Origin of the sequence: Streptomyces sp. NPDC057486, from assembly GCF_042802415.1 — a bacterium.
Classification (GTDB): domain Bacteria; phylum Actinomycetota; class Actinomycetes; order Streptomycetales; family Streptomycetaceae; genus Streptomyces; species Streptomyces yanii.
In genome coordinates, this window is the sequence record NZ_JBHVEE010000061.1 from 1 (window position 1) to 54,763 (window position 54,763).

51 protein-coding genes and 4 pseudogenes are annotated in these 54,763 nt (G+C 69.1%); 27 read left to right on the forward strand and 28 right to left on the reverse strand.

Annotation, left to right across the window (positions count from 1 at the left end; genetic code table 11):
* Together ACFU6I_RS26080 and ACFU6I_RS26085 are read right to left on the reverse strand one after the other, a co-directional pair.
* Window positions 1-535: hypothetical protein (locus ACFU6I_RS26080; protein WP_384371067.1), on the reverse strand; the 535-nt coding region annotated here is incomplete at its 3' end.
* Window positions 536-561: 26 nt separating this feature from the next.
* On the reverse strand, window positions 562-1,191 hold the full coding sequence (locus ACFU6I_RS26085) for a hypothetical protein (RefSeq protein ID WP_384371160.1): 630 nt from the start codon (window positions 1,189-1,191) through the stop codon (window positions 562-564).
* Between the two features lie 679 nt (window positions 1,192-1,870).
* On the opposite strand from ACFU6I_RS26085, the pseudogene ACFU6I_RS26090 reads away from it, so the two are divergent.
* Together ACFU6I_RS26090 and ACFU6I_RS26095 are read left to right on the forward strand one after the other, a co-directional pair.
* Window positions 1,871-2,489: pseudogene (locus tag ACFU6I_RS26090) on the forward strand (DUF6000 family protein).
* 138 nt (window positions 2,490-2,627) lie between these two features.
* A complete protein-coding gene (locus tag ACFU6I_RS26095) occupies window positions 2,628-3,194 on the forward strand; it encodes a YrhB domain-containing protein (protein ID WP_384371069.1) in 567 nt (188 codons plus the stop codon).
* A 14-nt stretch (window positions 3,195-3,208) separates the two neighbouring features.
* Here ACFU6I_RS26095 and ACFU6I_RS26100 read toward each other — a convergent pair.
* Window positions 3,209-3,402, reverse strand: a pseudogene (locus tag ACFU6I_RS26100) (transposase); the annotation flags it as partial.
* Window positions 3,403-3,724: 322 nt separating this feature from the next.
* Between ACFU6I_RS26100 and ACFU6I_RS26105 the strand changes: the two are divergent.
* Window positions 3,725-4,243 (forward strand): SMI1/KNR4 family protein, encoded by a 519-nt coding sequence (locus tag ACFU6I_RS26105; protein ID WP_384371071.1) that lies wholly within the window; start codon window positions 3,725-3,727, stop codon window positions 4,241-4,243.
* 72 nt (window positions 4,244-4,315) lie between these two features.
* Here ACFU6I_RS26105 and ACFU6I_RS26110 read toward each other — a convergent pair whose 3' ends face one another.
* From ACFU6I_RS26110 to ACFU6I_RS26135, 6 genes are all read right to left on the reverse strand, one after another.
* Window positions 4,316-4,789 carry a hypothetical protein gene (locus ACFU6I_RS26110; protein WP_384371073.1) on the reverse strand — a complete coding sequence of 158 codons (474 nt, stop codon included), beginning with the start codon at window positions 4,787-4,789 and terminating at the stop codon, window positions 4,316-4,318.
* Window positions 4,786-5,241, reverse strand: a complete 456-nt coding sequence (locus ACFU6I_RS26115) for a DUF6228 family protein (RefSeq protein ID WP_384371075.1) — start codon at window positions 5,239-5,241, stop codon at window positions 4,786-4,788. Before ACFU6I_RS26115 ends, ACFU6I_RS26110 begins: the two co-directional genes overlap by 4 nt.
* A 333-nt stretch (window positions 5,242-5,574) precedes the next feature.
* Window positions 5,575-6,480 (reverse strand): hypothetical protein, encoded by a 906-nt coding sequence (locus ACFU6I_RS26120; protein ID WP_384371077.1) that lies wholly within the window; start codon window positions 6,478-6,480, stop codon window positions 5,575-5,577.
* A 648-nt stretch (window positions 6,481-7,128) separates the two neighbouring features.
* Complete coding sequence (locus ACFU6I_RS26125; RefSeq protein WP_384371079.1) at window positions 7,129-7,512, reverse strand: hypothetical protein; 384 nt, start codon at window positions 7,510-7,512, stop codon at window positions 7,129-7,131.
* 248 nt (window positions 7,513-7,760) lie between these two features.
* The gene (locus tag ACFU6I_RS26130) at window positions 7,761-7,985 is read right to left on the reverse strand and encodes a hypothetical protein (RefSeq protein WP_384355381.1); all 225 of its coding nucleotides are present in this window, start codon (window positions 7,983-7,985) and stop codon (window positions 7,761-7,763) included.
* Entirely contained in the window at window positions 7,982-8,524 is a 543-nt protein-coding gene (locus tag ACFU6I_RS26135; protein WP_384371081.1) for a GGDEF domain-containing protein, read from the reverse strand. The genes ACFU6I_RS26130 and ACFU6I_RS26135 overlap by 4 nt, the downstream gene beginning before the upstream one ends.
* Window positions 8,525-8,669: 145 nt before the next feature.
* On the opposite strand from ACFU6I_RS26135, the gene ACFU6I_RS26140 reads away from it, so the two are divergent.
* Both ACFU6I_RS26140 and ACFU6I_RS26145 read left to right on the forward strand, forming a co-directional pair.
* A complete protein-coding gene (locus ACFU6I_RS26140) occupies window positions 8,670-9,383 on the forward strand; it encodes a leucine-rich repeat domain-containing protein (RefSeq protein WP_384371083.1) in 714 nt (237 codons plus the stop codon).
* 76 nt (window positions 9,384-9,459) lie between these two features.
* Complete coding sequence (locus ACFU6I_RS26145; protein WP_384371085.1) at window positions 9,460-10,545, forward strand: integrase core domain-containing protein; 1,086 nt, start codon at window positions 9,460-9,462, stop codon at window positions 10,543-10,545.
* Here the strand turns inward: ACFU6I_RS26145 and ACFU6I_RS26150 are convergent.
* Both ACFU6I_RS26150 and ACFU6I_RS26155 read right to left on the reverse strand, forming a co-directional pair.
* Window positions 10,432-10,926, reverse strand: coding sequence for a DUF5958 family protein (locus ACFU6I_RS26150; protein WP_384371087.1), 495 nt, complete (start codon window positions 10,924-10,926; stop codon window positions 10,432-10,434). The two genes, ACFU6I_RS26145 and ACFU6I_RS26150, sit on opposite strands and share 114 nt — an antisense overlap.
* A 9-nt stretch (window positions 10,927-10,935) precedes the next feature.
* Window positions 10,936-11,592: a TetR/AcrR family transcriptional regulator gene (locus ACFU6I_RS26155; RefSeq protein ID WP_384371089.1), complete on the reverse strand. Its 657-nt coding sequence runs from the start codon at window positions 11,590-11,592 to the stop codon at window positions 10,936-10,938.
* A 165-nt stretch (window positions 11,593-11,757) separates the two neighbouring features.
* Between ACFU6I_RS26155 and ACFU6I_RS26160 the strand changes: the two genes are divergently transcribed.
* The 3 genes from ACFU6I_RS26160 to ACFU6I_RS26170 all read left to right on the forward strand — a co-directional run bounded on the left by ACFU6I_RS26160 (window position 11,758) and on the right by ACFU6I_RS26170 (window position 15,124).
* Complete coding sequence (locus tag ACFU6I_RS26160) at window positions 11,758-13,341, forward strand: APC family permease (protein ID WP_384371091.1); 1,584 nt, start codon at window positions 11,758-11,760, stop codon at window positions 13,339-13,341.
* Window positions 13,342-13,439: 98 nt separating this feature from the next.
* Entirely contained in the window at window positions 13,440-14,960 is a 1,521-nt protein-coding gene (locus ACFU6I_RS26165) for an agmatine deiminase family protein (protein WP_384371093.1), read from the forward strand.
* On the forward strand, window positions 14,942-15,124 hold the full coding sequence (locus ACFU6I_RS26170) for a hypothetical protein (RefSeq protein WP_384371095.1): 183 nt from the start codon (window positions 14,942-14,944) through the stop codon (window positions 15,122-15,124). The genes ACFU6I_RS26165 and ACFU6I_RS26170 overlap by 19 nt, the downstream gene beginning before the upstream one ends.
* A 107-nt stretch (window positions 15,125-15,231) precedes the next feature.
* Here ACFU6I_RS26170 and ACFU6I_RS26175 read toward each other — a convergent pair whose 3' ends face one another.
* Complete coding sequence (locus ACFU6I_RS26175; protein WP_384371097.1) at window positions 15,232-16,968, reverse strand: amidase; 1,737 nt, start codon at window positions 16,966-16,968, stop codon at window positions 15,232-15,234.
* Between the two features lie 175 nt (window positions 16,969-17,143).
* Here ACFU6I_RS26175 and ACFU6I_RS26180 point away from each other — a divergent pair, with 175 nt between their 5' ends.
* Window positions 17,144-17,866 (forward strand): TetR/AcrR family transcriptional regulator, encoded by a 723-nt coding sequence (locus tag ACFU6I_RS26180; protein WP_384371099.1) that lies wholly within the window; start codon window positions 17,144-17,146, stop codon window positions 17,864-17,866.
* Between the two features lie 77 nt (window positions 17,867-17,943).
* Here the strand turns inward: ACFU6I_RS26180 and ACFU6I_RS26185 are convergent.
* The 4 genes and pseudogenes from ACFU6I_RS26185 to ACFU6I_RS26200 form a co-directional block, all read right to left on the reverse strand.
* Window positions 17,944-18,104: pseudogene (locus ACFU6I_RS26185) on the reverse strand (CGNR zinc finger domain-containing protein); the annotation flags it as partial.
* Between the two features lie 735 nt (window positions 18,105-18,839).
* Window positions 18,840-19,997: an agmatine deiminase family protein gene (locus tag ACFU6I_RS26190; protein ID WP_384371101.1), complete on the reverse strand. Its 1,158-nt coding sequence runs from the start codon at window positions 19,995-19,997 to the stop codon at window positions 18,840-18,842.
* Window positions 19,998-20,088: 91 nt separating this feature from the next.
* On the reverse strand, window positions 20,089-20,982 hold the full coding sequence (locus ACFU6I_RS26195; protein ID WP_384371103.1) for an IS982 family transposase: 894 nt from the start codon (window positions 20,980-20,982) through the stop codon (window positions 20,089-20,091).
* 117 nt (window positions 20,983-21,099) lie between these two features.
* Window positions 21,100-21,741, reverse strand: coding sequence for a TetR/AcrR family transcriptional regulator (locus tag ACFU6I_RS26200; protein ID WP_384371105.1), 642 nt, complete (start codon window positions 21,739-21,741; stop codon window positions 21,100-21,102).
* Window positions 21,742-21,913: 172 nt separating this feature from the next.
* On the opposite strand from ACFU6I_RS26200, the gene ACFU6I_RS26205 reads away from it, so the two are divergent.
* From ACFU6I_RS26205 to ACFU6I_RS26270, 14 genes are all read left to right on the forward strand, one after another.
* On the forward strand, window positions 21,914-23,608 hold the full coding sequence (locus tag ACFU6I_RS26205) for a serine/threonine-protein kinase (protein WP_384371107.1): 1,695 nt from the start codon (window positions 21,914-21,916) through the stop codon (window positions 23,606-23,608).
* Between the two features lie 109 nt (window positions 23,609-23,717).
* Complete coding sequence (locus ACFU6I_RS26210; protein ID WP_384371109.1) at window positions 23,718-24,299, forward strand: TetR/AcrR family transcriptional regulator; 582 nt, start codon at window positions 23,718-23,720, stop codon at window positions 24,297-24,299.
* Between the two features lie 377 nt (window positions 24,300-24,676).
* Window positions 24,677-25,387 (forward strand): urease subunit gamma, encoded by a 711-nt coding sequence (gene ureA / locus ACFU6I_RS26215; protein WP_384371111.1) that lies wholly within the window; start codon window positions 24,677-24,679, stop codon window positions 25,385-25,387.
* Entirely contained in the window at window positions 25,384-27,132 is a 1,749-nt protein-coding gene (locus ACFU6I_RS26220) for an urease subunit alpha (protein WP_384371113.1), read from the forward strand. The genes ureA and ACFU6I_RS26220 overlap by 4 nt, the downstream gene beginning before the upstream one ends.
* Before the next feature lie 80 nt (window positions 27,133-27,212).
* Window positions 27,213-28,229, forward strand: a complete 1,017-nt coding sequence (locus ACFU6I_RS26225; RefSeq protein WP_384371115.1) for an agmatine/peptidylarginine deiminase — start codon at window positions 27,213-27,215, stop codon at window positions 28,227-28,229.
* 76 nt (window positions 28,230-28,305) lie between these two features.
* Entirely contained in the window at window positions 28,306-29,970 is a 1,665-nt protein-coding gene (locus tag ACFU6I_RS26230) for an ABC transporter substrate-binding protein (protein WP_384371117.1), read from the forward strand.
* Window positions 29,967-30,926, forward strand: a complete 960-nt coding sequence (locus ACFU6I_RS26235) for an ABC transporter permease (protein WP_384371119.1) — start codon at window positions 29,967-29,969, stop codon at window positions 30,924-30,926. The genes ACFU6I_RS26230 and ACFU6I_RS26235 overlap by 4 nt, the downstream gene beginning before the upstream one ends.
* Window positions 30,923-31,783 (forward strand): ABC transporter permease, encoded by an 861-nt coding sequence (locus tag ACFU6I_RS26240; RefSeq protein ID WP_384371121.1) that lies wholly within the window; start codon window positions 30,923-30,925, stop codon window positions 31,781-31,783. The genes ACFU6I_RS26235 and ACFU6I_RS26240 overlap by 4 nt, the downstream gene beginning before the upstream one ends.
* Window positions 31,780-32,760 carry an ABC transporter ATP-binding protein gene (locus ACFU6I_RS26245; protein ID WP_384371123.1) on the forward strand — a complete coding sequence of 327 codons (981 nt, stop codon included), beginning with the start codon at window positions 31,780-31,782 and terminating at the stop codon, window positions 32,758-32,760. The genes ACFU6I_RS26240 and ACFU6I_RS26245 overlap by 4 nt, the downstream gene beginning before the upstream one ends.
* Complete coding sequence (locus tag ACFU6I_RS26250) at window positions 32,753-33,550, forward strand: ABC transporter ATP-binding protein (RefSeq protein WP_384371125.1); 798 nt, start codon at window positions 32,753-32,755, stop codon at window positions 33,548-33,550. Before ACFU6I_RS26245 ends, ACFU6I_RS26250 begins: the two co-directional genes overlap by 8 nt.
* A gap of 67 nt (window positions 33,551-33,617) precedes the next feature.
* Complete coding sequence (locus tag ACFU6I_RS26255; protein ID WP_384371127.1) at window positions 33,618-34,775, forward strand: agmatine/peptidylarginine deiminase; 1,158 nt, start codon at window positions 33,618-33,620, stop codon at window positions 34,773-34,775.
* A gap of 886 nt (window positions 34,776-35,661) precedes the next feature.
* Window positions 35,662-35,856, forward strand: coding sequence for a hypothetical protein (locus tag ACFU6I_RS26260; protein WP_384371128.1), 195 nt, complete (start codon window positions 35,662-35,664; stop codon window positions 35,854-35,856).
* Between the two features lie 573 nt (window positions 35,857-36,429).
* Window positions 36,430-37,773: an endonuclease domain-containing protein gene (locus ACFU6I_RS26265; RefSeq protein WP_384371130.1), complete on the forward strand. Its 1,344-nt coding sequence runs from the start codon at window positions 36,430-36,432 to the stop codon at window positions 37,771-37,773.
* A gap of 461 nt (window positions 37,774-38,234) precedes the next feature.
* Window positions 38,235-38,477 (forward strand): LAETG motif-containing sortase-dependent surface protein, encoded by a 243-nt coding sequence (locus ACFU6I_RS26270; RefSeq protein WP_384371132.1) that lies wholly within the window; start codon window positions 38,235-38,237, stop codon window positions 38,475-38,477.
* A 298-nt stretch (window positions 38,478-38,775) separates the two neighbouring features.
* On the opposite strand, the gene ACFU6I_RS26275 is transcribed toward ACFU6I_RS26270, so the two are convergent.
* The 12 genes and pseudogenes from ACFU6I_RS26275 to ACFU6I_RS26330 form a co-directional block, all read right to left on the reverse strand.
* A complete protein-coding gene (locus ACFU6I_RS26275) occupies window positions 38,776-39,501 on the reverse strand; it encodes a restriction endonuclease (protein WP_384371134.1) in 726 nt (241 codons plus the stop codon).
* A gap of 36 nt (window positions 39,502-39,537) precedes the next feature.
* Window positions 39,538-40,218, reverse strand: a complete 681-nt coding sequence (locus ACFU6I_RS26280) for a restriction endonuclease (RefSeq protein WP_384371136.1) — start codon at window positions 40,216-40,218, stop codon at window positions 39,538-39,540.
* Entirely contained in the window at window positions 40,218-40,430 is a 213-nt protein-coding gene (locus ACFU6I_RS26285) for a hypothetical protein (RefSeq protein WP_384371138.1), read from the reverse strand. Before ACFU6I_RS26285 ends, ACFU6I_RS26280 begins: the two co-directional genes overlap by 1 nt.
* 444 nt (window positions 40,431-40,874) lie before the next feature.
* The gene (locus tag ACFU6I_RS26290; RefSeq protein ID WP_384371140.1) at window positions 40,875-41,390 is read right to left on the reverse strand and encodes a hypothetical protein; all 516 of its coding nucleotides are present in this window, start codon (window positions 41,388-41,390) and stop codon (window positions 40,875-40,877) included.
* A gap of 425 nt (window positions 41,391-41,815) precedes the next feature.
* Window positions 41,816-44,131: a methyltransferase, FxLD system gene (gene fxlM / locus ACFU6I_RS26295; RefSeq protein WP_384371142.1), complete on the reverse strand. Its 2,316-nt coding sequence runs from the start codon at window positions 44,129-44,131 to the stop codon at window positions 41,816-41,818.
* 206 nt (window positions 44,132-44,337) lie between these two features.
* Entirely contained in the window at window positions 44,338-45,414 is a 1,077-nt protein-coding gene (locus tag ACFU6I_RS26300) for a GNAT family N-acetyltransferase (RefSeq protein ID WP_384371144.1), read from the reverse strand.
* Window positions 45,411-46,829, reverse strand: coding sequence for a phosphotransferase (locus ACFU6I_RS26305; protein ID WP_384371146.1), 1,419 nt, complete (start codon window positions 46,827-46,829; stop codon window positions 45,411-45,413). The genes ACFU6I_RS26300 and ACFU6I_RS26305 overlap by 4 nt, the downstream gene beginning before the upstream one ends.
* A complete protein-coding gene (locus ACFU6I_RS26310) occupies window positions 46,826-47,686 on the reverse strand; it encodes a class I SAM-dependent methyltransferase (RefSeq protein WP_384371147.1) in 861 nt (286 codons plus the stop codon). The genes ACFU6I_RS26305 and ACFU6I_RS26310 overlap by 4 nt, the downstream gene beginning before the upstream one ends.
* Window positions 47,683-48,885 (reverse strand): protein-L-isoaspartate O-methyltransferase, encoded by a 1,203-nt coding sequence (locus tag ACFU6I_RS26315; protein WP_384371149.1) that lies wholly within the window; start codon window positions 48,883-48,885, stop codon window positions 47,683-47,685. Before ACFU6I_RS26315 ends, ACFU6I_RS26310 begins: the two co-directional genes overlap by 4 nt.
* Window positions 48,886-48,974: 89 nt before the next feature.
* Window positions 48,975-50,459, reverse strand: coding sequence for an NUDIX domain-containing protein (locus ACFU6I_RS26320; RefSeq protein WP_384371151.1), 1,485 nt, complete (start codon window positions 50,457-50,459; stop codon window positions 48,975-48,977).
* 95 nt (window positions 50,460-50,554) lie between these two features.
* Window positions 50,555-50,890 (reverse strand): annotated as a pseudogene (locus ACFU6I_RS26325) (AAA family ATPase); the annotation flags it as partial.
* A 579-nt stretch (window positions 50,891-51,469) separates the two neighbouring features.
* Window positions 51,470-52,504 (reverse strand): hypothetical protein, encoded by a 1,035-nt coding sequence (locus ACFU6I_RS26330; RefSeq protein WP_384371152.1) that lies wholly within the window; start codon window positions 52,502-52,504, stop codon window positions 51,470-51,472.
* A 42-nt stretch (window positions 52,505-52,546) separates the two neighbouring features.
* Here ACFU6I_RS26330 and ACFU6I_RS26335 point away from each other — a divergent pair, with 42 nt between their 5' ends.
* From ACFU6I_RS26335 to ACFU6I_RS26350, 4 genes are all read left to right on the forward strand, one after another.
* Window positions 52,547-52,885, forward strand: coding sequence for a GNAT family N-acetyltransferase (locus tag ACFU6I_RS26335; RefSeq protein WP_384371154.1), 339 nt, complete (start codon window positions 52,547-52,549; stop codon window positions 52,883-52,885).
* Window positions 52,886-53,311: 426 nt separating this feature from the next.
* Window positions 53,312-53,530 (forward strand): hypothetical protein, encoded by a 219-nt coding sequence (locus ACFU6I_RS26340; RefSeq protein ID WP_345513434.1) that lies wholly within the window; start codon window positions 53,312-53,314, stop codon window positions 53,528-53,530.
* Entirely contained in the window at window positions 53,523-54,059 is a 537-nt protein-coding gene (locus ACFU6I_RS26345; RefSeq protein ID WP_384371156.1) for a DUF6879 family protein, read from the forward strand. The genes ACFU6I_RS26340 and ACFU6I_RS26345 overlap by 8 nt, the downstream gene beginning before the upstream one ends.
* Window positions 54,056-54,742, forward strand: a complete 687-nt coding sequence (locus ACFU6I_RS26350) for a Scr1 family TA system antitoxin-like transcriptional regulator (protein ID WP_384371158.1) — start codon at window positions 54,056-54,058, stop codon at window positions 54,740-54,742. The genes ACFU6I_RS26345 and ACFU6I_RS26350 overlap by 4 nt, the downstream gene beginning before the upstream one ends.
* Window positions 54,743-54,763: the final 21 nt, after the last annotated feature.

Below are 54,763 nucleotides of genomic sequence, written 5' to 3' on the forward strand. Positions count from 1 at the left end.
GGACGAACCGGTGCCGCTGCCCGCACGGACATGGCGCCAGCACCCACGCGCACCCACGGCACAGCTCCACCCAGCCGTGCCCGGTCGAGTTCGACTCCAGCGGTCTCTCGTCCCCACAGGCGGGGCAGCCGGGGAGATCGGCGCCGTCCAGAATCGCGTTCTGTCGCCGGACGTACTCGGGCAGCCGCAGCGACGGATGGCGAAACGGGTCTTCGTACCAGGCGCGGTTCGGGCCCTCCCACCAGCTCCGCAGCCACCACGGTCGCGGGTTCACTACAGCCCGCCGTCCGGCCCGCTTCTCTGCCCGGCGTTGCGCGGCGTACTCCTCCGCCCGCGCGAGCCACAGCACCCGCGCCTCATGCAGTTCCTCCACCGCCCGCACCAGGGCGTCCGGGTCCGCCTCCAGCTGCCGGGGGATCGCGGCGCTGAGCGTGAGGTGGTGGTACGTCGCCCGGAAGCCGTATGGCGCGAAGAGGGTGATGCAGGTCCGCAGCGCGCTGTGCCGACGGCGAAGGGAGAGGCGGGCGTCGTGCACGCGCGTTCGGTGGGTCAGGAAGCTGGTCATTGTGTAGGCCTCAGGTCCAGTGCCCGTGCCAGAGCGGCGATGACGGCGGCGGCGTGTGTCGGCAGGTGTTGTTCGGCCCAGGTTCCGGCGAGGCTAAGGAAGTCCTGCAAGTCCTGCAAGTCCTGCTGGGCACCGGCCACGAGCGCGCGTACCTCGTCTAATGGCAGCTCGAACACCGGACTGCCGTCCTTTGCGTGGGCGTCGAGAGTCAGCCGGACGGTGTCGCCGACGCGTTCGGCCACCGAGGAGGGATCGTGGCCGAAGTAGGAGCAGCCGGTGCCGTCGAGCGCCTCCAGCCAGTCCCGCCAGGTTTCCAGGCCGCTGCAGCAACCCGGCTCGACGAAGACGGTGTCGGTGGTGTTGTCGGTCACCCGGAACCCGCCGGCGGCAAACAGGTCTGGCATGGTGAGCAGCCCGTGCAGGAATGTGCCGAGCGGGTCGGTCGGGCACTGCCCGTGCTCCTCCTCCGGCTCGAAGTCGTTGCAGTCGGCGATCCGCATAACCGCCGTGCCGACCTCCGCCGGAGTCAGCTCCCCGTTCAGCACGAGGTAGCCATATGACTCGTGCTCGCCAACCGGCCAGAGCGCGAAGTCGTCGGCAGCGGAGATCTCCAGAACGGGTTGCATCACAATCACATGGGGATGATTCCGGACCCACTGCTACACCGCCACGGGCTTTCAGCTGCTGCATCGGGCTCGGAGCGGGCCTGCTACCTGGGCAGTTTCGCGGTGCGCTCCGGGCAGGCGGCGCCGACATAGCGCATGGCGGTCTGCGCGGTGACTCTCCGCGGCGCCAGGTGCTGGTGAGCGGGTCGCGCTGGGCCTGGACGAGGCGGCGGCGCAGGAGGGTGGTGTGCAGGGTCCATCCGGCCAGCGGGACGGCCATGGCAGTGATGTGGAGCGTCTTCCTCGGTAACGCGAGCGTGGTCATACTGGTGGCTTCCTCTCGTAGCGCTACGGGATGGGAAGCCCGGAACAGGCGGCGAACTGGTGATTCCCGGCGGCTGTTCCGGGCATCGTGCTGTGCGGGGTTCAGGCGGCCAGCTGGTGGCCGGCGGCCGGGGGAGCGATGTAGCTGTGCGGGTCGGCGGGGGTCCCGTCGTGGCATTCCAGGCAGCTGTTGAGCGCGGTCGTATTGGCGGAGTGCACTTGTTCCGTAGTCGCGCTATTCCGGTGACAGGTCACCGTAGGAGCCGAAGATGTGCGGGTGGGCATGACGAGCCCCGTAGGTTGTCGTCTCTCCTGGGACGAGCAGCGCAAAGAACGGGCTGGCCTAGTTGCGCACCAGCGAGGCAGGATCGGCCGTGTGATACGTCATCCCCCCGACGATGCCGAGCTGCTCGCCCCGGGTTCGCCGCTATGTCACGCCCGAGCGGCGCTACCTGAAGCTCGGCGGCAGCTTGCTACGCATGCGAAGTCCTGAGTACGACCGATTCATGCGAGATCTCTGCGAGGACGCGGGACTCATCACCGCGGATGAGATCTCCACTCTTCTTGAGGGCGGCTGGCGGGAACGGAGGACTGCGGCATGGCTCGTGGCTGTCTCCCGCCGGACCGAGTTCCGCGAGCGCCTCGGAGAACTCCTCCTGGCCAGCGAGGTTTGCTGTGCTGGGCTGGCCTATTGCGTGGCCCTGGCCAGTTTCGGAACGGCGCATGACGCTGATCTGCTCGCCGCCTACCTTGATCGCTACCTTTGCCGCCCCGACCTCGCGTACGACCAGACCGTAGTCATGGGCGCTCTCCTGTTCATCGACCTGAATCTCAAAGGCGACCAGGCTTCCCGCTTCCTGGGCCCGGGCGGTCTGTGGCAACAGTGGCTCCAGGAGGCGTCTCACATGCAGCCCAACCCGGACCCCAGCCCCTCCTTTTTGAGCCTCATTCGCCGACTTTGCGCCTTCGTCGACGAATGCGCTGAAGCAAGGTGACGGCCTCACTCCTCGTGTGGTCTCGCTGGCCCATAGTCCAAGCCACGGTGTCGTGCTCCGGAACTCAGTGTCCCCGAATGCTCTGGCGGGTGTGAAACCCGCTGGTCTCCGTGCGAGGCCGTGCGCGATGCTGAACACGTGATCGATCGAGAAACCGCGGTCCAGATCGTTGAAGAACAGCTGGAACGCGACTATGTGACGGACCGCTCGGTGTGCCCGGACCCGATGCGCATGGCCGTGGCGCAAGTAGAAGAGCACGAGCTGGTGTGGATCGTCTCCTGGACGTCCGAGGAGTACCTGCGCACCCGGAATCCGGACTTCATGCTGGCCGGAAACGGTCCTTTCCTGGTTGATCGACTCGACGGAAGTCTGCACCAGATCGGCGTCGTCTCTGCGGTAACCGATGGGTGGCAGGCTGACTACAGAACCCGCATCCGAGGGCAGGCGGTGCGGACTCCGGTGGATGATCTAGACGATGAGGTTCGTGCTGTGGCGGCTGCTCGGGGGCGGATCCATGCCATGCACGCTCTGCGTCAGAAACTGCCGGTGCTGTCTCTTGCCGAGGTCATCGAGTACGTGGGCGCCTTGGAGGACGGCACCGTTCCGGATCACCTTGTAAGGGTCGCCACGAAAGAGCTGGTACCCCCTGTCAATCCGGTGCTTACTGCGAAGACCATCCGTGGGGCCGCCCGGAGCACCGGCTGACCTAAGGCGTCATCTCAATTGGTGAGTCTGCGGTAGCAGATGAGGGTGCAGGCGATGCTCGTGAAGGCCAGGAAGTGCTCGGCCTTGCGCTCGTAGCGGCGGTGGAGTCGAGTCGACGGCATCCGGCAAGCCAGGACATGGTGCGCTCGATGGTCCACCGATGCCGACCGAGTCGCTGTGAGGTCTCGACGCCCTTGCGGGCAATGCGGTGCTTGGTTTGGCCGACCAAAGACCCCCGTACATCCCCAAGGCGATACAGAATGGGGGGAGGCTCTATCGGAGGGGCTGGATCGAGGTCACCGGCTCCGGCGACCGAGCAGAGCCACAGCGGCAACACCGTCTTCTCTCAGGTTGTGGTGCACTACCTCGGTGCCACCGATCCGATGCCGGACCGGTTCGACATAACCTGGAACAGTTTGAGTCGCCCAGCGGTTCAGTGCCGGTCTACAACACCCCATAGAGCGCTACCGGGGGCGTGTCGTACATCTGGCACACCCCCGGTCCAAGCCTCCGATCGGAATGTGAAGAGAATGTGGATTGAGCGAATCGCTGAGGCCATGCACTGGGAGCCGGCTCGGCTAGAAATTTCCTGGAACAGCGTTGAGGAAGAGCTCGGTACGGCACTGCCCGAGGACTACAAAAAGCTTGCCGAGACGTTTGGCAAGGGGGAATTCTCGGAGTTCATGCGTATCCTTACTGTCGATGCCACGAGGCAGTTCGACCTGGTCAGGATCTGGAAGACGTTCCTCGACGGCGGCCCGGAGAACGGGCCCGATCCCGCCTTCAAGCCCTACCGGATGTACCAGCCCGGTCAGCGCGGTCTCATTCCCTGGGCGTTCGGTGAGATGAAGTGCAGCTACTTCTGGCTGGCAGCCGCCGAGGAGGATCCGGCGAACTGGACCATCGTCACGCAGGGCGACCCGTATCCCTGGCAAGAAGTGAGCATGTCCACCAGCGAGTTCGTCTACCGCGTACTGACGGATACCGAGTTCGAGCCGTTCTCGATCGCGAGACGGATGCCGGAGCCCGACTTCCACCCGATGGATTGAGCCGGGCGCGGCTCGATTGCGACGGCGTTTGATGACCTGTCTCACTCAACCTGAGCAGCTGGCTTCTGGCGGCTATGTGTCATCGCTGCGACGGTGCGCGTGCCAGAGGCGTCTGAGGGCTTCGAGCTCGGTTCGAGGGAAGTGCTCGCCCCATTTGCTGTGATAGCCGCTCTCGCCGTAGGACCGAACCACTTCGTCGAAGCAGCGAATCACAGCTCGGACGAGTGCGTCGATGGGGAGCTGGGCCGACCAGATCTCGGTGCCCTTGTTGTCGTGGTCGCTGCCATGACGCAGTTCCAGCATGCGGACCCAGACGTCCTCGCCTTCGCGATAGAAGATCCAGCGGTAGGCCGTTGGTTCGGCTTCGAACTGCGCGCGGTTCTCCGCCTCGCCAGCGACGAGCCGGGCCACGGCCGTCAGAAAGTCCTCGGGCGCGCTGCTGATGTAGGACGCGGTGAGCTCTGCTTTAGCCTGCTGGTCCTCAACAGTGCAGTCAGCCCACCCATGTGCCCCTAGGGTCCAGGTGATGCGCACGCTGGATGTCACTGCGACTCCTCGGCGAGGAGCTGCTGGATATCGGCTGCCAGGGAGGACATCTGTTCTCCGGCCTCCAACCAGATGGTGACCGAAGCGGTCCATCCTCCCGCGACGTCCGGCCAGGGGCGCAACGTCCACGTCAGTCCGATGCGGCCGCCGGACCGAAAGACGGCCGACACCGCCAAATCCCCGTCATATGTCTGCCAGGTCCGCTCGCCCTCCCAGCCCCGATAATCTGCGGCCAGCTCGGCGAGGAAGGCCGCGAGATCGGCGTCCCAGATCCAGGCCACGACCTCGTCGACACGCGCGGTAAAGCCGGGAGCCCAGGCCTCGACCATGTACTGCACGCAGCCTTCGTCGAACGGCTGCGTTTCGCTGAGCCGCACCCCGACGGCCGCGTTGTCCAGGGAGCGGATGGTCACGCCGGGCTTGTCGTCGATGGCGCCGTCCGGGGAGGTCATGGGCGAACGCTAGGCCAGCACCAGGCACGACGTCATTCGGATTCATCGGTGGTCGCGGTGGTTCAGGTTGAGAGAGACGGTCGGCAGATAGCCAAGGACGACTGAGAACTCGCGCAGATAGGCGTGCTGGGCCACCCCGGGAGTAGAACAGGCACAGGACCTAGCGATCATGGAGTTGCGACGCTCTGTGATCACTGGGAGACCTGTGCCTGCACTGCCATCATGGCTGACTGAACCTGACATGTCGATCAAGGGAGATGGCGGGATGCACTGCACTGGCCGGGAGCTGCAGTGAGCTGTGAGCGGGGTGGAAGGTGCTGGTGTGTCCGGGCGTCACAGCGTCGTATGACCTGATTCCGTAGCGGCTGCCTTGACCTTCGGCGGCCAGTGCTGGAGCACCGCCTTCACAGCGTGCGCGGCCCCGGCGATCTGGGCACCCAGGGAGGGGTTGCTGTTGCGCTGCCGGAACGCGGTATCCAGCTCCAGGACCGCGGCGGCCAGCACCCCCAGCTGTCGCAGCTGGGTGAGGAGTTGGGCACGGGCGTACTCGCCGCGACCGGCGGCGATCACCAGGGCGCGCCATTGCAGGGCCTCCAGCTTCAGCTCCAGATCCGACTTGTCGACGAAGTCGCCGTCGTCGATCGCGCGGCAGCGAAGGATCGCCTTGCATCCCTGCAGCACCTGAACCGCCAGCTCTCCCTCTGGGCTGTCCAGGTCCCGCCGGATCACGTAGCTGTGGTGCAGGCGGCGCAGCACCTCCGCCTTGGAGGTCATGGCGCGCACCACCGCCTTTCCCCGGCTGGGCACGGCGTCGTTCCACATCGGCGCGTTCTCGAAAGGATTGCCGCGCCCGTACCGGACCCGGTGCAGAGAGTTCCACCGCTCGTAGGGCAGGTCCGGGTCGAACATCACCGGGTCCTCGTCCAGGCGCCGCGCGTAGTCCGGCAGATACAGCTCCACCAGCTCGTTGAGCGCCGTCCCGGACTCGGAGACCGCGCTCTTCGCCAGCGGTACGGCGTCCTGCACCTCGGGCTCGTTGCGGTGCGCCGGGGAATCCTCGACGGCTTCCGCGTCCAGGCGTGCCAGCACGTCGTTCGTCAGCACCCGGGCCGCCGCCGACAACTCCCGCGCCCGTACGGCATCCGGATGCCCGGCCGCCGCCTCCAGCAGCCCCGCGGCCATCCGTCGCAACCCCCGGGTCAGCTCCTCGACCCGCGCGTCGACATCCTGCTCACTCATGTGTTCCCCCCTCGTACGGCTGCGGGAAGTGTGCCAGAGGAAGACACGGCATCCCGTGCTGGCCCAGATCTGTGCGGTTCCGATTTCGGCATAGGAGCGCGAGGCAGGTACGGAATTCCCCGTCAGCAGCAGGCTGCGGCGGCGACGGAGACCGTTAACGCCGTTAATACCCCGCGCCAGCGTTCACCGCGCCGGGTGCTGTCTCAGGGGCCTGGTCCGGAAACCGTTAACGCCGTTAATACCTCGGTGCCGGAGCCGGCGCGGGAAGGATCTTCGGGGTCGACCGTTAACGCCGTTAATAGCGGGGAGGCTACGGCTGCCGCACCGGAGCTCGTGCTGATCCCCACGGCGTCCCCGTCAGAGGTCGTCGACGCACTGGTCGCTCACCTCTCTGCGACGGACCTGGCGGCGGTCGCAGAGCTACTCCTAGATCGGATCAGCGACGACCACAGCAGCTCGGCCGTCCAGAAAGCAGCTGCGGTCTGACTGCTTCTCAGCGCAAACAAGGTGGCTCCGCCTGGGATCGCCCGGGCGCGGCAATGACCACAGCAGCCCGGCTACGGATGGCGCGACAGTGATCTGACTGCCGGAGAACAAAAAAAGCGGCCCCTGCCCCCAGTAATTCCGGGGGCAGGGGCCGCTTCGTGGTCAGGGCGCGGGGGTGGCGAGGGTGTCGTAGACGCGGCGGGCGGCGGCCTCATTGGCATCTGCGTAGCAGGTGCCCCAGCCGCAGTGTGCGCCGGTGTCGAGCTCGGTGAGGTAGGTGCCGAGCTCGGTGCCGGACAGTGTGATCCGGATGAGGCCACGGGTACCGCGCTCGCCGTCGGCGGGCCGGGTCTTGTGCCCGTCCAGGCTCGCGGGCCGGGTAGTGCTCCACAGCCCCTTGGTCAGGACAAGGTCCATGCTGCCGATCCCGGCAGCCTTCTTCAGCCGTACCTCGTGCTGGGGCGGGGACTGAGTGTCGATACCGCATCCGGTGAGGGTGAGAGCCGCTGCCAGAGCTAGGACGGCGAGAGCGGGTCGAGCGCGCATGGGCGGATGGCCTCTGTCTTGGCGTCGAGTAGTGGAACTCAGCTCCCGGCGGTTTCTGGGCTGAGTGATCCTGCCCAGGGGTGCCGGGCGATCAAGGGGGCGCACTGAAGTGACCGCGGGTGTGCGGTTCGGGAATCACTCGTGCGTGCCGCGTCAGAAAGACGGTGTGCAAGGGTGGGCGCGCCCGGGGTGGGCGGCTGGCGCATGGGCCGGATACGGAACGGTCACCCCGGGCTTGGCTTCGTTGTTCAGGCGTGGTCGTCGTCGCGCTTGCGCCTGGGCTGGGCGTCGGACACGAACCGGGTCTCGCCCGGGTGCTTCGCATTCCATGCCTCGGCACAGACCTTGTGTGCGGCCTCCCCGGCGTGGGAGCGCAGCGGGGTGGGGTTTCCGCAGAGCACGCATGGGGTGTCGCGGCGGAAATGAAGGCTGGCCCGCCAGTCGAGGAGCATTGGCTGGCCTGGCCCGGTCATCGCCCGGTGGTGGTGCGAATCATGGTGCCGGGGCGTCCCTGCCGACGGCCGTTGACACTGGGCATGTGAGCGTGGTCTGGGCGGGCATGGACGACGACACCGGCGTGCTTGCCCTCGTACATGGCCGTGTCGGCCGCGCGCATCAGTGTCGGCAGGTCGGTGGTGCCGATCGCGGCCGGGGTGGCGGCACCGAGGGAGACCGTGAGCGGCAGCCGTCCGTCGCCGTAGGGGACCGGGCGGGTCATGAGGCGGGCCAGGTGGTCCAGGCGCAGTTCCTGGTGCCGGGGTTCGATGGGGGTGAGGGCGGCGAACTCGTCGCCTCCGAGGCGGCCTGCGACGCCGTGGCGTCCGGCCCATTCGGTCAGGCGGCTGCCGATCGCGGCGAGTGCGGTGTCACCGGCGGCGTGTCCGTGGTGGTCGTTGAGCTGTTTGAAGTGGTCAGCGTCCGAAACGCGCGGGTTCGCGGATTCTGGGACTGGTGTGACGACGAACCCGGCCGCCTGCCCACCGCTGGAGGCGGCTCGGGGAGCGGGTTCCACTGGCCAATAAGCACTGGGCCGGCCAGTTGAAGATCCGTATCTTGGCCGCATGGTGGATGAGGGAGAGCCGAGACTCTTTGTGAACCGGTGGGGCGACACATCGGACCCGGCATCTGTAGGACGCGCTTCCTACCGTGATGAGTGCGTGTGCTTCGACCAGGCCAAGCCGCATCCGCGAGCCCGTGTCGGTTTCCACGCCGAACGCCAGGACACCTCGACCGCTGGGTGGCGACATCTGCTGGAGTTGATCGATGAGGCGGCGGAAGATGGGCGGGAGGAGTTCCGACCTCTGGTCGAACTCAGTGCCGAGGAGCGCCGACAGGTCGTCACTCTGCCGACGAGCATCGCCAAACTGACGGCGGTCAAGCACTTCGTGCTCTACGGCAGCAACCTGGTCCGAATACCGCCCGAGATCGGCGCAATGACCAGCCTGGAGGAGCTCACCCCCTACACCTCGTACCGGCTGCACTGGTTCCCCTACGAGATCACCAGATGCTCAAAGCTGGTCCGCAGCACGGTGAGCACCCGCGCACTGTTCGGGAACTACAAGCTCCGTCCTCCCTTCCCTCGACTACAGCCACCGCGAGACTCCGTTGCTGATCTCGACCTGTCAGCGCTTGATGCCCGGCGCTGGGGTACCACGGCCATCCGAGGGTGCAGTGTCTGCGATCGGCCGATCAAGCAGGGTGGGCTCCACCAAGTGTGGATCTCGCTGCGGGTGGCCACCGATGTCCTGCCTCTCCTGGTCAATGCCTGCTCAGCAGCTTGCGTTTCCGCCCTGCCCTCCGGCGCCGAGGGCTACGTGCAGCTGCCGCATACAGGCGGCAGGGTCGAGCAGCCGCCGTCCGACTGGGATTAATCGGACGGTGTCGGGCTCGGAAAGTCATCGCCGCAGGTGGCAGCGGTAGCGCGACATCGGCTCGCAGCATGTCCAGGTGATCGTTTCGATGCTGTACAAGGTGACGCGCAAGCTGCTGTCCATCCCCCAGGTGCTGCTACGCCGCGACACCGCCAAGGACGCGGAGCTGCTCGTGCTCAGGCACGAGAACGCGGTGCTGCGTCGCCACCTTGTCGGCCCGGTCCGCTATGACCCGGAGGATCGGTTCTGGCTGGCAGCGCTGTCAAGCCTGATACCCCGTCACCGGTGGCAGGCGGTCTTCCCGGTCGCTCCCGGCACGCTGCTGGCCTGGCATCGCCGACTCATCGCGGCGAAGTGGGACTACAGCGCGCGGCGCACCCGCACCGGGCGGCCGCCAACCAGAGCGGCGCTCAAGAACCTGATTCTGCAGCTCGCTCGAGAGAACGCAAGGTGGGGCCACAGGCGGATCCAGGGCGAGCTCGCCCGCCTCGGGCATCCGATCGCCGCATCCACGGTGTGGGAGATCCTCCACGCGGCGGGCATCGACCCGGCCCCGCGTCGCACCGGCCCGACCTGGCGCGAGTTCCTCACGGCCCAGGCCGAGGGCATCATCGCCGTCGACTTCTTCCATCTCGATACGGTGCTCGGCCGGCGCCTGTACGCGCTGGCGTTCCTCGAGCACGGTACCCGTCGCCTGCACATCGCCAGCGTCACCGCCCACCCCACCCGACAGTGGGCGGTGCAGCAGGCCCGGAACGTGGCCGCCGACCTTGGGAGGCGCATGGAGTCTCTGCGGTTCCTGCTGCGTGACCGCGACGGCAAGTACGGGCGGTCGTTCGACGCCGTCTTCGAGGCCGAGGAGATGGAGATCCTGAACAGCGCGCCGCGAGCTCCGCGGATGAACGCCCACTGCGAGCGCGTGATCGGCAGTATCCGGCGAGAGGCCCTGGACCATGTCCTCATCATGAACGAGGCCCACGCCCGGCAGGTCCTGGCCGCCTACCAGCGGCACTACAACGAGCACCGGCCGCATCGGGCCCGGAGCCAGCTACCGCCCGGCGCCCACGAGCAGCCGGCTACGGCACACGACGTCGAAGGCCACAGGCTCCTGCGCACCCGCGTCCTCGGCGGCGTCATCAACGAGTACCGGTACGCGGCTTGACCGGCAGCGATGACTTTCCGAGCCCCACAGGATGCTCTCCGGTGCGTCCTCGGTGACCGCGCGTGCCTGGACGCAGTGATTGCGCAGGAACAGCAGCACTTCGGACTGCTCTTCCTGGCTGAGGCCGTCGAACCATCCGATGCCGTCTGACATCGGGCGCAACCCCTGCGCGAGCTCGTTGAGCAGGACGTCGCGTTCGTTCATGACTGCCCCCCTTGGGACGGACGCTGTTCCGCAGCGGTGATCAGGATGCCGAGCAGCACCGCCAGGTCGGCCGCGCCTGCCGCGTGCCACCAGTCCGCGCCGGGCCACCACCTCGCGGCCCGTGCCGCCCTGCGGGGCGGTCCGTACGCCCTCGTGAACTGCTTCGCTGCCCGTCATGACACGCGGCTACCCGGGCTTGACCGCTCCACGCCGGGGGGACGTCCAGGCGGCGAGGCCGTCGAGGACCAGGCCCAGGCCGAGTTCAAAACCGCGGTCGTCGAGCTCGGCCAGGCCGGCGCCGGTGGCTGCGGCGCCGGTCAGGGAGTCGGCCAGGGCCGGGTAGTCGGGCCGGTACTCCCTGGCGGGGCGGGTGAATCCCGCGGTGAAGGTCTCCAGCGCCGAGCCGAGCACCAGGTAATCGATGGCGGCGGCGGCCTCGGCCGCGCGGCCCGGCGTGCAGCCCGCCCGGACCAGGGCTGCAAGCAGCGCGTCGTAGCCCCGCAGGGCCGGGGCTGCCTCGACCGCGCGCCGCGCTGCTGGGGCGATCGCGTTCGGGTGGCGCAGGTAGACCTGGCGGTAGCCGCGCGCGTAGGCCGTGATCCCCTCCCGCCAGTCGGGCCCATCGAGCGGGCTCAGATCGATCTCCTCGTTGATCAGCTCCGAGACCGCGTCGAGGACGTCGTCCTTGGACGCGACGTGGTGGTACAGGGAGGCGCCCCTGACCCCGAGCCGGTCGGCGAGCGTACGCATCTTCAGCGCCTGTGGGCCCTCCTCGTCGAGGAGTTCGAGGGCCGCGCGCGCGATGTTCCCGCGGCTGAGCAGCGGCTGGTTCGGTCGGCCCACGTGTGATCCCCCTCGTCATCGGCCGCCAGATTACCCGTACGGAGGGGCTTCCCAAGGGGTCCGGGCCGGGTTAGGGTCCCCGCATTCCCGCAACCTAACAACGTTAGATTTAGCTTCCGGGGCGCGTCGGCCGATCGGCGCGTCCCGCTTTGCGAGAGGTGAGCCATGCCCGACCTTGCCCCCGCACGCCCTGAACCGGGCGGCGCAGGTGCCGACACCGGCGCCGGAACCGGCCCCGATACCGATGCCGCCCGCTTGGCCGATCTCGGCTACACCCAGGAGCTGAGCCGCAGCCTCGGCATTCTGGGGAACATCGCCGTGGGCTTCGCGGTCGTCTCGCCTGTCGTCGCCCTGTACGCCGTCTCGATGGTCGGCACGATGATCGCCGGGCCCGCCTGGGTCTGGGCGCTGCCGATCGTGCTTCTCGGCCAGTGCCTGGTCGTGAACGTCTACTCCGAGCTGGCCTCCCAGTGGCCGCTCGCCGGCGGCCCGTACCAGTGGGGCCGACGGCTGCTCGGCCCGTCCTTCGGGTGGATGAGCGGCTGGGTGTGGCAGTTCGCCGTGATGTTCGGCAACACCACCGTCGCGTACCTGGCGGCCCCCTGGGCCTTCGCCCTCGTCGGCGCCACGCCCACGCCGGGCTCCCTGGTCGTGGTGGCCGCCGGGATCCTGCTCGGCTGCATGCTGGTGAACGCGTACGGGATCAGGATCCTGAGCTGGTTCGTCTCGCTCGGCATCGCCGCCGAGGCCATCGCCTCCGTTCTGGTCGGCTTCGCGCTGCTGCTGTTCTTCCGCGAGCACGGATTCGCGCTGTTCACCGAGACCCTCGGAGCCGAGGAGTTGTCCGGCGGATCGACTGTCGTGGCCTTCCTCGCCGTCCTGGCCGTCGCCGGCTGGGGCTTCATCGGATTCGACGCCTGCGTCTCAACCGCCGAGGAGACCAAGGACGCGGGCCGACAGGTGCCCCGCGCCATGTGGTGGGCGCTGCTCAGCGTCGGCCTCGTGGTCATCCTCAACGCGATGGCGGTCGCCCTCGCCCACCCCGCGCCGCAGGCCGTCGTCGCGGGCGAGGACCTCGACCCGGTGACCACCGCCGTCACCACGGCCTTCGGGTCCTGGTCCGACAAGCCCTTTGTGGCCGTGGTCCTGGTCGGATTCCTCGCCTGCGCCATGGCCTCCCAGGGTGGGGCCGCCCGCGGGGTCTACTCGCTGGCCCGCGACGGCGTCTTCCCCTTCTCCCGCCAGGTACGAAAGGTCAACCGCCGACAGGCCCCCATCGGGGGACTCGTCGCCTCGACCCTCGTCAGCTGTACGGGGCTGCTGCTCGGCCTGAACGCCACGGCGATCGGCAGCCTGATCGCCTTTGGGACCGCAGCCACCTTCCTGCCGTTCTTCCTGGTCAGTCTGGCCGCTCTGATCGCCCGCCTGCGGGGTACCTGGGTCCCCTCCGGTCACATCCGGCTGGGACGCAAGGGCACGTTCCTGAACGTGCTGGCCGTCCTGTGGACCGGTTTCGAGGTCGCCAACGTGTGTTGGCCGCGGGCCGTCCTCGCCCCGCCAGGAGCCCCCTGGTACCAGATCTGGGCGGGCCTGCTGGGAACCGGCGTGGTGATCACCGCCGGCTTGCTCTACCTGGGCGTGAAGAAGCCGCAGGACACGCTTCGCCCGGCCCAGGCCCGCGAGGAGCGCGGCCTGAGCGAGCGGCACGAGGACGAACCGGCGACCGAACCCGCCCCAGAGCGCCTCTGACCCTCCGCCACCCGCCCGCCCCTCCCCGGACAGTGTCGTCCGGCCCTCTCCATGGAGGGGCGACCCACCGAAGGAGTAATGCCAAGGCCCTGCCGCACATGTCCCGTCGCGGTTTCGGCGTCGCCGCCCTCACGGCCGCCGCTCTCCCGCTGCTCGGCCGCACCGCCTTCGCCGCCCCGAACGAGGACCCGCACCACGTGCCGGCCGAATGGGAGGCCCACACCGCCTGCGTGATGGCCTGGCCCTGGAACAGGCAGGTCGGCTGGGGCGGACTGCTCGCCGACGTCCAGGCCGAGATCGCCGGGATCGCCCGGACCATCGCCCGGTTCGAACCCGTGGTCATGGTCGCGGAACCGGGCCAGGCAGCGCGGGCGCGCACCCAGTGCGGCAGCACCGTCACGGTCATCGAGTACCCGGTCAACGACTGCTGGACCCGCGACACCGGCCCGATCTTCGCGGTCAACGCCGGGAATACCCACCGGATCGGCGGGGACTTCGCCTTCAATGGCTGGGGCAACAAGTACCCTTACGGCAAGGACGACTTCGTGCCCGTCGGCGTGTGCGCGTACCTGGGCGACCTCCGCAAGCCCGTTGACATGGTCCTGGAGGGCGGAGCCGTCCTCACCGACAGGCAGGGCACCCTCGTCACCACCGAGGAATGCCTACTCAACCCCAACCGGAACCCCAGCATGCCCCGCGCGCAGATCGAGGCCGCACTGCTCGCCGCGTACGGGGCCGGCAAGCTGATCTGGCTGCCGTACGGGCTCCACCACGACGACATCACCAACGGACACGTCGACCTCGTCGCCGCCTACCTGGGCCCCGCCAAGATCCTCCTCCACACCCAGCCCGACCCCACCAGCCCCAATCACGCCAGGATGGCCGCCAACAAGGCGGTCCTCGACGCAGCGACCGACGCCTGCGGCCGGCCCTTCCAGGTGGTGGAGATGCACCACCAGCCGCACTTCCGCCAGAACGGCCTGACCGTCGAGACCTTCAGCTACACCAACTACTACCTCACCAGTGGCAGCGTCGTCGTACCCATCGCGGGAGAGCCGGCGGACGCCCCCGCCCTCGCCCAGTTCGCCGGCCTCTTCCCCGGACGTGAGGTCGTCGGCATCCCGGCGCGAGTCCTGGCCTGGGGCGGCGGCGGCGTCCACTGCGTGACCCAGCACGTCCCGGCGGTATCAGTGGCTCTGGGCGAGGCCCGGTCCACGAAGGACCGGGCGGGCGGCGGTTACGGCCTCGACCCGGAGCGGATCTGGGTGACCGTCCACCACTCCGACACCGAGTCCGCGGGACCTGGTCGCCTGCATCGCCGAGCAGTTGGGCGCACCCCGCGCCGAACTGCCCGAGAAGATCGCGGGGCTGCTCGACCGGCTCAAGGTCGCCGACCGGGAGAACGCCCGCCTCAAGCAGCAGGCCACCATCGCCCGCGCCGTCGAACTCGCCGGGGGGGGGTGATCGACGTGGGCGGCGTCCAGGTCGTCACCGCCACCGCCGAGGGCGGCGCGGACGGGGCCCAGGCCCTGGCCATCGCCGTCCGTGACCGCTTCCCGCCGGCACTCCCGGAGCCGTCGGTATCGGCACGGGAGCGGGCGTGGTCGTCGTCGCGCTGAACAAGGCCGCCCGCGAGGCGGGCCTGAACGCGGCCTCGCTGGTCAAGCAGCTCCTCGGCGGACGTGGCGGCGGCTCCCCGGAGCTGGCCCAGGGCGGCGGACCGGCCGCCGGCCGCCTCGCCGACACCCTGGCGGAACTGCCCCGCGTGATCGGCGGCCGCTGATCCGGCGGTGGGGAGGGCGTGGCATCCGGCCACGCCCTCCCCACGTTGCGGGCGGTTGCTCGCTTCCGCCGCCGGCCGTCGCGATCCGCCCGGAGGATTCCGTCAGGTCACTCCGCCGGCAGGCGCGGCGTGCGCGGCGGCACCGTGCGCCGACTGCCGGTCTTCTCGAAGGCCGCCGCGAGGGACAGCAGGGCGTTGTCGTCGTAGGCGCGGCCCGCGAAGGTCAGCCCGACGGGCATGCCGGTGTCCGTCATGGTGCCCATGGGGACGGTCACGGTCGGGATGCCGAGGTGGCGGGGGACCAGGTTGCCGTTGGCGACCCAGACGCCGTTGCGCCAGCCGAGGTCGGCGGACGCCACGTCGACGTCCATGTCCGCGGGGCCCACGTCGGCCACCGCGGGGAAGACCACCGCGTCCAGGCCCAGTCCGTCCATCCACAGCTCCAGGTCGACGCGGCGCGTCTCCTCCAGCCCGCGCAGCCCCTGCTCAAGGTGCGGCATGTCGGCCAGGGACGCGTACGGGCGCTCGCGCACGAAGCGGGGGTACTCGCCGATCGTGTCGTCGAAGCCGTCGTACCGGTCGGGCAGTTCGCCCTCCTGCTTGGGCCAGATGCGGTCGCCGTCGACGTCGGCCAGGGTGGAGAGCGCCGGGTCGCCGTTGGCGCGCAGGAAGTCGTCCCAGGCCCAGGCGGACAGGTCCTCGATCTCGAAGGTGAGGTATTCGGGGCTGACCAGTCCGCGGGTGAGCAGCGAGGGTGCCCCGGGGCGGTCGGACTCGTAATTGGACACCACGGGGAAGTCGACCTCGACCACCTCGGCGCCGGCGGCCTCCAGGTCGCGGCGGGCGGCCTCCCACAGGGTGATCACCGAGGGGCGCGTGTCGATGCGCTGCCCGGTTTGGCCGCCAATGCCTCCGTCGGGGTTCGTTCCGGAAGCGGGGTCGGCGTTGATGTACATCCGGGGCACGCCGACGCGCTTGCCGACGAGCGCGGAGGCGGCGGCCTCGGCGTCGGCCGGTGCGAGGGCCGGGTAGGAGGCGGGGCGTACCTGCGACGCCGAGGGCAGCTCCACCCACGGCTGTGCGCGCCACAGGTCCCCGCGCGTGTGCGGGTCGTCGGCGACGATGACGTCGAGCAGTTCGAGCAGGTCGGCCATGGTGCGGGTGTGCGGGACCACGACGTCCATGGTCGGTACGAGCGGCCAGTTGCCGCGGACCGAGATCACGCCGCGGCTGGGGGTGTAGGCGCACAGCGCGTTGTTCGAGGCGGGGGCGCGGCCCGAGGACCAGGTCTCCTCGCCGAGGCCGAACGCGCCGAAGGACGCCGCCGTCGCCGTGCCGGAGCCATTGGAGGAGCCGGAGCCGTAGGCGCTGGTGAGCCAGTCGGCGCTGTACGGGCTCTCCGCGCGGCCGTACACGCCGCGCTGCATGCCGCCGTTCGCCATCGGCGGCATGTTGGTCAGGCCGATGAGGAGCGCGCCGCCCGCGCGCAGCCGCTCGATGGCGAAGGCGTCGCGCTGGGCGACGAGGTGCTCGAACGCCGGGGATCCGGACGCGGCTGTGAGCCCCTCGGCAAGGTAGCTGTCCTTGGCGGTGTACGGGATGCCGTCCAACGGGCCCAGTGTCTCGCCGCGGGCGCGGCGGGCGTCGGATGCCTCCGCTTCCGCCCGGGCGTGCGGGTTCATCACGACCATCGCGTTCAGAGCGGTGGTCGTACCGGGCCGGTCGTACCCATCGATCCGCGCGAGGTAGGCGTCGAGCAGCCCGACCGCGGTCGTCTCGCCCTTCTCCAGCGCTGCGCGCAGGTCGGCGATACAGGTCTCCACGACATCGAATCCGCGCGTCATGTGGGTGTCTCCTGGGTGGCGAGTAGGGCAGGCGGGCCGCTGGCCGTCGGGGCGGCCGCGCATAGCTGGCCGTCACACACCCCATCGAACTGACTAGATTTTCAGTCTAGACTAAGAGTCTAAACCGCCGGAACCTAGACTTGGGACCTGGATTTCCGGAACCGAAGGTGAGCTCATGCCGACGTCAGAGACCGGGCCTGTGCTGCCCGACCGCCTGCCCCCTTCGGAAGGCGTGATCGGGTCGGCGGGCGGCGAGACCGGCGCGGCCTCGCGGCCCGCGGCCCGGGTCCCGATCGACAGGAAGCGTCAGCCCAGCGGGGACGAGGCGCGGGAGCGGGCCATGCGGGCCGCCATCAGCGTCATCGCCGAGAAAGGCACGGCGGCCCTGCGGATGTCGGACATCGCCGCGCGGGCCGGCATGAGCACCGGGCACATCCTGTACCACTTCGGGAAGAAGGACCGGCTCCTGCTGGAAGTCCTCGTATGGAGCCAGGCGGACCTCTGGACCCGGTTCCAGCAGGCCGCCGGCCAGGCGGCGTCTCCTGCCGAGAAGCTGGACCTGTTTGTCCGCTTCTACCTGCCCCGCCATCAAGGCGACGAACGCTACGCACTGTGGACGCAGGTACTGGCCCAGCGCCACGACGAAGCGGGCCGACAGATCCTCACCGAACTGCTGGACGGCTGGGACGAACGCCTGGAAGCCATCCTTCGTGAGGGCCGGGACCTGGGACACTTCGCCGACGTGGACCTCCCCGAGTTCACCATCCGGGCTGTGGCCATGCTGAGCGGTCTCTCCGAGGACGTGATGTTCGGACGGTCCCGCTGGCAGCACATCTCCGCGCACGCGTTCGCCCTGACCGCCCTCGAACGAGAACTGCGTCCTGCCGGTCAGGGGTGACGACGGGAACCTGGTGACCGCGCGTCACCAGCGGAATAGATCCGGCGCTCTGGGAGATCACCCGTGAGTGCGGGGCGTCAGGCCCGCCGCGTGACGTCCTGCTCCACCAGGCGCTTGCGGGCCCGCCAGGCCGAGACGTCGGCGCGTGTGCCGCAGCGGTCGGGGCAGTAGCGCCGGGAGCGGTTGGTGGAGGTGTCGAGGTAGGCGTTGCGGCAGGCGGGGCCTGGCAGAGGCCGAGTCCGATTTGCGTCATGCGGGCCACTGTCCTGCGGTTTTCTTTAACCTGTTTCCTGTTGACATGTTTCCGATGACGCACCACGTGGAGTGCGTGGCGATTCTGGAGCCTGCCCAGAAGGGCCTCTGACCTGCGGTTATTCTCGCTCCTCAGGTTTCGGGGGGTTGGGCCGACCTGTTTTCAGGGATGCACGACGTGGAACGCGGACAGTACGTCTGACCTGCGGCTTCGTGCGGCGGCGCGCGGGATGACGGATGCGTTGCCCTGACTTTTCAGGACGGGTGGGGAGCCGCCCCGACGCTCGTTTGACGCTGTTTCCGAGGGGGCGTCAGGTGTGCCGGTCTGGTGTTCCGCAGGTGATACCGGTCTGGTGTTCCGCAGGTGATAGGGGGAGTGACCGCTTCTCTCACCGCCGTGGCCCGCCCCCATGTGAGGCGGGCATCCCGTTCTTCGCTTCACCCGGTGCGGCGGTCGATCGCGTACGCGCTCAGCAAGCCGTGGCCGATGCGCTGGGCGGTCGTGCAGCAGGGCGAATTGCGCGAGTGCGGCGGGGCGGGTGGCGTGGGCCGGGGGCGCAGAGGTGAGGGCGAGCGCAGCGCCGGCGCCTGCGCTGAAGGCGGTCCTGCGTGAGCGGCTGCGGCCACGGCGAGAAGGATGATTCCCGAGGCGACAAGTCTGCCGGGGGCCGGTGACAGGCGTCTCATCGCGGCCACAACCGTTCCATGCGGTGGGAGGGTGTCAGCCGACCGGCTCGCCGGGCTGGTCGTGTGTGGCGCAGTGGATACCACCGCCTCCGGAGGCGATGGTGTCGATCACGACCGGCACGATGTCGCGCTTCGGGAAGTGTTCCTGGAGAATTCCCCGGGCCCTGTCGTCGGCCTTCCGGTCACCGAACCGAGGCATGAACACCGAGTCGTTGGCCACGTAGAAGTTGGCGTACGTCGACACGAAGTCGTCACCCTCGCCCGTGATCCTGTCGAGGTCGGGCTGCGGCAGGTCGATCACTTGGAAGCGCCGACCACGGGCATCGGTCGCCTTGTTCAGCACCGACCTGGCCTGGTCGGCCGCGCGCGACCAGGAGTCCGGGAGCGTATCGGGGAACGCCTGGTCCAGCAGAACCACGCCCGGAGCGGTGAACCGGACGAGGCTGTCCACGTGGGCGTCTGTGATGTCCTGGCCGCGTACGCCCTTCAGCCACACCACCTTCCCGACACCCAGGGTCTCCTTCAGGTCGGCCTCGATGTCGTCCCTGCTCATGCCCGGGTTGCGGTTCTTGTTGACGATCGAACTCTCGGTGATCAGCAGGGTGCCCTCGCCGTCGGTCTCGAAGGAGCCGCCCTCGGCGACGAGGGGGGCTTGCGCGCGTGGGATCCTGTATTTGGACAGGAGGGTCCGGCCGACGCGGGCATCGTTCGTGTGCTCCTGCTTGCGGCCCCAGCCGTTGAAGTTGATGTCGACCCCGACGACTTCGCCGTCCTCCTCGACGAACACCGGTATTGTGTCGCGGGCCCACAGGTCGTCGACCGTGAGAGGGATGACCTCGACCTGCGAGCCGCAGGCCCGTTGGGCGGCCTTCTGCTGGTCGGGCCTGGCCATCATGACGACGTACTCGTAGTCCGCGACGGCGCGGGCGATGCGGGCGATGTCCTCGCGGACGTGCGGCAGGTCCTCTCCCCACACCGATTCCAGAGCGGGCCACGACATGAAGGTGCGTGCGTGGCTGTCCCACTCCGCGCCGAACCGGCGCTCTCTCTGGGCCGTGCGACCCGAGCCGGTGCCGGAGGTTCCGGAGTATGCCGAGTTGCTCGGGCCGCAGGCCGCGGCCCCGAAGGCGAGTGCGCCGAGCCCGGCGAGGGATCGGAGAGCTGTGCGGCGGGTGGGGGGAAGGTGGGACACGATGTGCTCCGATCGTGGACACATAAGGCTATCCGGCGGCGTCGGACACGACGCGGCGGTCCGCGGTCCTAGACGAGTCATTCCGATGTGATCAGTGGTCGTAAGCGATCAAGGATCGTGTGACGGGCTGGCCGGTCTTGTGGTTGTGCCAGATCGCGGCGGCCATCGCGAGGATGCGTTGGGCGACGCGGACGGCGACACCTTCGAAGGTCCGGCCACCGTGCTGTTCCAGGTCGAGCTGGCCTTTGAGGGTGTCGTTGACCGACTCGATCAGCTGCCGTACCGACTTCAGAAGGCTCTCGCCCCTGCGCTTCTTCTCGCGCTTGAAGGAAGGACGCAGTAACTCCGCGCCCCGGAAGGCCAGATCGGCCTCGAACTCCTTGGAGGCGAAGCCCTTGTCCGCGATCACCAGCAGGCTCGGCCGGTCCGTGGCCAGGTGCGGTTCGCGGTCCAGCATCGCCGACAGCACCTCCCGCTCGTCCAGCTTCGGGTTGGCCAGTGCCCAAAGGACGGGCATCCCGGTCGGGGTGCACACCAGGAACAGGCGCAGGCCCCAGAAGAACCGGGAGTGCGAGGCGCAGTACCCGTATCCGGCCCAGCCGGCCATGTCCGACCGCTTCACCGTCGGACGCGAGCGGCCGCACTCCACCGGCGTGGAGTCGATGATCCAGTGGTTGTCGAACCAGAAGTCCGTATCGACGGCCAGTAGCCGTATTGCCTTCTTGACCAGCGGCAACGCTGCCCGCAGCCGCTTGTTCCAGCCTGGCTGCTTGGGCACGTACGGGAACATCGCTCCCAGCCGGGAGTCCACGAACCGCGGCCAGCGCGACTCCGAGGTGAAGCCCAGCAGAGCCTGCGCCACGGCAAGGGTGACCAGCTCGGAATCCGTCAGCCGCGGCGGTCGGCCAAGCCATCGGGTACCTCCGATCTCGTCGTCGATCTTCACGTACAGTGCGGTCAGCAGGGCGTCCAGGTTGTTCGTCACACAACGATCTTGGACGCCCTGTCTGCGTTCCCGGACACACCGTCAGCATTCGGAATGACTCGTCTAGGGGTGGGCGGCCGGTCGGCTACTGACCGTACTGTGACACTGACTGAAAAGTCAGTCAAATAGATCCTGGCTCGACGGCAGGGCGCTTGCCGTACGGTGGACCGGGCACCGGGCGTGCCGGGCGAGGTGTGCCACCTCCGCCTCGATCGCTCCGCGCATCCGGGCGCGGGCGTCCTCCAGGGGCAGGATGTCGCTGAGCCACCGGGTGCTCAGACCTTCGAGCAATGCGGTCAGCCGTTCCGCGGAGGCGGTGAGTGCGGATTCCGGTGCCGCCGGCTGGACCCTGCCCAGACAGTCGGCCACCTCGCGGACCCAGATCACGTCGGCAAGGGCCAGTTCACCCCGCAGTTCGGGATCGAAGACGGCGCTCGCGCGCAGCTCGCCCCAGGCAGTGCTGTTCTCGCGGACGTGCGGTATGTCCTGGAACTCCAGCAGGAGCGCTCGCTCCAGCCGGCGGAGCGGACGGTCCGGGCGGGCGGTGCCCGGCTGCTCGGTGGTGTAGCGCTCGGCACGGTTGTTGACGTAGGCCAGTGTCCGCCGGAGCAGGTCGGCCCGGTCCTCGAAGTGGTAGTAGATCAGAGCCTTGGAGACGTTCGCCTCCGCCGCCAACTCCTCCACCCGCAGCCCCCGCACGCCGCGTCGCGCGATGACTCTGGCCGCTGATTCGAGAATGGCCGTTCTGCGGTCGCTCACCGTCGTCCTCCTCTGGGGCGTCTTCCGGTGACGCCAGTCGATCCCTGCCTCATATTGACTGAAACTTTAGTCAAGTGCACGATTCGTAGACGGCCAAGCCCGCCCCGTGTTCCGACGGGTGGGGGCCGGTCCACCTCACGCTCCAGTTCCGCATCGCCGAAAGAGTCAGCGCATGTCCACTCAGCCTCCCGGCGCGAAGCCTGTCCGCACGACGTTGTCAGCCGATGACCCGCACGAGATCGGCGGCTACCGCCTCCATGCCCGGCTGGGCTCCGGAGGCATGGGCGTGGTGTATCTCGCGTACACCCGGGGCGGGCGGCCCATCGCGCTCAAGGCGGTGCGGGAGGACTTCGCGACGGACCCCGGTTTCCGCCTTCGGTTCGCCGACGAGGTCGCCAGCGCTCGACGCATCCATGGACTGTTCACCGCGCAGGTGGTCGATTCCGGGGTCGACGACCCGGTCCCGTGGCTCGCCACCGCCTACGTTCCCGGCCCTTCCCTCGCGCAGGTGGTCCAACGCCACGGTCCGCTTCCGCCGCGCACGGTGCTGCTGCTCGTCGCCGGAATCGCGGAGGCGTTGCAGGCTATTCACGGGGCCGGGGTCGTCCACCGGGACCTCAAGCCCGCCAACGTACTGATAGCCGAGGACGGTCCGCGCGTCATCGACTTCGGCATCGCCCGCGCGGCCGACGCCACCGGTCTCACCTGTACCGGCCTGCGCATCGGGACCGCCGCGTACATGGCGCCCGAACAGGCCATGGGTCTGCCCGTGACCCCTGCCGCCGACGTCTTCGCGCTCGGCGCTCTCGCCGCGTACGTGGCCGGTGGCGCACTGCCCTTCGGGACCGGACCCGAGTCCGCCACGCTGTACCGGGTGGTCCATGAGCCGCCCGACCTCTCCCGGGTACCGCACGACCTGCACGATCTGCTGTGGGGCTGCCTCTCCAAACGGCCGGAGGTCCGGCCGGCGCCGGACGACATCATCGCGGCCGTCCGCGCGCACGCACTCGTCTGCCCCTCACTCGAATTCACCCACGGCTGGCTCCCCGCCGGTTTGCGCAGCGAGATCGGACAAGGCGGCGAGCACGCCGCGCCCACCCCAGCGCACACGGCACCCACCCACGCCGAGGTGACGCCTACCTATGCCCAGCTGGCGCCCACCCACGCGCAACCCACCCTTGCGGCAGACGCGGTGCGTGCCCCGAACTCCGAGGGCGATACCAGAGGTGGCGCTCTCGCGGACGAACGGAGCCGGGACGTCGGTGCCTCTGCGGATCCATCGCGTCCTCGTCGGAGGCGTCGGCGCCGGGGCGTCACCGCGGGGGCAGCCGTTGCCGCCGTGCTGATACTGGCCGGTGCTGCGCTGCACTTCTCGGATCGTCCGGGGAAGGCCGATGTGGATGTCTCGGACACGACGCGGCGACTTGGCCCGCCGACCCCCGCGCCGGATCCGCCGCCGTCCTCTGCCTCGTCGACGCTCCCACCCCCTGCTGTGTACACGCCGGGCTACGCGGATGCTGAACTGACCGCCCCCGATGAGAGCTACGAATTCGATCTTCAGGCCGGGGAAGTGGTCCCTGCCGAGACCGCATCCTGGTATCTGGCGCGGAGCGGGAACACGTTCGTGCCGCCGGAGGACAGCGACGCCTTCGTCGGGGCCGGGTACGTCCTCAGCCCGGCGGACTGCGAGCGGGGAATCGAGACGGAGCCGGTGACGGAACTGCCCTTCGACGATCTCGACGATGAACGACCGTTCTGCGTCCGAAGCCCCGACCAGAGGGAGATCGTGATCGTCCGGCTCGTCCACGCCGAGGCGGAGGACGGGCCCGTCACGGTCGTCCTCAGCCACTACACCAGGAGCGAATGACGCACCCCTTCGACGTACGGGACCCGTCGGCCGACAGGTCGGGCGACGCCTCTCGCGGACGTACGGCCGGGGGAGAGCGGTGACGGCCCGCCAGGTAGGGTTGGTCGTCATGGCGTCCCGCAATACCCGGATTCTCGAAGCGGCCGCACGGGTGATCGCCCGGCGCGGTGTCCGCGGCCTGCGTGTGGAGGAACTCGCGGCCGAGGCGGGTGTGTCCACCGGGCTGATCTACTACCACTTCAAGGACCGCACCGGGATCCTGCGCCACACGCTGGAGTTCATCAACAACCGGGCGGAGCGCTACACGACGGTCCGCGACCCGGACGCGCCACCTCTCGGCCCGCGCGAGGAACTCGAACAGATCCTTCTCCTGGAACTGCAGGACACCGAAGAGGTACGGGAGAACAGCACAGCGTGGGGAGAGCTGCGTTCGAGCGCCGTCTTCGATCCGGCTCTGCGTGAGGACCTCGCCAGAGCGACGCTGGTCTGGGTGCAGGAAGTGGCTGCCCTGCTGGGCCAGGTGAAGCCCATGGCGCCTGCCGCGACGCTGGCCGCCGCTGCCGAGAGGCTCACGGCGCTGCTGGAGGGGCTGAGTATGCGCTGGCTCAGCGGCGGTCTCCGCGTCGACCACGCGCGGGCCCTCATGGAGGGCGCCATCGAGGCAGAACTGACGGGTCTCGAACAGCGGTAGCGGACTTCCTCCCCCGTTTCGTTCCGGCACGTGCCGGCGCGCCCTGTTCGTCGGCGTATTCGCTCATCCCTTGAGGGTGGCGGCCCGCACTTTTGTGCTCGGTTCGTCTGGGTGCGTCGCAGCTCTTGACTGAATTTTCAGCCAGTGTCACAGTGATGCCACTGAGGGCCTTATGGCCCTCCTCTTCTTATCCGCCTCGAACAGCTGAAGGCGTGACGGACGTCCTCGCCGCCGACGGAGGGCGCAGCCCGGCGGACACGGTCCCGGTCGAAGGGGCCCGGCATGCGGATCGATCCTCGAACGAATTTTCGGAGGAAGAACATGTTCCTGACAGTTGTGATCCGGGTAGGGGCCCATATGGTCCGTCAGAGGCAGTCATGCCGCTGACGCCCACGGAGCAGGACCGGCTGCTGCTGTTCACCGCGGCAGAACTGGCCCGTGCCCGCCATGCGCGCGGGCTGCGCCTCAACGTCCCCGAAGCGACCGCGCTGATCGCGGACACGGTGTGCGAGGCAGCCCGTGACGGGCATCGGCTGGCCGCAGCGCTCGAGCGCGGCCGTTCCGTCCTGGCTCCCGACGACATCCTGCCCGGGGTCGCGGACGTGGTCACTGAGATCCACGTCGAGGCCGTCTTCGAGGACGGCTCCCGGCTCGCAGTCGTCAGCGACCCGTTCGGCGGGGGCCGCCTGGGCGAGGTGGCACCCGGCGCCGTGCTGCCCGGCCCGGCCGACGCCGACCCCGAGCCGGCCCTGGTGCTCACCGTGCGCAACACCGCGCCGGTGCCGATCAGCGTGACGTCCCACTTCCACTTTTTCGAGGCGAATCCGCGCCTGAGCTTCGACCGGGCCGCCGCCTACGGCATGCGGCTGGCCGCCCCGGCCGGCTCGTCGACACGGTTCGACGCCGGATGCGCGGTCGAGGTCGGCCTCGTCCCGATGGGTGGAGCGCGGACGGTCATCGGCTTCGCCGGCCTGGTCGACGGCCCGCTGGACGCCCCCGGTGTCAAGGAGGAGGCCCTGCGCCGGGCCGCCGCCTGCGGATACCTCGGCGTCTCCGAAGCACACGGACAACCAGGAGCAACCCGATGAGCAGGCCCTCCCGGCACAGCGACCACTGCGCGCCCGGCAGCCGACACATGGATCCCCACGAGTACGCCGCCGTACACGGCCCCCGCGCCGGCGACCGGGTTCGGCTCGGTGACGCTGGGCTCGTCGTTCGCGTCGAGTCCGACAGTCAGAAGCTCGGCGACGAGTTTCTCGCCGGTTTCGGCAAGACCGCGCGCGACGGCCTGCACCTCAAGGCCGCCGCTGTACGCGAGACCTGCGACGTGGTGATCAGCAACGTACTGGTGATCGACGCAGTACAGGGCATCCGCAAGGTGTCTATCGGCATCCGCCAGGGCCGCATCCACGCGATCGGTCGCGCCGGTAACCCGGACACCCTTGACGGTGTGGACGTCGTTGTCGGTACGGGCACGACGATCGTCTCGGGGGAAGGGCTGATCGCCACCGCGGGCGCCGTCGACACCCATGTGCATCTGCTCTCGCCGCGGATCATGGAGGCGTCCCTGGCGTCCGGCGTCACGACGATCATCGGCCAGGAGATCGGTCCGAGTTGGGGGGTCGGCGTCAACTCGCCCTGGGCGCTGAAGCACGCCTTCAACGCCTTCGACGCATGGCCGGTCAACATCGGTTTCTTGGCGCGTGGTTCGTCTTCCGACCCCGCCCCGCTGGTGGAGGCCCTGGCGGAGGGTGGTGCCTGTGGTTTCAAGGTCCACGAGGACATGGGCGCGCACACCCGGGCCCTGGACACCGCCCTGCGGGTCGCGGACGAACACGACGTCCAGGTCGCCCTGCACAGTGACGGCCTCAACGAGTGCCTCACCGTCGAGGACACCCTCAGCGTCCTGGACGGCCGGACCATTCACGCCTTCCATATCGAGGGCTGCGGCGGCGGACACGTCCCGAACGTCCTCAAGATGGCGGGCGTGCCGAACGTCATCGGCTCGTCCACCAACCCCACCCTGCCGTTCGGCCGGGACGCGATCGACGAGCACTACGGCATGATCGTCTCCGTTCATGCCCTGAAAACGGACCTGCCCGGTGATGCGGCCATGGCACGCGACCGGATCCGGGCCGGGACCATGGGCGCGGAAGACGTGCTGCACGACCTCGGCGCCATCGCCATCACCTCCTCCGACGCGCAAGGCATGGGCCGCGCCGGCGAGACGATCCGGCGCACCTTCGCCATGGCGGGCAAGATGAAGGCCGAACTCGGCCCGATGGAGGGCGACGGTCCACATGACGACAACGGCCGCGTGCTCCGCTACATCGCCAAGCTGACCATCAACCCGGCCATCGCCCACGGGCTGGCCCACGAGATCGGCTCCATCGAGGTCGGCAAGATGGCCGACATCGTGCTCTGGCGTCCTCCGTTCTTCGGCGCGAAGCCGCAGATGGTCCTGAAGAACGGCTTCCCCGCCTACGGCGTGACCGGCGACCCCAACGCGGCCACCGACGCCTGCGAACCGCTCGTGCTCGGACCACTGTTCGGCGCCCACGGGGCCGCGCCGGCTGATCTTTCGGTGGCTTTCGTGAGCCGCGCCGCCGCCGAATCGGGATCGTTCGGCGGGCCTCACGACGCGATGGCGACGCGTCGTCGGCGGGTGGCCGTGCGCGGCACGCGCGGCATAGGCCCGGCGGACATGATCGCAAACAGGCGCATGGGGGAAGTCCAGGTCGACGCGCGCGACGGCCTGGTCACCCTCGACGGGGAGCCCTTGCGTTCGGAGCCGGCCCAGGGCGTCTTCCTCAATCGTCTCTACTTCCTCTGAGCGGTTTACCCACGCCCCGAGCACTGACTGAACTTTCAGTCGAATTTTGAACCGTTGATCACCACAGAAATGAGCCGGTTATGACCGCATCATTCCGTATGCCCGCCGAGTGGTTCGAGCACGAGAGCTGCCTGATGGCCTGGCCCACGCGCCCCGACCTGTGGGGCGACGTCCTCGACACCGTGAAGGGCGAGTACGCGAACGTCGCCCGGGCCATCGCGGAGTTCGAGCCCGTCACCATGGTCGCGCCCCCCGGCTGGGGCGCGGACGCCCGTGAGCGGTGCGGCGATGACGTCACCGTTGTCGAGCTGCCGCTCGACGACTCGTGGTTCCGCGACAGTGCCCCGCTGTTCGTCCTCGACGGTAGCGGCCGCCGCGCGGGCGTCGACTTCCGGTTCAACGCCTGGGGAGGCAAGCACGCCCCCTTCGACGCCGACGACCGCATCAGCGGCCTGCTGCTCGAACACCTGGCGATCGAGCGCGTCCACTCCGACCTGATCCTCGAAGGTGGAGCGATCACCGTGGACGGTGAGGGGACGCTGATCACCACCGAGCAGTGCCTGCTTCACCCGAACCGGAACCCCGGAATGCAGCGGGAGGGGATCGAGGCCGAGCTGAAGGCCAGGCTCGGCGTCACCAAGGTGATCTGGCTCCCGTACGGCGGACTGCTCGACACCGAGACCGACGGCCATGTCGACGGCGTCTGCGCCTTCGCGGGTCCCGGCAAGGTCGTCGTCTCGCTCCCCGACGACCCCGCGCACCCCGACTACGCCCGGATGCGGGCCAACCGGGCCGTACTGGAAGTCACGAGCGATGCGCAGGGCCGGCCGCTGGAGATCGTCGACATCCCCCAGACCGCGTTTTCCGACATTGCCGGCGGCGAGGTCGAGGTGTCGTACCTGAACTACTACATCGCAAACGGCGGTGTCGTCGTCCCGGTGGCCGGCGTACCGCAGGACGAGGCCGCCCTCGAGGTGATCGCCACGGCGTACCCCGGTCGCAAGGTCGTCGGCGTAAAGGCGCCCGCGATCGCGTACGGCGGCGGCGGCGTCCACTGCATCACCCAGCAGATCCCCGCCGCGCGCCCCACGGCATGAACCCGTCCACCATCCGGCCGACAGACCGGCCGCCCTGCCCATCTGCCGCCGCCTGCCGCACGGAAAGAGCGCCACGATGACCACTCCACCCCCGCTCAGCACCAGCAGACGCCGCGCACTGCCTGGCCGGTACGCCGCTGTGACCGCCGCACTGTCCTCTCTCGCGGTGCTGGCGGCCTGTTCCGGTCCGCCCGACGCCACGGCGGACCCCTCCGACAGCTTCTTCGTCATGTCGGCCGGCACTCCCCGGGCCAGGGACGGGATCGACTCGTTCACGTGGGCCGTGTACGCGGAGCCGCCCACGCTCGACTACACCGTCGCATTCGACTACCCGCAGAACACGATCCTGTCCAACGTCTGCGAGAGCCTGATGCGCTGGACCCCGGGCCTCACCACTGAGCCGGGACTCGCCCGAAAGGCGTCGAACCCCGACCCCACCACCTGGGTCTACGACCTCCGCGAAGGTGTGCACTTCCACGACGGCCGGACGATGACTGCCGACGACGTAGTCTTCAGCCTCGGACGTCAGCGGGACCCGGACAACGCCGCGGCCTGGGCCCAGGTCTTCCAGAACGTCGCCGCCATCACCAAGACCGGTCCACTCCAGGTCACCGTGAAGCTGAGGAAGCCCGACTCGCAGTTCCCCCAGTACATGGCAACGGCCGCGGGCGTCGTAGCCTCCAAAGCAGGCGTGGAGAAGGCGGGCAGGGACTACGGAACCGCCGGCAGCCTTGCCTGCACCGGCCCGTTCAAGCTCGGCGCCTGGCACAAGGGCCAGTCGATCGAACTCGACCGATTCGACGGCTACTGGGGGACCAAGGCGAAGGCCGGCAAGGCCGTCTTCCGCTTCCTGACCGATCCGTCCGCCCGTATCAACGCCTTGCTCAGCGGTGAGGTCGACGGCGGTTACCTGATCCCCACCGAGAGTTACGCCCGCCTCAACAAGAGCAGCGCAGGCACTCTCTACTTCGGCGAGGGCCTCAGCACGGTCAACGTCAACATCACCAACATGAAAGGTCCGCTCGGTGATGTCCGCGTACGCCGCGCGCTGTCCCTGGCGCTGGACCGCTCCGGGTTCGTGAACGCCGGCCTGGGGGGAGCCGGCAGCGACACCAGCTCGCTCACCACCCACGCCGCCTGGGCCCAGGCGTCGGAGCAGACACAGAAGGCGGCCTTCGACGGCCTGCCGCCGACGGAGCCGGACCTCGAGAAGGCCAGGGCGCTGATCAAGGAAGCCGGCGCGATCGGCGCGAAGCTGACCGTGGCGACCAGCTCCATCGGTCAGGACGTCTCCCTCCTGGCGACCGCCGTCCAGGCGGCCGGCACGCAGATCGGTCTCGACATCCGGCTCAAGTCCATCGCCCCCAACGCCTTCACCGCCCTGTTCACCGACCCCGGCGCGCGCGAGGGCGTCGACATGTTCCCGCTCACCTACTACGACTCGATCACCGACCCGCTGGACCTGCTGGCCAACTTCAAGACCGGTGCCTACCTCAACTTCGCCGGATACAGCGACAAGCGCTACGACGAACTCGTCGACCAGGCCACCGCCGTCTACGACCCGGAGCGGCGGATGGACATCGAGACGCGGCTCCAGCAGCACACCGCCGACCAGCTGCTGTGGATCCCGGTTGCCGAGTGGCCCACCTCTGTGTTCCTCAACAAGAGGATCACCGGCGCTCCCACCACCATCGCGTACATGTACTACCCGTGGGCCGCTGATGTGGGGGCCGCACGGTGAACTTCCTGAGATTCGCCGCACGGAGGGTGGCGGAGATGGCGGCCACTCTCCTCACAGCCTCGTTCGTCGTGTTCGGCGCGATGTACCTGGCTCCCGGCTCCCCGGCGAGCTTTCTGCTCACGGGCCGGTCGGCCTCACCCGAAGCCGTCACGGCGATCAACGCGCAGTACCACTTGGACGACCCTTTCGCCGTCCGCTACCTGCGCTGGCTCGGCGACGTGCTGCAGGGCGACTTCGGGCGCTCCATCACGTATCGCACCGACGTCTCCCGCCTCCTCGCCGACCGCCTTCCCACCACCCTGCTGCTGATCGTCATGGCGCTGACCGTGGTCGTGACCGTCGGCCTGTTCCTAGGCCGGATCGCAGCCGTACGTGGCGGCGCCACAGACACGGCCGTTCTGATCGGCACCACGTTCGCCGTCGGCACGCCGTCGTTCGTCGCGGCCGTTCTGCTGCAAGGGCTGTTCGCCGTCAAGCTCGGTTGGTTCCCCAGCAGCGGTGCCGGCGACGGCTTCCTCGACGCGCTCTGGCACCTCACCCTTCCGGCTGTCGCCCTCGCTCTGTACCTGATCGGCATGCTCGCCCGGGTCACCCGTTCCGCCATGCTCGAAGCCCTCGGCAGTGAGTACGTCACCGTCGCCCGCAGCCGTGGCGTGCCCGAGCGGCACGTGATCCGCCGTCACGTGATGCGCAACGCCCTGGGCACCGTGCTGACCACTGGCGGTCTGATCGTCTCGACCCTGCTCGTCTGCACGATCCTCGTGGAAACCGCGTTCAGCGTCGGAGGGATCGGCCAGCTCCTCGAACTCGCCACCAGCACGAAGGACTTCCCGACCGTGCAGGCCATCTCATTGATCATCGTGGCCCTGTTCATGGCGGTGAACCTCATCGTCGACCTGCTGCTGCCGGTGGTCGACCCGCGGATCACCCTGGGCTCGAGGAGGTCCTCCGCATGACAGCCGTCCTCACCCGCAGACCCGGTCTCTCCAAGATCCGGTCCGCGTCCGCCCGCTCACCGCTCTATGCGCTCTGCCTGGGCGTCGTCGCACTCGTCGTCCTCTCCGCGCTGCTCGCCCCCTGGCTGGCCCCCTACGACCCGAACGCGGTCGACCTCGGGAACGCCCTCGCCGGCAACTCTACCGACCATCCACTGGGTGTCGACGCGGCCGGTCGGGACACGCTCTCCCGGCTCCTTCTCGGAGCTCGCGCCTCCCTGCTGGGCCCCCTCGGTGTCGTCGTCTTCTCCACCCTCCTCGGTGTCGCCGTCGGCATGGCCGCGGCCTGGCGGGGCGGCTGGCTCGACTCCGTGCTGTCCCGGAGCACGGAACTCGTCATGGCGTTCCCCGGCATGCTGCTGGCGATCCTCATCATCTCCGTCTATGGGGAGGGCCTGCTCGCCCCGGTCGTCGCCCTCGCCGTGGCCTACCTCCCCTACGTCAGCCGCCTCACCCGCTCCCTCGTCCTCGCCGAACGCGAACGCCCCTACGTCAGCGCCTACCAGGTCCAGGGCCATCCCGCGCTCTCCATCTGCGTGCGCCACATCCTGCCCAACATCGCCCCGGTCGTCCTCGCGCAAGCCACCATCAACTTCGGCTACGCGCTGATGGACCTCGCCGGTCTCTCCTTCCTCGGACTCGGCGTACCTCCGCTCACCCCCGACTGGGGCCGCATGGTCTTCGACGGACAGACGGCCATCCAGCACGGCTATCCGTTGTCCGCGGTCCTGCCGTGCGTCCTCATCGTGCTGACCGTTGTCGCGTTCAACGTGGTCGGCGAGCGCTGGGCCGACCGTGTCGCCAGGAGAGACCGATGAACACACTTGACATCGAGGGCCTGAGAATCACCCTCCCCGGCATCGCACGGCCCGTGCTCGACGGCGTCGACCTGACCGTCGCCGAAGGCGAAACCGTCGCCCTCGTCGGCGAGTCCGGCTCCGGGAAGACCCTCACCTCACGCAGCGCCCTGCGCCTTCTCCCGCCGGGCGCGCTCACCGAGGGCACGGTCGCCGTCGCCGGCGACGACGTCCTCACCATGAACGCCGAGCAGGTGCGCGCCCTGCGCACGGGAACCGCCGCCATGATCTTCCAGGACCCGCGAGCGGCCATCAATCCGCTGCGCCGCATCGGCGACTTCCTCACCGAAGGCGTCGTGCTGACCAAAGCGATGAACCAGGCCGACGCGACCGCTCGCGCGACCGAACTCCTCCAAGCCGTAGGCGTCGACAACTCCGTCCTGGGCAAGTATCCGAGCCAGGTGTCCGGCGGCATGCTCCAACGCGTCATGATCGCCGCTGCCCTTATGGGCGACCCCTCCCTGCTGCTCGCCGACGAGCCGACCACCGCCCTCGACGTCACCACCCAGGCCGAGGTCGTCGCCCTCCTCGGCCGGCTCCAGCAGCGATTCGGCACAGGTCTGCTGTTCGTCACCCACGACCTCGACCTGGCCGCCACGATCAGCGACCGTGTCTACGTCATGTACGCCGGGCGGATCGTCGAGAGCGGCCCCGCACACGGGCTGTTCGCCCACCCCCGCCATCCCTACACGGCAGCGCTGCTCGCCTCCACACCCCGCCTCGACGCGCCCACCGGCCGGCTTGCCGCCATCGACGGCCAGCCCCCCGACCTGCGCACGACCCTGACCGGCTGTCCGTTCGCCCCGCGCTGCCTCCTGGCCACGGAGGTCTGCGACCAGCAGAAGCCCGAAACGCGATCTGCCACCGGACGGCCCGAACACCGGGCTGCCTGCCACCACAGCGACCGTCTCGAAAGGAACGCCGCCGCCGATGCCTGAGCATGCCCTCCAGGCCGTGAATCTCACCCGCAATTTCGGAGCCGTACGAGCTGTGGACGGCGTGTCCTTCGTCCTGTCGAGAGGAGGGTCCCTCGGCATCGTGGGTGAATCCGGCTCCGGGAAAACCACCACCGCCCGCATCATCGTGGGCCTCGAACAGGCCGACTCCGGCGAGGTCATCGTGGGCGGAACACACCGGCCCGCGACCGTAAGCGGGCGCGCACGGCGTCTCGCCCGCGCACGCGAAGTGCAGATGGTCTTCCAGGACCCCTACCTCTCCCTCGACCCGAGAACATCCGTCGAATCGGTCCTGCGCGAGACCCTGCGCCTGCACTTCCCCGACCGGAACCACACACTTCGTGTGCGCGAACTCCTCGACCAGGTGGGCCTCGCCACGCGGGCCGCCGACGCGAGGCCCGGACAGCTCTCCGGCGGCCAGCGCCAGCGCGTGGCGATCGCGCGAGCCCTCGCTGTGGAGCCGGCCGTGCTGGTTCTGGACGAGGCGGTCGCCGCCCTCGACGTGTCCGTCCAGGCACAAATCCTCAACCTGCTCACCGACATCCGTGAACAGACCGGCATCGGCTACCTCTTCATCACACACGACCTCGGCGTGGTCCGTTGCGTCACTGACGACGTCATCGTCATGCGCCACGGCCGCGTCATCGAGACAGGCGCCACAGCCGACGTGCTCGCCGCGCCCCGACACCCCTACACACGACTGCTCCTGGACTCCGTGCCGCACCCCGGCTGGGACCCGGAACAGATCGCCGCCGCCCGACGGGCAATGTGACGCCACGTCACCGAACCCTCTCCGTACGGCCTGCATCCTTCCACGGGCAGACAACAGGAGGCATCACGTGAATGACAGCACACCCCGCACGCCCTCGGTGCCCGGGCCGAACAGGCGCAGATTCCTGACGGCCGCCGGACTGACTGCCGCGGGCGCTTCCCTGGCCGTCGCCCAGGGAAGCGCCGGCGCCACGCCGAGCCGGCGGCCCGCCGCCAGCACCTACCGCGTCCCCGTCGAGGACGTCCGCCACACCCGCACCTGGATGGCCTGGCCCGACAGCACCGCGATCTGGAACGGCGGAACACTCGGCGGCATCCAGGCCGACATCGCGCTCATCGCCCGCACCATCGCCCGGTACGAGCCGGTCATCGTGTGCGCCAACTCCGCGAGCGCGGCCAAAGCGCGGTCCATGTGCGGCGCGTCGGTCACGGTCATCAGCTCCATCCCCGTCGACGACTGCTGGATGCGGGACACCGGCCCGGTGTTCCGCACCGACGGAGCAGGCGGCCTCGACGCGGTGGGCCTCAACTTCAACGGCTGGGGCAACAAGCAGACCCACACCAGCGACGCGCGCGTCGCCGAACGGGTCGCCTCGTACGTGGGTGTGCCGTTCACCTACGCCGACTTCGTGGGCGAGGGAGGCGCCGTCGAACAGGACGGTGCGGGAACCCTGATGGCGACCCGCAGCAGCCTGCTCAACCGCAACCGCAACCCCGATACGTCGGAGCGCGCGCTGGAGGCCGCGATGTATGACGCGTACGGCGCGTCCAAGGTCATCTGGTTCGACGGCGTGTACGGGCAGGACATCACCGACGACCACGTCGACGCCACATCGCGCTTCCTCGCCCCGGGTGAGGCCCTCGTCCAGATGCCCCTCGCGACGGACAACGACGCATACGCCAAGGACGCCCGCCAGCAGTACCGCATCCTCACCGGGTCGACGACCGCCGCCGGCCGGCCGATGGACGTCATGCGGCTCCAGGGCCCGGACTACGAAAGGATCCGGTCCGCCCACCCCGACTTCCTCGCCTCGTACGCGAATTTCTACCTCTGCAACGATGCCGTCATCTGCGCGCATTTCGGCGACTCCCGCGCGGATGCTGCGGCGAGGGCCACGCTGGCCCGCCTCTACCCCGACCGCGTCATCGAGCAGCTGAACATCGACCGCCTCGGCACGGGAGGCGGCGGCATCCACTGCGTCACCCAGCAACAGCCCGCGCTGTAGCAAAGGCCACCCCCCGACCGGCATATCTGCTGGTCGGAGCCTTGCTCGGGATACGCCCGGCAGGATTCGAACCAGCGCACGCGGCTCCGGAGCAACCTACGTGGTGAAAGCGGCGCCGGCTGGAGGGCAGGACCGAGGGTGAGATCGAGTCGATCGATCTCACCCTGCCAGCCCTCAGGGACAGCGCGCTCGCGAGGGGCCAAGAGGTCCTTGTGGAGCGACACGTAATTCCCCAGCGGCAACACCAGAGTCCTCCCCATGGGGATCCTGGCGCTGCTCCGGCATGACCATGAGGACGCCGCTCTCCTCCGGAGCCGCCCGACTGCCAGCCGATGCTCAGGGACGCGGCGGACCATCGAGGAGGTCTGCTCGCCCGCGCCGTGTCCGTGGACGGGTGAAACTGTGGCTACGTGGAGCGCGAGATGAGCCGCCGTCGGCGGTCGACCGATAGCTGTAGGCCTCGGCAGGCCAGGCGGCCGAGGAGTCGCGGTGGTCCACGTCGGCGACCTCGCCGGCATCTCCGACGGCGAGCCGAGGGCTGGCCACCCACCCGCCGGCGGAGGGCTGCCGCTTGCTCACCAGGTCGAACGGCCCGGTAAACAGTAAGCGCAGGGGGGAGTCGCCATTGCGACGCGGCAGTAGCGCCTGTCAGACGCCATGACGCTCGTTTGACGCTCCCGACCTCTTAACGGACGGGCAACGGCCCACGGAAATGCTACTGACCTGCATGTTTGCCGTTCCTGCTCCAGTCGCACATCCTTCCGATGACGCACCATGTGGAGTGCGTGGCGATCCATGAGTCCGCCTCAAAGGGCTCCTGACCTGCCGTTTTGATGGTGCGCATTATGTGCGGTGTGGGCGTTACAGGCGATATCTTGACGCTGAAATGACCTCGCGAAGCGATCGCGGTGTGCTGGCGTTCGTCGGTGAGGCCCCGGACATGATGGGGCGGTGCCAGATCACCCGCTGGATCTACTCGGCCGATGTTGGCCGACGCGCGAACCCCTATCCGGGGATCGACGCACTGCGCGAGGCACTGACCAGGCCGTCGGGCAATGCCCGCACCGGTACGGCCGCGTGACGGGATCGGCTGGTGGACGAGCCCGACGACAACTGACTCAAGGCCGACGGGTGAAGGAGAACGGCCAGTCGACCCTCACCAGGGCGGCGCGGTCGAAGTCCGGTTGGCCGCCGCCCGGCTCCAGTCCGGGTGGTCGGCCGGGGCGTCTTCATCAACGAAGCGGATCACCTCGCGCGCCCAGGGCCTGCAGCAGATTCAGGCTGGGGCAGCCGACCAGCACAGGGTCAAGTGACGCCATGGCGGCACCAGCCAACATCCTGAGCATGTTCGCTGATGTTCGATCCCAGCTCGTAGCCTCCCTGCCCGAGGTGCACACGGCCCCAAAAATCCACGAGCATGGGCCCCAGCGACTCTGTTGCTCAATTCGTCTGGGCTCGGGGACTGCTGATGTGCGAGGGCGACTTGCCCAGTTCTTGACGTTCTGGTGGTGAGGCTACGGGCACGGGAGGTGCTGACGAACCAGATGCTCAGGAATAAGGAGTTGCGGGGCAGGGGATGCGGCGTGGGCGGCGGCCTGGCTGACCGAGGCGCTTGGAGGCCCGTTGCCGCGTTGCAGGCCGTTAGCCTGTCGGTATGTCAGAGCGTGTCATGCCCGGTCGCACGGACGGCCTGATCACCCTGGTTGCCGCGGACGCTCTGTGGGTCGATTTGACGGCCGGCAGTGCTGTGCCGACGGCTTCTGGGGCATTCACCTGCTCTCCTGCCCGTGCCCAGGTGAGGTACGTCCTGCTCGGCGGCCATGTGGTGGCGACGGTGAGGGCGGGCAACGGTCAGTGGAGTGTTCCGGAGGTTGAGGTGCGCCGAGCGGCCGCGGAACTGAACGCGGTTGGGATGGATCGGCAGGACCTGGTCCGCGTCGGTCCGTTTCGTGGGGCGCCGAGGCAGGAGTGCTACGAGGAAACGCCGCTGCGTTGGCGCCAGCGCATCACGGGGGAACTGCAGCAGCTGGGCGGCCCCGAGCGAGCAGCACGACGTGAAGTCGGCCGGCCATACCATCTGGCGGGGATCGACTGGCGACAGATACTCGTGGAGCAGATCCGCGACGGGACGCAGCGCACGTGGTGGCTGCCGCGCGCAGTGGTCAGGCTGCTGGACGCGGCCGAGCACGCCGAAACGCAGTGGGTGCAAGCCGCGCGGACCCACCAGGCAAGCGCAGCCGTCACCGAGCCGCCCGACCACCCTCGGCAGGCCCGAGACGCCAGCGATCGGCAGAAGACGAGCCCCAAGGGCCCCACCGCCTCACTGCGCCCGTACAACAAAGAGCTGGAAGGCCAGCTGTACTCGGTGCTCAGCAGGAAGCCCGGTACCTCCCGCAGGGTGGCCGGGTGGGCGTGCGCCGTCTGCCGCACTGCGCCCGCCACCGTCCTCGACCACTGCCACGAACACGGCTACGTCCGCGCCCCCGTCTGCCAGTCCTGCAACACGCAGGAACGCCCCGACCACCTGTACAGCAACGACATCCGCGTGGCGAACCGCTACACACGCCTCTTCCACACCGACACCGACGACTGGCTCCGCCACTGGCACCGCTGCCCCGGCTGCCGCGCACGCACCACCCTGCCCCTGCCGCACCTCGCCGCATGGACCGCCCACATAGCCTGCCGATCGCTGCGCCCGACCCACCGCGCCCCCCGCGGGCGCAAGCCCTGCGGTGTCCTGCGCGTGTCCTGGACGGGCAGTCAGAACGCACCCCGTTCCTGCCTGCTCACTGTCGCCGTCGACTTGTGCCCCTCCGGCGAGCACCGTGTCCTGGCGCGAGTCACCTACCGCGATGCCGCTGAGCGGTTTCGTGCCTGGTTGGCCGAGACGGCCCCTGCCGTGGCCGCCGCGGCCGGCCCTGACCGCCTGGACGGCCTCCCTGCCCAGATCCGGCCAGTCATCGCGGACACCAGCGGCGAGGACCTAGAACTGTTTTGAGCGGGCACCGGGAGACATGACACCCCACCGTCACCTCGCAGCTGCTGGCTCCACGGTCACCCCGCACGCCTCAGCGAAATGCGCCATCAACGCTTACAAGGACTCGTTCGGCCCGCCGGCGTGGGGGTCTGTTTCAACGACCGGGTTCCCACCGAGTTCGTCCTGGCGTTCACCACCGTCCTCGCCACGGTGTACGAGCAGGGGCCGGACGCCTACCTCGCCTGGCCGGTCTCCGGGATCGACGAGCACGATCCCTTCCTCGCCGTCGTCCCGCTCCTGAAACAGAGCTGGAAGATCGACCGCCCGCGCTGGGGCGTCTTCGCGGTCCAGGCCCCGGACGGGCTCGCCAGCATGGAGTTCACCACCCGCGACCTCAATCCGGAAGCCGAGCTGACGACGCGGGAGGCCTGCTGGCAACTGTGGGCGGGCAACTTCATCGACCGGACCGGCCGACCCCGGAGATGCCCGGCAAGGACGAGGACACCTCGACGCCGTCCGCCTCGGGTACCCCGACGTCCGACGAGACCGTGTCGAGCACCGCGGCGCCTGCCCCCGCGGGCTCGCTCGCGCACACCGGTGCCGACGCCACCCCGTGGCTGATCGGCGGCGCCGGAGTCCTGATCGCTGCCGACGGAGGCGCCCTCTTCGTGGCTCGCCGCCGACGCACGGACAACTCCACCGACGACGGCTCCACCGCGAGCTGACCTCACCCGCTTCACTCCGCAAAGCCCCCGGGATCGAATCGTTCGATTCCGGGGGCTTTGTCGTGGGCCCTTATGCGTGCCATGATGCGCCGCCACTACGTGAAGTCCTCGGAGTGGACGACGATGTTCGAAGACATCGACCTCTGCCTCGTCAATGCCGGGTTGCTGCATCGCACCTCCGGAGGGCGCACGTATGAAACAGGAGACGTACAGAGAAACGCGGCGCTGAGCTCACACGTTCTGCTCCGACGCGAACGACGAATCGAATTGATATCCGCTCAGGTGTCCCGGCCTTGGGTCATTGCGTCGTCTTCGGGAGGCCCAGGACCTCGTACAGGTGTTGGCCGTGGGCCCATCTTTTCAGTTCGGGACACCCCATAAGGATGAGGTCATGGTGTGCGGCGAAGTTGATGGCAGGCTGGGTGAAACCGTTGAGGCCGATCATGATGGGGACATCGGCTCCGTGGTGCAGACGTGCGGTTCCGTTGAACTTCTGCACGTGCCCTGAGCCGACCGGGTTCTGATACTGCTTGCATTGCAAGATCAGAAGCCGGTCGTCGTGGTCACGGGCGGTGACGTCCACGCCGAGGTCGCCGGCGCCTCCCACCCGCCGTGTGCCGCGGAACCCATCACGGGCCAGAAGATCGGCGCACGCCTGCTCGAAGCCCGTCGCGCTCATCGCGGCGAGCTGCTTCATCTTGAAGGTCAGCACGTCCGGATCCACCGTCTCGACCAGCGCAGCGGTGGAGGCGTAGTCCTCATCGCCACCAACGTAGGCGTACGTTCCGGCGCCAAACAGGGAGGACAGCAGCTTCGCCAGGAGGATGAGCGTGGCCAGGGCGCCGACGGCGATGCTGCCGGTCCACCAGGGGTGATCGGAGATCAGCCCCCACAGGTCCATGGTGATCCACCGGCTGACGTCGTCCGTGAGCCACTCCCACACCATCTTGCCGATGGCCAGCGCAAGGACGGCGTACAACAGGAACTTCAGCAGCGGGTCGAGTGACCCGTCTTCGTCGAACACCACACCTCCGGAACGTTGACGATGGGGAAGTGCCTGTCAGGCGGCACGGTTGAACCGGCTGCGACGGGAGCGTGCGGACAGTCCGAGGAGCTCGTGCAGGGCGGTGCCGTTCTCCGCCCAGCGCCGGAGCTTGTCCCGGTCGACCCAGAAGACGCTGTGCCGGTCGCCCCAGGCCATGGCGTTACGGGTGAAGGTGCCGTTGGTGACGACGACGGCGTGGTCGGCCCGGTGGGCCGGGCCGGCCGTCCCCTTCACCGCGTACATCACCGACGACCCCACCTTCCCGCCAACCCGTGTGTGCTTGGCCTGCACGACGATCCGGCCGCGGTGCGTGTGGTCACCGATGACATCGGCTGCCTGATCGCCACCACCGCCCACGCGTCGTGCCGGCCAGCCGTCGCGGACCAGCAGATCCCGCAAGGCGTGCTCGAACTGCCGGTCGTCCATGGCGTCGAACTCGGCCAGAGTGATCCGCAGCCTGGCCAGCCGCTCGGCGTCACGCCGCCGACCGCGTACGGTTCGCGCGACCCGCCAGACCCCGATGGCCCCCGCCAGCAGGACGAGAGCCAGCAGTAACGGCCACGCGTCTTGGAGCGCCTTGACAGCTGCGGCCGCCATCCGTATGGCCAGGACCAGGACGGCCAGCGCCACGACAGCAGCCGAGAGGACCTCGGGCGCGCCGCGTGGGCGTCGAAGGCGTGACCGCTTGCGTCCCATCAGCGGGCGACCGGGGTGGAGGCGGCCGGCTGCGGTTGTGCGGGCGGAGTCGTGGTGGCTGCCTCGCCGAACCCGAGCACCTGCCCCCATAACCAGACGCCGGCCGCAAGGCCGGCGATCATCCAGCCGCTCATCCGCTTCGCGCTCCGCTGCTTCGGATTGCGGCGGATGTGTCCGCTTACTCGGTGGAACCCGTCCGGCACCTTCGACATGGTGTCCCCTCCCGTCGGCGAGCCGCGGTCGCGGGCCCGTCCCTCAAACTGGTGTAGCAGCGGACACTGACAGAAACTGATGGATCATCACGGGTTCGAACCGGGTCAAGGCGTCATCAAGCCAGCCGCATCGCACCGTCCGTTTGCCCGTCGGACTGGCAGCGCGAGCTGCTGACATCGGCGGACGGGCTCGCCAACTCCTGCACGGAGACCGTCCCGCTCACCGCAGCCTCGCGAGATCTTGTGACTGGGTGCTTCTCACCTGCGCAAATCGGGCGTCGTCACCTGCGGCGGTATCGCGAGAGCGAATGGCGAAAAGCAGCAGGAGCGAAGGCGCTGCCGTGCTGCGACGGTGCCGCCCTCGAGCTGCAGTCACCGCGGCCTTCTGAAGTGCGCCGTTGCGTGTGAACGCCCCCAACCGAGGCTCGGATGTGGGACCCAGGGCTACCGAGATGACAGCGGCGGAGCGGTCAGCCACCTCTTAACCTCGGCGGTCGGCGGAGGGACTGGGCCGTACGACCCGAGGGCCTCTGCGATCGCTTCGGCGAGCTCGTCTATCGTCTGGACCGTGTGCCGAGGTGGGGTGATCCAGATCCGCGGCTCTGCATCGGCGCCGTCTTCGTTGAGGATGAGCTGCGCGTACAGCTGTTGGTGTCCGTCGGGGCCCTGCTCGTAGCCCCAGGTGCTGTATCTCTCCCAGCCCGGCAGCCAGAACGGGTGAGGTCCGCCTTGCGTCAGGTCCGGCTTTGCCGGTCGCGGCTTCGGGGGCCTGGTGTAGGAGGGGCCGTAGACGATCTCCCACAGCCCGTCGCTGTGCTCGAGGACGTCCATCTTCACGTGCTGCTGGAGCCTGCGCAGCTGTTGGCGGAAAGCATCCGGATCCGTCTTCTGGACGATACGGGTCGCCGGGGGCGTGGGTGCGTTCGGCCAGAAGGAGCAGAACCTTGCGGGAGGTCTCATCGATGATGCCGAGACTGTGCACGTAGGCGGTGGCGTGCCTGCTCATGCGGGCGGTCCTCCCCTGGTTGGGACGCGGTGGCGGGAGCCATTCTGATCACGCTAACCAGCGTCGGGGCCCCCTTCGTGGGGTTATTGATCAGCTGGCCGAAAAGGTACCAACTAGCCATTCACGCTGCTCTTTTGCGCTCTGCTGGTCGTCTGGGCCGGTCGCTAGCCTGCCCATCTTCCGGCTCTATAACGTCTCCTGCCCGGTCTGCCATGCCGGTCTCGATACGCGCTGTCCGCTGGTAGTTGGGGCCGGTGGGGAGGAGCCGCCCGATGCGCGGCCTCCACGGCGCCTCGTTCTCGGGCGGCCAGGTCCTCCCTCCGGCCGCGGCCTCGTCGGCCTCGGGCGGCCCGGGTTTCGCGGGATCGGCTCGTCGAAGTCAGCCAGGCTGTCCGCCCGCCGCGAGCAGGCCCTCCGCCCCGTCGTGAATGCGGCCAGGCCACTGGAAGACGAGCCTCGCGGAGGGCTTGTCGAGCAGGTCACCGGCCGGCAGTTGCTCGTCAGGGGTGCAGGCAGGGTGGACGGTCATCGGTGGGTAGCCGCTCTCGTGCACCCTCCGGTCCCAGGTGCGCACGCAGTCGGCGAAGCGCTCCGCCAGCTTGTCGGCGGCCGGGCCGTAGGCGTGGATGAAGAACTCGGTGAGACGGTCGACCGGATCCGAGGCGTCTTTGACCTTGCGGTGGGTCAGGTAGGCGAGGGAGCCGTCCGCCACCATTGCGGCCGCGTCCTGCTGCGTCACCAGCGTGGACCCCTCCCGGACGGCCAGGCGGCAGAACCCCGGCAGCGTGGTCGCGGCATAGACCTGCAAGGTCTCGAAATTGAAGACACCGCGGACGACGAGCCCTGTGGCGAGCTCGTGCCGGGGCCCGCGCAGCGCCTCCTCGAGCCCAGCGGCATCGCCAGGAGCACCGTCTTCCCACCTCACGACAACTTCGCCGTCGGCCAGACGGACAGCGGGAGCAGTGCGGGCGGCGGCGCCGCGGTCCCGCACGAAACCGCAGTACGTCCAGTGCTCGGTGTGCAGCACGTCACCACGCCTGACCAAGGTGAGGCAGCGGGTGTAGCCGCCCATCTCCAGTGGCACCACCAACCGTGCCCCCTCGGCAAGTTGCTCCCGCCAGGCCGGGGCAATGTCTGACGCGTTGTGCGTGATCACCACCCCTTGGAACCCCGGGGCGGGGACGTGGCCGGGCGCGCCGAGTCCGCCGTCGCCGAGGACGGCGGTCACCCGGCCGCTGCCGGCTTCCGCGCACAGCCGCTGCGTGCGGTGCACCACGTACGGGTCGACGTCCACCGTCACCACGCGGCCGCGCGGTCCGAGGACGTGCGCGAGCAGCTCCGCGTTGTACCCGCCGGATCCGACTTCCAGGACGGTCATCCCCGGCTCCAGCCGGAGTTGCTCGATCATGTCGGCCTGGAGCCAGGCTGCCGAGACGGAGCTGAGTGCGGTCTCGGCGGACTCCCGGACCGTCACCACGGCGAGGTTGTCGTGGTAGGCCGTCTCCAGCGGGGCCTCGGGAACGAACCGGTGCCGGGGGACCTCGCGCAGCGCGGCCTGCACCCGCGGGGAGGGAGCCCAGCCCTTTCCGATTACTCTGTCCGCCATCCGCTCGCGCAGCCGCGCGGCCTCGGCGGGCTCACCAGGCACTGGCGGGACGGTGGCGGCGCACGGGTAGGAGTGGACAGGCGGCAGTCCCGGCAGCGCCCCGGGCCACACCGCGGTCAGGGCCTGTGCGGAGGGCGCGAAGATCTTACCCAGCGTGGCCAGGGTGTGCAGGTCGTGCCACTCCCAGCGCAAGAAGCGGTGCGGCTCGGGCAGACCGAGTTCACCGCCCCAGCTGGTGACGCGGACCACGGGGGTGATGCGGCGTACGTCCAGCCGGTCGTCGTGGAGCACGGTGATGACATGAGCGTCCTCCACGCGCGCCGTCAGCCCAGTCTCCTCCGCCAACTCCCGGATAGCAGCGGACGGTGCGGCTTCGCCTGTCTCGATCCGGCCGCCGGGCAACTCCCACATGCCCTGAGTCGAGCGGCCCAGCAGGACCCGCCCGAACGCATCTGTGACCACCACCGCGGCACCGAATACGGCCTGCGGCTCGGGCCGCAGCTTCTCTTCCACGCTGAACGTTCCGGCCGGGCCGCGCAGGAACAGCACCGCCAGCCCCTCCGCGTCGAACCGCTCGACGTGCCCGAAACCGTCGGTGAGCGTGGCGAGTTCGTCCCCGTCCAGCGCGATGTGGCGTCGTTCTTCGGGTGTGTGCTCCGCAACCGGGGTGATGATGACGAGTGCCCCGTCCTTGCGCAGCCGCGCGGCCAGACGGCGCAGGACCCGGGTGCGATCGCGGATGAAGGCGACGGACAGACGGATGACGATCAGGTCGTAGCCGTCCTCGGCGAGGTCGGCCAGGTCGTCGTGCTCCACGTCCCGGCACAGCCAGCGCACGGACTCCATCTCGGCGTGCTCCGCGCGGGCCCGCGCGAGGGCGCCCTCGGCGAAGTCCACGGCGTCGACGGTGTACCCGAGCGAGGCGAGGTAGGCGGCCATCTCGCCGGTTCCGCAGCAGACATCGAGCGCGCGGCCGCCCTTGGGCGCCGGCGCGTGCTCGACGAGCAGGCCCATCTCCTCCTCCCCAAGCCGCCGGAAGCCTCGCCCGTCGTTGTAGTGCTCGGACCAGTCGGCCCGGGTGTATCCCACAGATCGCTTCTCATTCGTGAAAGGCGGGGTGGTGGCGTGGTGTTGCGGCAGTTCGACAGGGCCGTGGAGAGCGGCCGGCTGCTTGGTCTGCTGTTCCCAGTACCGGTCGCCGTACGACCAACACCGTCGTGTGGCGGGGTCACGTTGCCGTGACCCGGCCACCTCAGAACCGTGTGTGCAGTCGGGTAGGCCATCAGCAATGCTGCTCACTCGGTTCCCCAGTCCCAGGCGTCGAAATAGGCGGCCACCCCGGTCCGGCGGGCCTCGGCCACCGCACTGAGTCGTGCGAAGTCCCGAGGCGGCATCCGCTGCTCGCACTCGGCAAGAGGCAGCACGCGCGCTTTGTCGTGCTCGCGCGGATCCAAGGTGATGCTGCGGATCTGCTCCGTAGTGAGCTGGCCGCCGTCGAATACCATGCCGACCGTGCTGTAGGGCCACTCAGCGCCGGGCAGTCCGTACACCGTCGCCAGCAGCCGCGGAAGGCCAGCGATCGCTAGGCCCGTCTCCTCGCCGCACTCGCGCACGGCTGTCTCCCAGGGGCGCTCGCCGGGATCCATCGTGCCGCCCACCAACTGCCACGGGTGCGCGGGCGAGTAGACGGAGTGCAGCTGCAGCGGCCGGTCGTCCTCGTCGGTGAAGTACACGCAGGCGAAACAGGTGGCCTTCAAGACCGTCTCGGCGTAGAGCTCGGGCGGCATCCAGCCGGGGTCCTCACTGGCACCTGGCAGGCCATCGCCGCTCTCCTGGCTTCTGAGGGTGGCCGGCTCCTCCAGGCGCGTCATGCGCATCAGCGCCGCAGTCCCCGTGAACCCCAGCTCGCGGAACAGTGGTGCGGCCTCCTCGCCGGCATGGAGCTCGAACAGCGTGACGTGCTCGGTGTGGAGTTGTTCGAGGAGCGCGGTCACTACCGCCCTGGCGTAACCGCGGCGCCGCATGTCCGGGTGCGTGGCGACGGCGTGCATGCGCGCGGCCACCCCCTTGGGGTAAGCCGGTGCCGGGAGCACAGGGTGGATCAGGCCGAGTGCGCAGGAGGCCATCGAGCCGTCCGGGGCTTCGATGACGAAGGCCCGCGCGTCCCCCGACGCGGCCAGCCGGGGTGCCAGTTCGGCGGTGCACCGGCGAACCCACTCCTCGCTCAGGGGCTCGGACAGGACGTACTGGGAGCGCATCTGGATGATGCCCTCGGCGTCGGCGGGCGTCGCCGCGCGGACCGACGGCCGCATAGAGATGCCCGAGGTGTCCGGCGGGCCGACCGTAGTGGCAGACGTCATGTCGCGGCTCACGAGGGCTCCTTTTTTGGCGAGTTGTGTCGGTGTTCGGCGCGCAGGCGTGCCAGCGTCCGGTGGCCCCGCTCGACCAGTTCTGGATCGCCGTGAGCGGCACCGAACTGGATGCCGCTCACCGCGTCGAGCGCCATGTCGGTGATCAGTCGGGCTTCCTCGGCAGCGGTCAAGGACCTGCCGTACCCGGCCAGGAACGACTCGTGCAGGTCAGGGCGGCCGGCCCAGGCGTCGGACAGGCGGACCAGGTCGCGCACTGCGGGGCCGGGTTCGCTTCTTTCCAGGTCAATCACGGCCACGGTGCCGTCGGTGTCATCGCGCAGGATGTTGCGGAGCTGGAAGTCTCCGTGGGTCTCCACCCACTCCAGCGGCAGCAGGTTCTCGGCCTGTCGGACCAGCTCGCGGACGAACTCTTCATCGCCCAAGGCAAGATGAGAGCGCGCCGCCTCCAGGTGTCGGTCGGCCTTGCCGATAGCCGGGCCGCTGCCGACGGGGGCAGGGCGCGGGGGCGACGCCTCGTGGATACGGCGCGCCAGGGCACCGATGCGGTGGAAGGCCTCGCGCTCCTGTTCAGGAGCGAGGACCACACCGTGCATCGGTCGGCCGCGCAGCGCGGTGACGACGACAGCCCGCAGTTCGTTGTCGGCGGCCACCAGCCGGGGCGCGGCCGCACCCAGCGACCCAGCCCAGGTCCGTAGCGCGGTCACCTCCCGGGCATGGAATTTCTTGTTCTGGTGGATCTTCAGGTACCAGGTGCCGCCCCCGGCGCCCCGAATCCGCCACACACGGCTGTTCTCGCGCGTCCACGAGGTATCCGTCCACTCGGCGATCGCCCCCACCGCCCGCTGTGCGAAGGCCGCGACCGCGGTGTCGGGCCGACTGCTGGATGCCCGACCGGTCGCGTCCGGCACCAGGCGGAGACGGTCGGCGTCGGGCGTGTAGGCGATGGTGTCGCCGGGCAGCTGGAAGTGCACGGCGACCGGGGCACCGGCCCTGTAGGCGTCCAGGCCGGCACGGCAGTACGCCACCATCCCGTCCGGTAGGGCGTCCAGGCGCGCCCATTCCATTGCGTCGCACACGTCCGGCTTCGCGATTACGGGATCGCCCTTCCACTGCTGGACTTCGAAGAAGTAGCCGGTGCGAGAGGAGCCTTTCGGGCTGCGGTGGTGCACGGTGACGGCACCCCGTACGTCGTCCGGGTTGATGACGACACGGGTCTCCTCCCGTGCCTCACGCACCAGGGCAGCGACGACGTCCTCGTGCGGGCCGTCCAAGTGCCCGGACGGAAGATGCCACAGCCCGGCCGCATACACCTGCCCGGCCCGCCGCGACAGCAAAACCTCCGGGCCCTCCGCGCCCTCCCGGAGCAGAATCAGATGGACGTCTACCGGCTCGGTGTGCCGCTGACCACCGCTCACCGTGCAACCCCGGGACGCCGGGCAAGCAGGAGAGTGAAAACGGCGCTCTCCGACAGAGAGTCGCCCGCGGCGTGAGCGTCGAGCAGCGTCCGGGCCTCGGCCTCGAACGCGGCGTGCCGCTGACCGAAGAGCTCCGGACCTGCGAAGGACGTGCTGCGCAGGTAGCCGATCACGTCCTTCGGTGCCCAAGCACGGCCCACGGGAATGCGATGCTCGGTGACATCGCTCCACGCCGACGTGGCGAGGCCCTCCCCGTACGAGCGGCGTGGCTCGGAGTAGGTGGCACCCGTGCCGGCCCGACGCTCGGAGCCCAGGTAGTGCTGGATCAGTTCGCGCAGAGCACGAGTCCAGTCGGCCTCGTGAGTCCACAGGCTGCCATCGCCCATGATCGCCACTGTGGCATCCGGGGCAGCGACCCGGTCCGCCATCGCGAGCACCGCCGGACCGTCCATCCAGTGGAAGGACCGGCAGCAGGTGACCAAGTCCGGTGCGCGCGTCTCGTCGTCGGGCAGCGGGCCGTAGGCGTCGGCCGCGGCGTGGACGAGGCGGAGGGTGCAACGGCCAAGCACGGGAACGAGCGCGTCCCGGGCCTGGTCCAGCATCTGCCGACTGACGTCGACCGCCTCGATGTGCGCCAGGCCGGGTACGGCGGGCAGGAGCGCACGCGGCACCTGCCCAGTGCCGGTGCCCAGGTCCAGCAGCACCGGATCGGGAAGATCCCGGACGGTGTCGGCCAGCAGTTCGGCGGCCTCGGTCGGCACGCCCGGCCGGTAGCGGTCGTACTCGGCGGCGGCCGCGGCGAACAGTTCTTCCTTGCCCGCAGGCAGGTCCGGGAAGGGATCGTCGGGACAGGTCACGTGGATGCTCCCTCGTCGACTGGGCGGGGGGTGGGAAGGTGCCAGGACAGACGGCCGCACGCCGACACGGCCTGCTGGCCACCGTCCGCCTCGAAGAGGAGGCGGTAGCGGTTGGGGCTGCCGGCCGCCCGCCACCGAACGACCAGGTCCTGAATCTCTTTCCAGATGTCGCGCGGCCCGTGGATGGTGACGTCCCAGCGGGAGCGCCCCACCGGCTCCACCCGCAGCCACGAGCCGCAGGCGGGCGCGCCGATCACCAGGTGCTCGGCGCCGAAGTCGCGCACCAGCCCGCCGAGGAGGTGATCCGCCGCCAGCCACAGGCCCTGGTCGGCGTCCGCGGGCGGCGCCAGCATGCTCCGCTGGGCCCAGGTGCCCGGCTCGGTGGCGATGCGTTGCCGGAACTCCTCGCTGAGCCAGATCCGTTCCATGCCGTGCCCGGCCCGGTGGGCGAACTCCACGGCCCGCAGCTCCGCCGCGATCCGCCCTTCGGCGGTGCGCTCGACGACGGCGAGGCCGGGCCACGACGGGGACGCGCTGGTGACGTGCGCCAGCAGCCGGCCCCCGGGGGCAAGCTGCTCGACGAGCGCCGCCGGCGCGCGCTCCACCGCGTACGACACGAAGATACGGTCGAACGGCGCCCGCGCGGGACACCCCTCGTCCCCGGACCCGCACACCACGTCCGGCCGGAAGCCGAGGCCGGCCAGCCGGACCGTGGCCGCGTCGGTGAGGTGCCGGTCCCGATCGAGCGTGACCACTCCCTGGTCGCCGCAGACCTGGCAGGCCACCGCGGCGGTCACACCCGTGCCCGTCCCGACGTCCAGCACCCGCTGACCGGCCCGCAGATCCAACTCCTGGAGCAGCGAGGCGGTCAGGCCCATCACCGTCGACATCGACGTGATCGACGCCCCCGACCGTGTCCCGCGCACCCGGCCCAGCAGCGGCTCCCCGTCGTGCTGGACGAGCACACTGATCCCGCTGTGCAGCAGCCCGAGCAGCTCGGGGCGGTCCTGCGGCGCCGACCAGTCCAGCAGGTCCCACCGCGGCGGCTCCTCACCCGGGGCGCTGCGCCGCACGTACGCCTGCGGCATCAGTACCTCGCGGGGCAGCGCGAGCAGAGCGTCGCGCACCGGCCCAGGCCGTAGCCCGTCCTTCTTCTCCAGCTCGGCGACCATCGCTGCCCGCGCGTCGACCGGATTCACTTCGGCAGCCGAAGGTGGGTGGCTGTCGGCCGGCCGTCTTGCTCGCCCTGGTGTCCGGCCGGCCGTGGCTGGGCTCGCGTCCCGGCCCGTCATCGCCCGTCCCACCCCATCTGCGAGTACAGACGCCCGGCGAGCACCCCGTCGATCGCCTGGCGGGTGTAGGGCACGACGACGGCCGGGAGATCCTTCGGGTTCCACCACCGCCACTCCACGCACCGGTCGGGCTCCAGGACGGCCGGGGTGCCGGACCAGGTGCGGGCCCGGAAGACGAGGCCGATACGCGGGCGGGCGGACGGCGAGTCCACGAGGTGGACGAGGTGCACGAGCTCGACGTCGCCCGGCTCGATGATCAGCCCCGCTTCCTCCTGAGCCTCCCTGACCAGGCAGCTGACCGCCTCCTCCCGCTCACAGTGCCCGGCCAGGAAGTGCCACGTGTTGCCCGCGTATGCCGAGTCGGGGTGGCGCAGGCCGAGGAGGATCCGGCCGTTGTTGTCCTCCAAATAGAGGTGGACACCGACGATGTGGAGTTCGGTCCCCTCCGGCGCCTCGTCACGCAGCAGCCGGGCCTGGGCCGGTGGACTGCCGGCGGGGGGATGCTCTGCCGCGTGCCGGTGGATCAGGTCACCGAGACCGGGGCTCAGGTGCAGCTGCTTCAGCGTGTCCGGGGTGAACCACCGCAGCAGCACGCCCTCTTGCAGATCCACCGTCTCCGGATCACCGCTCCAGCGGCACTCGAAGACCTGGATCGGCACCGCGAAGCCGTCGACGCTCGTTTCCTCCTCCAGGGCGTACGGCGTCAGGCCATGTACCTCCAGGCCCGGGACCTCTTCGGCGAGTTCCCGCCGCAGGGTCGCCTCCAGGCTGACGTCCTCCACCGTACGGCCGCCGCCGAGGAGAGCGAACGTGCCAGGGGCCCAGATGCCTTCACGCTGGTCCCGCAGGTGGAGCAGGTATCTGCCGTGGCCGTCGTGGATCAGAGCGGAGGCGTTGACGGGCTCCGGCCGCCCGTCGAGGCCGTGGGATTGGGCGTCCAGGAGTTTGGCGCGTAGGGTCGGGGAACTGACGTCGGCGAACTCAAGCCACCGGGCGCCGGCAACCTCATCGTCCTGCAACCTGAGCTGCGGATGCTGCTCGGGCACGAGGCAGAACACGAATCGGAAGTCGAAGTGCTGGTGCGAGACTTCGCCCTTGGCGGGGTTGGCGTCGATGTCGTGGACGTCGATGTCGATCGGAGCGCCGAGAAACTGCGGGGTCAGGCACAGGTCGCCCGGCCGGATGCCGGTCTCCTCGCACACTTCCCGCAGGGCCGCGGCCAGCAGGGTCCGGTCGTCCTCGACATGGCCGCCCGGAGCGAGGAGCAGCCCTGTGACCTTGTGGCCGATGTGCAGAACGCGTTGTTCCCGGTCGATGACCGCCGCGCTGCAGGTGACGTGACCGGGGAGGGTGGCACGGCCGGCCGGGGCGTCGGCGCTCTCCAGGAGGGACAGCAGCCCGGCGAGGGATTCCCGCTCATGCGGATGCCGGGCCAGATACGCCTCGGTGGTGGTGCGGATGTGGGAACGGGTGAGCGACACGTCATCACCTCGGGACGGCGTAAGAGGGGCGGGGAGGTCCAAGGCCGTAGGGGCGGCCGCTTCGGTGGGGCGTACTGACGTGGCGCCGGGACCGCTCATGCGGGGGTCTCGCGCTTCTCGACGCCCGGCTCGATCGTGATCTGGTAGGACAGCAACTGCTGGAAGAGGTCCGGCTGTTGGGAGAGCTGGGTGTAGGTACCCTCCTGGACGATGTTGCCGTCATCGAAGGCCACGATGCGGTCGGCGAAGGCAACGTTGGTGATGCGGTGGGTCACCAGCAGCACCGCCCAGTCCCGGGCGAGGTTCCGCAGCCGCTGCAAGATGCGCTACTCGGCGCGGGGATCGAGGTTGGCCGTCGGCTCGTCGAGGACCAGCAGCCCGGCTTGCCGGAAGAACGATCTCGCCAGGGCGATGTGCTGCCACTGGCCGCCAGGCGTCGGGCCATGTCCTGCATCCGAATTGAGCGACCGGCCGCCTCGCGGCTGCCGGTCAGGTCGACGTACCGCATCTGCGGCTCGGGAGCGGGCGCGGGCGAAGTGCCCGCTGGCGAGGGGGCGGACGGTCCGGCGGACGGCGCGGAGGGGGACGCTGCGGGGGTGGTGCGCGGTTCCGGAACACTGTCGGCTGATGCATCGGTGGGCTCACTCATGCCGCCCACCCCGTATCCGGACGTGCTGAGCTGAGCTTGTCGTCAACGCTGTGCGTGATCACGCCGGACCGCCGTTCGATTCCGGGAGGCTGCAGCAAGGGGGCAGGGGTGGGATGCATGGCGTGTCCTCCGTCTGGGCGTCGGTGTGGCACTGATGCTCTAAGAACGCACTGGACCTGGTCCCGTCACGGCCCGATCGGAGGACATTTGGTGAAAGGGAGTTCTAATGCCGGGGTGGGGCGGGCGGGCTCTGGGCGGTCGCGACTCAAACTCGTTCGATCAGGGCGGTTCACTCTTTCAGGGATTGCGGACGGCACGACCGGGCCGCAGCGGAAGTCCGCGGCGGCCGTGCGGCGGGTGTTCAGAGCAGGACCGGCGGGAGGGTGTCAGATGTTGAGCACGGTGAAGGCGAGGAGGGGAAGCGGCGGCCGTTGACCTGGAGGGCGAGGGAGTAGGAGCCGGGTGAGACCTTCCACCGTGTAGTCGAGCGCAGCGGGTGCGCCTTGGCGAGCCGCAGTTCCTCGCCGGGCTCTGCTGTGGCACGGCGCAGGAAGGAGACCTTCTCCCGCGGCTGGCCGTTCTGCCCCGCGGTGGCGATCACGATCATCACGTGGACTGGCGCCGTGGTGGTGGCGGTGAGAGAGGCGGAGAAGTTCAGGGTGTCGCCGTCGCGGAGTTCGGTTCGCTCCAGGGTGAGGGGGGTGAGCGCGATGGGCGCGTCGTGGGCGTAGCCGAGGATGGCGTAGGCGGGCGGCCAGCCCTCCTTCAGCCGGTTGCGCAGGGCGCCCCGGGCGATGAAGGCGAAGTGCTCGTCTGCGAGTCGGCCCGACTGCTTCCACCGCTGAAGGGTGGTCAGCACGAGGGCGGGCTGGCTGGCGGCGATGTCGCTGAGGTGGTTGGCGACGGAGGTGCGGATATAGAGGTGGGCGTCGTCGTAGAGCTGATCGAGGACGGGCAGTGCCGCGTCGGCGGGCAGGTGGATCCGTGGGGCCCAGGGCAGCAGGGGTCGGGTGGCCTCGCTCGCCAGTCTGCGTACCCGGAAGTCCTCGTCGCGGGTCCACGCGCCGACGGCCTTCATTGTCTCGTCGGGGAAGTCGGCGAGAAAGTGCCGCACCGGGAGCTCGGCGGAGAAGTACCCGGTCATGCGGGCCAGAGCGGCGAGCGCCTGGTCCAGGTGCTCAGCGGTACGCAGGTAGCGGGAGACGTAGTCGGAGTGGGGCGAGTAGAGCTGCAGGCCGAAGTCGTTGGTCACGCCGGCGGCCTCGGGCGTCGGCGGGAGGGAGCGCAGCAGGATGTCGAGCGCGTCGGGGCCGGTGACCGGAAGGTGGGCGTGCAGGCCCTCGCTGGTGCGGGCGATCCGGGCGCTGAGCTCCAGCCTGGGAAGGTCGGCCGTCACCGACTTCACGAAGCTGTTGGCGTCGAACTCGGGGCAGGCCGAATGGACTTCGCGGCCGATACGTTGCCGGCTGCCCGCGGCCGGGGTGTGGCCACCCGGGCAACGAGGGCGGTCACCAGCTGGGCCTTCCGGATGGCCGATGCCCGCCGGATCGAGATCGCCCACGCAGTCGGCAACGAGGCCTCCTGCCGGGTGGCCCACCGTTGCGGCTACCTCCCCGAAGGCACCCTGCGCGACTCACACCGCTTCGGCGATGGGACATACCACGACGAGCACCTGCACGCCCGCCTGGCCACCGACCCGGACCCGACCAACCCCACGGGGGAGCCGACGGTGTACGGCAACCCGACCACCGGACAGGCAAGCGACACGTCACGGTAGCTGGGCGAAGTCCTCGCCGCAGAACAACTGCCGGCCTGCTCGTTACTGACCCACGCTCCTAGGGATAGCGGACCGCCGGGGTATCCGGCAGCGAGTTTTCCCGTCCCGGTTCACCACCACGCTCTGAGCTGGGCGGTCAAACTCACCTGGCAAACGGCCAAGATCGCCTGTCAGAGGACAGAGGACAGAGGACAGAGGACAGAGGACAGAGGACAGAGGACAGAGGACAGAGGACAGAGGCCGTGGGTGGGGTGGCATGTGACCACGGAAGGGGCAGGGTCCGACACCGGGCAGGACTGCGCCGGGGCTGTGTGGTGAGCAATCAAGACAAGTCCCGGACGGCAGGAGAAATTTCGAGCAACTATCGAGTGGTGTCGAGCTAGCGCGAGCATTCTGAGGGCACGACCACTACGAAGGGTTGATCCCATGCCACTGGAGTTTCTCGGCAGCAGCAACACCTCCCAGGGCGGCGGTTGCCCGTCCTTCTACCGTGACACCGAGACGGGTGACATCGTCGTCCAGGGCAACAAGCTCACCGACGAGAGCAAGATCGCGCAGCTCCTCCAGGTGAAGCCCGGTGAGGAGTTCGTCGTCGTCCCCGCCGTCCTGTTCGAGTACCACGCTGCGAAGGTGACCAGTGCCTGAGCTGGTCAGCGGCCAGGCCTTCCTCCAGCTCTTCCGCGACTTCAGACACGTCGCGTTCCGCCTGGAGGTCCGCACCTCGTACGGCATCCCGGACGAGGACGAGCCCTACCGGCGCTTCCTCGAGGGTGATGATCCGGGCCTGGACTGGTTCGCGCCGTGGCTCGACCTGATGCGGGAGGAGACCGGGACGGGGAAGCGCGTCGAGCGCGTCCGCGTCATCGACTCCCCGCCCTCCGACTATCTCCGCTTCGAGCTATGGGGCACGCCGAACAACCTCGCGGCCGGCGAGGACATCCGATACCTCGCCCGGGACCAGGCCGAGGTCGCCGGACTGCCGAACTACGACTACTGGCTGTTCGACGCCCGGACCGTGGCCCGGCTTCGTTTCGACGACCATGACCGGTTCCTGGGCGTTTTCCTCTACGACGACCCCGAGGACGTCCTACGCCACGTGCAGTGGCGCGAGGCGGCATGGCACCATGCGATCACCTTCGAGGACTACCAGAAGGAGCACGCGCCGCCGCTGTGAGCGACTACCAGACTGCCCGGATAGCACTCGGCGCGCGGCTTCGTGAGCTCCGCGCCGAGTCCGGTCTGAACGGAAAATCGCTGGCCGTACGGCTGGGTTGGCCGGCATCCAAGGTCAGCAAGATCGAGACGGGTAAGCAGAGCCCGACCAGTGAGGACCTGAAGGCCTGGGCCGCGGCGCTCGGCGTACCAGAGACCGTCTCGGAGCTGATGGGCCGCCTACGGTCCCTTGAGACGCACTACGCGGCATGGCGCCGCCAACTGGCCGCTGGTGTACGGGCCAGGCAGGAGGCATGGCAGGCGACGGAGAGCGCATCGGCGACGGTGTGGAACTTCGAGTCAGCAGTGATTCCGGGGCTGCTCCAGACGCCGGAGTACGCGCGCCACATGTTCATCCGCACCACCACGCTGCATCGCACCGTGCAGGACATCGAGGCCGGGGTGAATGCCCGCATGCAGCGGCAGCAGACCCTCTATGCGCCTGGCCGGTCGTTCCACTTCCTGGTCTGGGAACCTGCGCTCCACATGCTGCTGTGCCCCCGGGAAGTGATGGCCGGCCAGCTGGATCGGCTGGCGGGTGTCCACGGGATGTCGACCGTATCCCTGGGCGGAGCAATGCTCAAGACCTGTGGATCGGGGCTCGGGTGGCACGCGAGGGGCGTACCTTCCCGAGTGATCGATTGAAGGTCACCGAGTAGGCCGGCG

What these genes read in the sequence shown, in the direction of transcription:
- ACFU6I_RS26280 (WP_384371136.1), bottom strand. Translation starts at nt 40,218, where the DNA reads ATGGGACGCAAGCGGTCACGCCTTCGACGCCCACGCGGCGCGCCCGAG.
- ACFU6I_RS26130 (WP_384355381.1), bottom strand. Translation starts at nt 7,985, where the DNA reads ATGACCGGGCCAGGCCAGCCAATGCTCCTCGACTGGCGGGCCAGCCTT.
- ACFU6I_RS26175 (WP_384371097.1), bottom strand. Translation starts at nt 16,968, where the DNA reads ATGACGCGCGGATTCGATGTCGTGGAGACCTGTATCGCCGACCTGCGC.
- ACFU6I_RS26240 (WP_384371121.1), top strand. Translation starts at nt 30,923, where the DNA reads ATGACAGCCGTCCTCACCCGCAGACCCGGTCTCTCCAAGATCCGGTCC.
- ACFU6I_RS26265 (WP_384371130.1), top strand. Translation starts at nt 36,430, where the DNA reads ATGTCAGAGCGTGTCATGCCCGGTCGCACGGACGGCCTGATCACCCTG.
- ACFU6I_RS26180 (WP_384371099.1), top strand. Translation starts at nt 17,144, where the DNA reads ATGCCGACGTCAGAGACCGGGCCTGTGCTGCCCGACCGCCTGCCCCCT.
- ACFU6I_RS26105 (WP_384371071.1), top strand. Translation starts at nt 3,725, where the DNA reads ATGTGGATTGAGCGAATCGCTGAGGCCATGCACTGGGAGCCGGCTCGG.
- ACFU6I_RS26085 (WP_384371160.1), bottom strand. Translation starts at nt 1,191, where the DNA reads ATGCAACCCGTTCTGGAGATCTCCGCTGCCGACGACTTCGCGCTCTGG.
- ACFU6I_RS26160 (WP_384371091.1), top strand. Translation starts at nt 11,758, where the DNA reads ATGCCCGACCTTGCCCCCGCACGCCCTGAACCGGGCGGCGCAGGTGCC.
- ACFU6I_RS26165 (WP_384371093.1), top strand. Translation starts at nt 13,440, where the DNA reads ATGTCCCGTCGCGGTTTCGGCGTCGCCGCCCTCACGGCCGCCGCTCTC.
- ACFU6I_RS26340 (WP_345513434.1), top strand. Translation starts at nt 53,312, where the DNA reads ATGCCACTGGAGTTTCTCGGCAGCAGCAACACCTCCCAGGGCGGCGGT.
- ACFU6I_RS26125 (WP_384371079.1), bottom strand. Translation starts at nt 7,512, where the DNA reads ATGCGCGCTCGACCCGCTCTCGCCGTCCTAGCTCTGGCAGCGGCTCTC.
- ACFU6I_RS26290 (WP_384371140.1), bottom strand. Translation starts at nt 41,390, where the DNA reads ATGAGACCTCCCGCAAGGTTCTGCTCCTTCTGGCCGAACGCACCCACG.
- ACFU6I_RS26270 (WP_384371132.1), top strand. Translation starts at nt 38,235, where the DNA reads ATGCCCGGCAAGGACGAGGACACCTCGACGCCGTCCGCCTCGGGTACC.
- ACFU6I_RS26115 (WP_384371075.1), bottom strand. Translation starts at nt 5,241, where the DNA reads ATGACCTCCCCGGACGGCGCCATCGACGACAAGCCCGGCGTGACCATC.
- ACFU6I_RS26150 (WP_384371087.1), bottom strand. Translation starts at nt 10,926, where the DNA reads ATGACGGGCAGCGAAGCAGTTCACGAGGGCGTACGGACCGCCCCGCAG.
- ACFU6I_RS26260 (WP_384371128.1), top strand. Translation starts at nt 35,662, where the DNA reads ATGACCTCGCGAAGCGATCGCGGTGTGCTGGCGTTCGTCGGTGAGGCC.
- ureA (WP_384371111.1), top strand. Translation starts at nt 24,677, where the DNA reads ATGCCGCTGACGCCCACGGAGCAGGACCGGCTGCTGCTGTTCACCGCG.
- ACFU6I_RS26285 (WP_384371138.1), bottom strand. Translation starts at nt 40,430, where the DNA reads ATGTCGAAGGTGCCGGACGGGTTCCACCGAGTAAGCGGACACATCCGC.
- ACFU6I_RS26220 (WP_384371113.1), top strand. Translation starts at nt 25,384, where the DNA reads ATGAGCAGGCCCTCCCGGCACAGCGACCACTGCGCGCCCGGCAGCCGA.
- ACFU6I_RS26225 (WP_384371115.1), top strand. Translation starts at nt 27,213, where the DNA reads ATGACCGCATCATTCCGTATGCCCGCCGAGTGGTTCGAGCACGAGAGC.
- ACFU6I_RS26210 (WP_384371109.1), top strand. Translation starts at nt 23,718, where the DNA reads ATGGCGTCCCGCAATACCCGGATTCTCGAAGCGGCCGCACGGGTGATC.
- ACFU6I_RS26250 (WP_384371125.1), top strand. Translation starts at nt 32,753, where the DNA reads ATGCCTGAGCATGCCCTCCAGGCCGTGAATCTCACCCGCAATTTCGGA.
- ACFU6I_RS26230 (WP_384371117.1), top strand. Translation starts at nt 28,306, where the DNA reads ATGACCACTCCACCCCCGCTCAGCACCAGCAGACGCCGCGCACTGCCT.
- ACFU6I_RS26120 (WP_384371077.1), bottom strand. Translation starts at nt 6,480, where the DNA reads ATGAGTGAGCAGGATGTCGACGCGCGGGTCGAGGAGCTGACCCGGGGG.
- ACFU6I_RS26335 (WP_384371154.1), top strand. Translation starts at nt 52,547, where the DNA reads ATGGACTTCGCGGCCGATACGTTGCCGGCTGCCCGCGGCCGGGGTGTG.
- ACFU6I_RS26245 (WP_384371123.1), top strand. Translation starts at nt 31,780, where the DNA reads ATGAACACACTTGACATCGAGGGCCTGAGAATCACCCTCCCCGGCATC.
- ACFU6I_RS26205 (WP_384371107.1), top strand. Translation starts at nt 21,914, where the DNA reads ATGTCCACTCAGCCTCCCGGCGCGAAGCCTGTCCGCACGACGTTGTCA.